General features: G+C 41.5%; 53 protein-coding genes (2 of these 53 cut by a window edge). 33 read left to right on the top strand and 20 right to left on the bottom strand.

Annotated elements, in window-relative coordinates; all coding sequences use genetic code 11:
• Window positions 1-316, bottom strand: the start of a protein-coding gene (locus QQK05_RS10375) for a TonB-dependent hemoglobin/transferrin/lactoferrin family receptor (protein WP_284298286.1). Its footprint begins 1,862 nt before the window's first position; the window shows 316 of its 2,178 coding nt (coding positions 1-316); it begins with the start codon at window positions 314-316; its stop codon lies off the left edge, out of view.
• A gap of 216 nt (window positions 317-532) precedes the next feature.
• On the opposite strand from QQK05_RS10375, the gene QQK05_RS10370 reads away from it, so the two are divergent.
• The 5 genes from QQK05_RS10370 (at window position 533) to QQK05_RS10350 (ending at window position 6,831) form a co-directional block, all read left to right on the top strand.
• Entirely contained in the window at window positions 533-1,060 is a 528-nt protein-coding gene (locus QQK05_RS10370) for a MotA/TolQ/ExbB proton channel family protein (RefSeq protein ID WP_284298284.1), read from the top strand.
• A gap of 2 nt (window positions 1,061-1,062) precedes the next feature.
• Window positions 1,063-1,410 carry a DUF2149 domain-containing protein gene (locus QQK05_RS10365; protein WP_284298282.1) on the top strand — a complete coding sequence of 116 codons (348 nt, stop codon included), beginning with the start codon at window positions 1,063-1,065 and terminating at the stop codon, window positions 1,408-1,410.
• A gap of 2 nt (window positions 1,411-1,412) precedes the next feature.
• On the top strand, window positions 1,413-5,489 hold the full coding sequence (locus tag QQK05_RS10360) for a cobaltochelatase subunit CobN (RefSeq protein WP_284298281.1): 4,077 nt from the start codon (window positions 1,413-1,415) through the stop codon (window positions 5,487-5,489).
• 175 nt (window positions 5,490-5,664) lie between these two features.
• Window positions 5,665-6,552 carry an aspartoacylase gene (locus QQK05_RS10355; RefSeq protein ID WP_284298279.1) on the top strand — a complete coding sequence of 296 codons (888 nt, stop codon included), beginning with the start codon at window positions 5,665-5,667 and terminating at the stop codon, window positions 6,550-6,552.
• Between the two features lie 78 nt (window positions 6,553-6,630).
• On the top strand, window positions 6,631-6,831 hold the full coding sequence (locus QQK05_RS10350; protein ID WP_284298277.1) for a hypothetical protein: 201 nt from the start codon (window positions 6,631-6,633) through the stop codon (window positions 6,829-6,831).
• 29 nt (window positions 6,832-6,860) lie between these two features.
• Here QQK05_RS10350 and QQK05_RS10345 read toward each other — a convergent pair whose 3' ends face one another.
• From QQK05_RS10345 to QQK05_RS10335, 3 genes are all read right to left on the bottom strand, one after another.
• On the bottom strand, window positions 6,861-8,102 hold the full coding sequence (locus QQK05_RS10345) for a uracil-xanthine permease family protein (protein WP_284298275.1): 1,242 nt from the start codon (window positions 8,100-8,102) through the stop codon (window positions 6,861-6,863).
• A gap of 80 nt (window positions 8,103-8,182) precedes the next feature.
• Entirely contained in the window at window positions 8,183-8,809 is a 627-nt protein-coding gene (gene upp / locus QQK05_RS10340; protein ID WP_284298273.1) for a uracil phosphoribosyltransferase, read from the bottom strand.
• A 128-nt stretch (window positions 8,810-8,937) separates the two neighbouring features.
• Window positions 8,938-9,189 carry a hypothetical protein gene (locus tag QQK05_RS10335; protein ID WP_284298271.1) on the bottom strand — a complete coding sequence of 84 codons (252 nt, stop codon included), beginning with the start codon at window positions 9,187-9,189 and terminating at the stop codon, window positions 8,938-8,940.
• Between the two features lie 117 nt (window positions 9,190-9,306).
• On the opposite strand from QQK05_RS10335, the gene QQK05_RS10330 reads away from it, so the two are divergent.
• From QQK05_RS10330 to QQK05_RS10320, 3 genes are read left to right on the top strand one after another with little or no spacing between them, the layout of a single operon-like run.
• Window positions 9,307-9,906 carry a glutathione S-transferase family protein gene (locus QQK05_RS10330; protein WP_284298637.1) on the top strand — a complete coding sequence of 200 codons (600 nt, stop codon included), beginning with the start codon at window positions 9,307-9,309 and terminating at the stop codon, window positions 9,904-9,906.
• Between the two features lie 53 nt (window positions 9,907-9,959).
• Window positions 9,960-10,427 carry a methyltransferase family protein gene (locus QQK05_RS10325; RefSeq protein WP_284298269.1) on the top strand — a complete coding sequence of 156 codons (468 nt, stop codon included), beginning with the start codon at window positions 9,960-9,962 and terminating at the stop codon, window positions 10,425-10,427.
• Window positions 10,427-10,888, top strand: a complete 462-nt coding sequence (locus QQK05_RS10320) for a GNAT family N-acetyltransferase (protein WP_284298267.1) — start codon at window positions 10,427-10,429, stop codon at window positions 10,886-10,888. The genes QQK05_RS10325 and QQK05_RS10320 overlap by 1 nt, the downstream gene beginning before the upstream one ends.
• On the opposite strand, the gene QQK05_RS10315 is transcribed toward QQK05_RS10320, so the two are convergent.
• Window positions 10,885-11,592, bottom strand: a complete 708-nt coding sequence (locus QQK05_RS10315) for a FadR/GntR family transcriptional regulator (protein ID WP_284298265.1) — start codon at window positions 11,590-11,592, stop codon at window positions 10,885-10,887. The two genes, QQK05_RS10320 and QQK05_RS10315, sit on opposite strands and share 4 nt — an antisense overlap.
• A 300-nt stretch (window positions 11,593-11,892) precedes the next feature.
• Between QQK05_RS10315 and QQK05_RS10310 the strand changes: the two genes are divergently transcribed.
• From QQK05_RS10310 to QQK05_RS10295, 4 genes are read left to right on the top strand one after another with little or no spacing between them, the layout of a single operon-like run.
• Window positions 11,893-12,666: an SDR family NAD(P)-dependent oxidoreductase gene (locus QQK05_RS10310; protein ID WP_284298264.1), complete on the top strand. Its 774-nt coding sequence runs from the start codon at window positions 11,893-11,895 to the stop codon at window positions 12,664-12,666.
• The gene (locus QQK05_RS10305) at window positions 12,663-13,607 is read left to right on the top strand and encodes a 2-dehydro-3-deoxygalactonokinase (RefSeq protein WP_284298262.1); all 945 of its coding nucleotides are present in this window, start codon (window positions 12,663-12,665) and stop codon (window positions 13,605-13,607) included. Before QQK05_RS10310 ends, QQK05_RS10305 begins: the two co-directional genes overlap by 4 nt.
• Complete coding sequence (locus QQK05_RS10300) at window positions 13,597-14,223, top strand: bifunctional 4-hydroxy-2-oxoglutarate aldolase/2-dehydro-3-deoxy-phosphogluconate aldolase (protein WP_284298260.1); 627 nt, start codon at window positions 13,597-13,599, stop codon at window positions 14,221-14,223. Before QQK05_RS10305 ends, QQK05_RS10300 begins: the two co-directional genes overlap by 11 nt.
• Window positions 14,224-14,274: 51 nt before the next feature.
• Window positions 14,275-15,192, top strand: coding sequence for an SMP-30/gluconolactonase/LRE family protein (locus QQK05_RS10295; RefSeq protein ID WP_284298258.1), 918 nt, complete (start codon window positions 14,275-14,277; stop codon window positions 15,190-15,192).
• 1 nt (window position 15,193) lies between these two features.
• Here QQK05_RS10295 and QQK05_RS10290 read toward each other — a convergent pair whose 3' ends face one another.
• On the bottom strand, window positions 15,194-17,329 hold the full coding sequence (locus QQK05_RS10290) for an alpha-galactosidase (protein ID WP_284298256.1): 2,136 nt from the start codon (window positions 17,327-17,329) through the stop codon (window positions 15,194-15,196).
• A 214-nt stretch (window positions 17,330-17,543) separates the two neighbouring features.
• On the opposite strand from QQK05_RS10290, the gene QQK05_RS10285 reads away from it, so the two are divergent.
• Window positions 17,544-19,001 carry an SLC5 family protein gene (locus tag QQK05_RS10285; protein ID WP_284298254.1) on the top strand — a complete coding sequence of 486 codons (1,458 nt, stop codon included), beginning with the start codon at window positions 17,544-17,546 and terminating at the stop codon, window positions 18,999-19,001.
• A gap of 66 nt (window positions 19,002-19,067) precedes the next feature.
• Here the strand turns inward: QQK05_RS10285 and QQK05_RS10280 are convergent, their stop codons facing one another.
• The 4 genes from QQK05_RS10280 to glpD all read right to left on the bottom strand — a co-directional run bounded on the left by QQK05_RS10280 (window position 19,068) and on the right by glpD (window position 25,730).
• On the bottom strand, window positions 19,068-19,826 hold the full coding sequence (locus tag QQK05_RS10280; protein ID WP_284298253.1) for a SapC family protein: 759 nt from the start codon (window positions 19,824-19,826) through the stop codon (window positions 19,068-19,070).
• A 28-nt stretch (window positions 19,827-19,854) separates the two neighbouring features.
• Complete coding sequence (locus tag QQK05_RS10275; protein WP_284298251.1) at window positions 19,855-21,378, bottom strand: tryptophan halogenase family protein; 1,524 nt, start codon at window positions 21,376-21,378, stop codon at window positions 19,855-19,857.
• Between the two features lie 76 nt (window positions 21,379-21,454).
• A complete protein-coding gene (locus QQK05_RS10270; RefSeq protein ID WP_284298249.1) occupies window positions 21,455-24,151 on the bottom strand; it encodes a TonB-dependent receptor in 2,697 nt (898 codons plus the stop codon).
• A gap of 58 nt (window positions 24,152-24,209) precedes the next feature.
• Complete coding sequence (gene glpD / locus QQK05_RS10265; protein ID WP_284298247.1) at window positions 24,210-25,730, bottom strand: glycerol-3-phosphate dehydrogenase; 1,521 nt, start codon at window positions 25,728-25,730, stop codon at window positions 24,210-24,212.
• Window positions 25,731-25,985: 255 nt separating this feature from the next.
• Between glpD and glpK the strand changes: the two genes are divergently transcribed.
• The 3 genes from glpK (at window position 25,986) to galK (ending at window position 29,796) form a co-directional block, all read left to right on the top strand.
• Window positions 25,986-27,467 (top strand): glycerol kinase GlpK, encoded by a 1,482-nt coding sequence (gene glpK, locus QQK05_RS10260; protein ID WP_284298245.1) that lies wholly within the window; start codon window positions 25,986-25,988, stop codon window positions 27,465-27,467.
• 131 nt (window positions 27,468-27,598) lie between these two features.
• The gene (locus tag QQK05_RS10255) at window positions 27,599-28,642 is read left to right on the top strand and encodes a UDP-glucose--hexose-1-phosphate uridylyltransferase (RefSeq protein ID WP_284298243.1); all 1,044 of its coding nucleotides are present in this window, start codon (window positions 27,599-27,601) and stop codon (window positions 28,640-28,642) included.
• The gene (gene galK, locus QQK05_RS10250) at window positions 28,642-29,796 is read left to right on the top strand and encodes a galactokinase (protein ID WP_284298241.1); all 1,155 of its coding nucleotides are present in this window, start codon (window positions 28,642-28,644) and stop codon (window positions 29,794-29,796) included. The genes QQK05_RS10255 and galK overlap by 1 nt, the downstream gene beginning before the upstream one ends.
• 77 nt (window positions 29,797-29,873) lie before the next feature.
• On the opposite strand, the gene QQK05_RS10245 is transcribed toward galK, so the two are convergent.
• Together QQK05_RS10245 and QQK05_RS10240 are read right to left on the bottom strand one after the other, a co-directional pair.
• Window positions 29,874-31,289 (bottom strand): DUF4397 domain-containing protein, encoded by a 1,416-nt coding sequence (locus QQK05_RS10245; RefSeq protein WP_284298239.1) that lies wholly within the window; start codon window positions 31,287-31,289, stop codon window positions 29,874-29,876.
• Between the two features lie 85 nt (window positions 31,290-31,374).
• The gene (locus tag QQK05_RS10240; protein WP_284298237.1) at window positions 31,375-32,274 is read right to left on the bottom strand and encodes a LysR family transcriptional regulator; all 900 of its coding nucleotides are present in this window, start codon (window positions 32,272-32,274) and stop codon (window positions 31,375-31,377) included.
• 118 nt (window positions 32,275-32,392) lie between these two features.
• On the opposite strand from QQK05_RS10240, the gene QQK05_RS10235 reads away from it, so the two are divergent.
• From QQK05_RS10235 to QQK05_RS10165, 15 genes are all read left to right on the top strand, one after another.
• Window positions 32,393-33,109: a histidine phosphatase family protein gene (locus QQK05_RS10235; RefSeq protein WP_284298235.1), complete on the top strand. Its 717-nt coding sequence runs from the start codon at window positions 32,393-32,395 to the stop codon at window positions 33,107-33,109.
• Between the two features lie 19 nt (window positions 33,110-33,128).
• A complete protein-coding gene (locus QQK05_RS10230) occupies window positions 33,129-33,899 on the top strand; it encodes an SDR family oxidoreductase (protein ID WP_284298233.1) in 771 nt (256 codons plus the stop codon).
• A 30-nt stretch (window positions 33,900-33,929) separates the two neighbouring features.
• Window positions 33,930-35,036 carry an NADH:flavin oxidoreductase gene (locus tag QQK05_RS10225; RefSeq protein WP_284298231.1) on the top strand — a complete coding sequence of 369 codons (1,107 nt, stop codon included), beginning with the start codon at window positions 33,930-33,932 and terminating at the stop codon, window positions 35,034-35,036.
• A gap of 21 nt (window positions 35,037-35,057) precedes the next feature.
• On the top strand, window positions 35,058-36,269 hold the full coding sequence (locus QQK05_RS10220; RefSeq protein ID WP_284298228.1) for an acyl-CoA dehydrogenase family protein: 1,212 nt from the start codon (window positions 35,058-35,060) through the stop codon (window positions 36,267-36,269).
• Window positions 36,270-36,301: 32 nt separating this feature from the next.
• Window positions 36,302-37,327 (top strand): phosphotransferase family protein, encoded by a 1,026-nt coding sequence (locus tag QQK05_RS10215; RefSeq protein WP_407704882.1) that lies wholly within the window; start codon window positions 36,302-36,304, stop codon window positions 37,325-37,327.
• Window positions 37,328-37,393: 66 nt separating this feature from the next.
• Window positions 37,394-38,155 carry an SDR family NAD(P)-dependent oxidoreductase gene (locus QQK05_RS10210; RefSeq protein ID WP_284298224.1) on the top strand — a complete coding sequence of 254 codons (762 nt, stop codon included), beginning with the start codon at window positions 37,394-37,396 and terminating at the stop codon, window positions 38,153-38,155.
• A gap of 14 nt (window positions 38,156-38,169) precedes the next feature.
• The gene (locus QQK05_RS10205) at window positions 38,170-39,975 is read left to right on the top strand and encodes an acyl-CoA dehydrogenase (protein ID WP_284298222.1); all 1,806 of its coding nucleotides are present in this window, start codon (window positions 38,170-38,172) and stop codon (window positions 39,973-39,975) included.
• A 63-nt stretch (window positions 39,976-40,038) separates the two neighbouring features.
• Window positions 40,039-40,503, top strand: coding sequence for a MaoC family dehydratase (locus tag QQK05_RS10200; RefSeq protein ID WP_284298220.1), 465 nt, complete (start codon window positions 40,039-40,041; stop codon window positions 40,501-40,503).
• A gap of 4 nt (window positions 40,504-40,507) precedes the next feature.
• The gene (locus QQK05_RS10195) at window positions 40,508-41,413 is read left to right on the top strand and encodes an SDR family NAD(P)-dependent oxidoreductase (RefSeq protein WP_284298218.1); all 906 of its coding nucleotides are present in this window, start codon (window positions 40,508-40,510) and stop codon (window positions 41,411-41,413) included.
• A gap of 144 nt (window positions 41,414-41,557) precedes the next feature.
• Window positions 41,558-43,231 carry a long-chain-fatty-acid--CoA ligase FadD gene (gene fadD, locus QQK05_RS10190; protein ID WP_284298216.1) on the top strand — a complete coding sequence of 558 codons (1,674 nt, stop codon included), beginning with the start codon at window positions 41,558-41,560 and terminating at the stop codon, window positions 43,229-43,231.
• 4 nt (window positions 43,232-43,235) lie between these two features.
• A complete protein-coding gene (locus QQK05_RS10185) occupies window positions 43,236-44,294 on the top strand; it encodes a patatin-like phospholipase family protein (RefSeq protein ID WP_284298214.1) in 1,059 nt (352 codons plus the stop codon).
• Window positions 44,295-44,321: 27 nt separating this feature from the next.
• Complete coding sequence (locus QQK05_RS10180; protein WP_284298212.1) at window positions 44,322-45,320, top strand: NADP-dependent oxidoreductase; 999 nt, start codon at window positions 44,322-44,324, stop codon at window positions 45,318-45,320.
• A gap of 9 nt (window positions 45,321-45,329) precedes the next feature.
• Window positions 45,330-45,923 (top strand): hypothetical protein, encoded by a 594-nt coding sequence (locus tag QQK05_RS10175; protein ID WP_284298210.1) that lies wholly within the window; start codon window positions 45,330-45,332, stop codon window positions 45,921-45,923.
• Between the two features lie 81 nt (window positions 45,924-46,004).
• Complete coding sequence (locus tag QQK05_RS10170; protein ID WP_284298208.1) at window positions 46,005-46,595, top strand: hypothetical protein; 591 nt, start codon at window positions 46,005-46,007, stop codon at window positions 46,593-46,595.
• Entirely contained in the window at window positions 46,579-47,535 is a 957-nt protein-coding gene (locus QQK05_RS10165; RefSeq protein WP_284298206.1) for a tetratricopeptide repeat protein, read from the top strand. Before QQK05_RS10170 ends, QQK05_RS10165 begins: the two co-directional genes overlap by 17 nt.
• A 59-nt stretch (window positions 47,536-47,594) precedes the next feature.
• Here QQK05_RS10165 and QQK05_RS10160 read toward each other — a convergent pair whose 3' ends face one another.
• A complete protein-coding gene (locus tag QQK05_RS10160) occupies window positions 47,595-48,134 on the bottom strand; it encodes a nuclear transport factor 2 family protein (RefSeq protein ID WP_284298205.1) in 540 nt (179 codons plus the stop codon).
• A 137-nt stretch (window positions 48,135-48,271) separates the two neighbouring features.
• Between QQK05_RS10160 and QQK05_RS10155 the strand changes: the two genes are divergently transcribed.
• Window positions 48,272-48,655, top strand: a complete 384-nt coding sequence (locus QQK05_RS10155) for a winged helix-turn-helix transcriptional regulator (protein WP_284298203.1) — start codon at window positions 48,272-48,274, stop codon at window positions 48,653-48,655.
• On the opposite strand, the gene QQK05_RS10150 is transcribed toward QQK05_RS10155, so the two are convergent.
• The gene (locus tag QQK05_RS10150; protein WP_284298201.1) at window positions 48,652-49,566 is read right to left on the bottom strand and encodes a LysR family transcriptional regulator; all 915 of its coding nucleotides are present in this window, start codon (window positions 49,564-49,566) and stop codon (window positions 48,652-48,654) included. The genes QQK05_RS10155 and QQK05_RS10150 overlap by 4 nt on opposite strands.
• A gap of 112 nt (window positions 49,567-49,678) precedes the next feature.
• Here QQK05_RS10150 and QQK05_RS10145 point away from each other — a divergent pair, with 112 nt between their 5' ends.
• A complete protein-coding gene (locus QQK05_RS10145) occupies window positions 49,679-50,398 on the top strand; it encodes an SDR family oxidoreductase (RefSeq protein WP_284298635.1) in 720 nt (239 codons plus the stop codon).
• A 22-nt stretch (window positions 50,399-50,420) separates the two neighbouring features.
• Here QQK05_RS10145 and QQK05_RS10140 read toward each other — a convergent pair whose 3' ends face one another.
• The 6 genes from QQK05_RS10140 to QQK05_RS10115 form a co-directional block, all read right to left on the bottom strand.
• Window positions 50,421-51,524 (bottom strand): DUF2855 family protein, encoded by a 1,104-nt coding sequence (locus tag QQK05_RS10140; protein WP_284298199.1) that lies wholly within the window; start codon window positions 51,522-51,524, stop codon window positions 50,421-50,423.
• Window positions 51,524-52,435, bottom strand: coding sequence for an alpha/beta fold hydrolase (locus QQK05_RS10135; RefSeq protein WP_284298197.1), 912 nt, complete (start codon window positions 52,433-52,435; stop codon window positions 51,524-51,526). Before QQK05_RS10135 ends, QQK05_RS10140 begins: the two co-directional genes overlap by 1 nt.
• Before the next feature lie 19 nt (window positions 52,436-52,454).
• Entirely contained in the window at window positions 52,455-53,147 is a 693-nt protein-coding gene (locus QQK05_RS10130) for a nitroreductase (RefSeq protein WP_284298195.1), read from the bottom strand.
• Window positions 53,148-53,272: 125 nt separating this feature from the next.
• A complete protein-coding gene (locus QQK05_RS10125; RefSeq protein ID WP_284298193.1) occupies window positions 53,273-55,888 on the bottom strand; it encodes a TonB-dependent receptor in 2,616 nt (871 codons plus the stop codon).
• 429 nt (window positions 55,889-56,317) lie between these two features.
• Entirely contained in the window at window positions 56,318-57,121 is an 804-nt protein-coding gene (dkgB, locus tag QQK05_RS10120; protein ID WP_284298191.1) for a 2,5-didehydrogluconate reductase DkgB, read from the bottom strand.
• Window positions 57,122-57,193: 72 nt separating this feature from the next.
• Window positions 57,194-57,671: the 3' portion of an alpha-amylase family glycosyl hydrolase gene (locus QQK05_RS10115; RefSeq protein WP_284298190.1), read on the bottom strand. Its footprint extends 935 nt past the window's final position; 478 of the gene's 1,413 nt are visible here — the last part of the coding sequence; its start codon lies beyond the right edge, outside the window; its stop codon occupies window positions 57,194-57,196.

Genomic DNA, 57,671 nt, shown 5'->3' with positions numbered 1-57,671 from the left:
GCAATACACGATCGCCACCCATACCACGAACAACAATATTTTGTGCTTGGCCTGTGTCGCCTGTTACTTCAACACTCGGGTCATATTTGAATAATTGACTCATGTCAGTAACTGCTTGCTTTTCAATTTCGTCAGCACTGATCACTGAAATACTACCAGCAACATCTTTTAATGGTTTTTCTACACGCTTGCTAGAAACAGTAATTGTTTCCATGTTTTCTAAAACAACAGCGGGTGCTTCGTCTGCGTGTGTTAAACCAGTGGCGAATGATGCTGCGATTGCCACGCTAATTGCTGATAAATGGTGCTTAACCATGAGTCTTTAAATCCTATACGTATTTTACTTGTTCAAAAATGTTTGTTTTTTAAGCGCTTGGCTTAACGTCTTTTTTCAACATAACCGATCGAAATTCAAATGTAAACACAAATGAGAATAATTATCATTTGTTGTAATTGTTTTTTTCTTTCTATAGAATGCTGGCAAATGAAATGTACCAACTTTGGTTTTTAGTGTTTGGAGATAACAACAAAAATGACTATTGAAATGATTGAATTAAGTATGTCGCAAGTGTCAACAATGTTAATGACACCTGTGTTAATTCTAATTGTCCTACTAATGATTTACGCGCTATTTGCTGCCGGCCGCTTTGTCGCTCAATTAGTGACACGTCGTAAAAATCGAATTGACTATGTGCGCCAAATTACAAGCCTGGAAGCTAGCACAATTAAAGGATTTCCAATTCATAATTATTTCATTAATAACCCGCAAGCAAGCGAAGACGAGCTTGAAGTTGTCGCATTAAAAGAACTTGAAACACTAAGAATTGTGACACGCGTTGCGCCAATGTTAGGGCTTATTGCAACCATGATTCCGATGGGGCCGGCGCTACAAGCTCTGGCTGATGGAAATATACAAGGCATTAGTGAAAACTTAATTATTGCCTTCGCAGCCGTTATTTGGGGCCTCGTTATTTCTTCAATTACTTTCTGGCCAGCGTCAGTTAAAAAGCGCTGGTGCGCTAATGAATTGATCAACATTCGTAAGTTAAAAGAGGCTTAATTGTGCGTTTTTTAGATGACGATGAAGAATTAAACCCGATTGTGAGTGCGGTAAACCTCGTTGATGTTTTCTTGGTGATTATTGCCGCACTGATGATTGCATTAGCGCAGAACCCATTAAATGTATTCAATGATGACGATGTCACCGTGGTGAAAAACGCGGGTAAACCGAACATGGAAGTAATTGTTAAAAAAGGTAAGGAAATCAAGCAGTACAAATCAACAGGTGAAATTGGAACTGGTGAAGGTATGCGTGCAGGTGTGGCCTACAAAATGGCAGACGGTAGTTTTGTTTATGTCCCTGAGAATGAGCAGGGTGCGGATGATTCGCAAGCAAGTGAAGGGAAATAATCATGTTGAAAGTGATTAAAGAAAAGTTATCAACGGCATTAGTTAATGCAACGCCATATTTGGTTACCGTTTTGACGAGTCTCGCACTGATTTTTGCCACGTTTTGGGCAATGCTCATGGTGAATTATGCGCAGGCAGATGAAGTGACTGACGTTAAACCACAAGTTTTACTTATGATGTCTTCTCATGCTTCAAAACCAAAAGGTGAGTTACTCAAAAGTTTAGCGAAAGACCAGCCTTTTGAGTTGGTGGTTTATTCAACTAAAGGCAAAGATGACGATCAGTTAAATAAGGATTGGAGTGAGGCATCGCTTATCCTAATGGATGGGATTAATCCTGCGTTGAGCAAATTTATGTTTGCTAAATACGAGCCGATGCTACCTAAATTCCCTAATGTACCCGTTGTATCCTTGGGCGACTTAGCCAATGAAAAAATGAACCAAGGGCTGAGTGAAGAGAACCATCAGTTGATAGGCCAGTACTACAAAAATGCTGGTCGTTATAACTATCAGCAAATGATGTATTTAGTCTCGGATGAAATTTTATCGCTTGCAAAAACAGAAGCACAACCTCCATTTATTGTGCCTAACGTTGGCTTATATCATAGTCAATTTGAAGGCCAAGTAACGGCGGATGAAGACGCTTTTTTTGACTTCCTCGCACCGCAAGAAAAACAAGTTGTTATTGCTATAGGGATGCACCGAAGTGTTGTTGACTATGAACAGCAACAAATTGTTGATGCCATGATAAAAGGTATTGAAGACAAAGGCGGTAAAGCATTCGGTTTCTTCTTTGAAGGTAATGACGAAGCGTTAAATTATACCGATTTACTGGCACTCGACGACGGCACGCCACGTGTTGATTTGTTAGTGAATTATCGCTCACTACATTACGTAGAAAAACGTCGTGGTGAGTTTGAAAAACTCGGTGTTCCTGTGTTACACGCATTGAACTACACAGAAGGTGACCAAGCACAGTTTGAAGAAGACCACGCTGGCATTTCACCATCGCTTACTCCATTTTTCCTTGTTATGCCGGAAGATACAGGTAGTGCGGATCCAACTATTATCGCGGCTAATGAAAAGGGCGCTAAAGTCGCTATCGACTATCAATTAAATGCATTTGTTGAGCGAGCATACAACCATGCTAACTTGGCTCATATTGCCAACGCCGATAAAAAAGTAGCGACCTTTATTTGGAACTACCCTCCGGGTGAGAAAAACATTGGCGCAGCATTTCTGGATGTGCCTTCGTCGATTGAGCAGATTGCAATAGCAATGAAGGATAAAGGCTACAATATCGATGTAAAAAGTAGCGAGTATTTAATTGAATCTGCTGGCAAGTTGTTACGTCCATACTACCGTGGCGAAGATGCAGAAGCACTTATTGAGCAAGATTTAGCGGAGTACATGCCACTTGAAACTTACCTCTCTTGGTTCAATGCGTTACCTGAAACGGTAACTGCGCCAATTGTTGAACGCTGGGGTAACCCAGAAGAAAGCGGTATGTTGCGTGAAGCAACAATCAACGGTGAACAAGTCAAAGCATTCGTTATCCCAAGAATGAACTTAGGCAATATGATTGTTTTACCACAAGGTGTGCGTGGCGAAACGCAAGAAGAGCATTCGTCGCTCTATCATTCAACAAAAACTCCGATTAACCACAGTTACCTTGCAATCTATTTATTCGCTCGTGAAACTTTTGGCACTGACGCATACATTCATTTAGGTACACATGGTTCGCAAGAGTGGCTGACAGGTAAAGAGCGTGGTCTATCGGTTTACGACGCGCCAAGCTTAGCCATTGGTAACAAGCCAGTATTTTACCCATACATTATTGATAATGTTGGTGAAGCGATGCAGGCAAAACGTCGTGGTCGTGCAACAATGATCAGCCATTTAACACCAGGCTTTGCTAAAGCAGGTCTTTATGTTGAAGTTGCAGATTTAAATGAAAAAATTGCCAACTATATGATGCTTGAAGAGGGGCAAACCAAAGCCAACACGAAAGCAGAAGTTATCGCGATGGCAATTAAGCTCAATATGTTGAACGACTTGTCAATGAGCGAACAAGAGCTAACGAATGATTTTGATGCGCAAATTGCACGAATTCAAGATCACTTAAATGCTTTGGCGCAAATGAGCCAACCACTGGGTATTCACATTTTTGGTAAATTACCTGTTGAAGCTCACCTGTATTCAACCATGCTACAAATGCTTGGTGATGATTTTACTACACGTGCTGCCGCCTATGAAGTTGAGCACGGCTTAGCGATTGCTGATACTGAAAAATTTGACGAGCGTAATGTTAAAAAGCTTGAAGCGTTAGATGGCTTTCAGTTAATCAATACATTCGTTAAAACACCTGAAGCTTTGACTGATTTAGATGAACAACTAACGCAAGATTTAACGTTGGCGAAGGAATACTGGGATAACTTCCAAGGTATCGCTGAAATAACGAATTTAATGTCGGCACTTGAGGCTAATTACATTCCAGTGAGCTATGGTGGTGACCCTATTCGCAACCCAAATGCAGCGCCAACGGGTCGTAACTTAATTGGTTTTAACCCTGCAAAAGTGCCATCGAAGGAAGCTTACGATGCCGGTGTTACGTTAATGAATCAAACCATTGATGCCTATGTGGAAAAACATGGTAAGTATCCAGAAAAACTAGCATTTTCATTGTGGTCGCTTGAAACCATGCGTCATCAAGGCGCGTTAGAAGCACAGATCCTTCATGCACTTGGTTTAAAACCTAAATGGAATAGACAAGGTAATGTTGTCGATACTGAAGTGATTCCAATGAGTGAGTTGAAGCGTCCACGTATCGATGTTGTTATTTCTGCAACTGGCTTATACCGTGATGCCTTCCCGAACGTGATGTTATGGCTTGCAAAAGCGATTGATAAAGTCGCGAAAATGAAGGAAGAAAACAACTTTGTTTATCGGCATGCGAATGCGTTGAAGCAGGAGTTGTTAGATAAAGGAAAGTCAGAAGAAGATGCTAATTATCTGTCATCTATTCGTATTTTCTCTAACGAAACGGGCAATTACGGTACTGGTCTTGCCGCAAGTTCATTGGCGTCAGATACATGGGAAAGTGACGACAAACTGGCAAATCTTTACTTAGACAGAATGGGCTACGCGTTCGGTTATGATGAAAAACGTTGGTCTGAAAATGTTGGCGATACCTTTGGTGACGGTGAAGGTTTATACAACAAAGTATTATCAGGTACTGATGGTGTGATTTTCTCGCGTTCAACCAACCTTTATGCCTTGATGACCAATGACGATCCGTTCCAATATTTTGGTGGAATTGGCTTAGCTGTGCGTCATTTAGATGGCAAAACACCTGAAATGTACGTATCGAATTTACGTAAAAAAGATCAACTTAAAACCCAAACCTTAGATGAGTTTGTTAACCAAGAAATGCGTTCTCGCTATTTCCACCCTCGCTGGATAAAAGCAATGCAGGACTCTGGTTATGCTGGTGCTACCGCAATTTTAGACCGCATGAATAACATGTGGGGCTGGGAGGTTATGACACCAGAAGCTATTCGTGATGATCAGTGGCAGGAGTTTTTCGAAGTCTATGTCGAAGATAAATACCAAATGGACATGCGTGAATTCTTCAAGCAGGCAAATCCTGAATCCCTCGCTCAAATCTTAGAGCGAATGCTAGAAGCTGTGCGCAAAGGCTACTGGCAAGCTGATGAAGAAACACTGAAGAAAATGGTGGAAACATACACTGAGATTGCTGCCGAGTTTGATGTCGCGTCACAGAACGAAAAGTTTAATGAGTACATGGATGCAACGTCAGCGGGCTTTGGCATGACACCATTGTCGCAAGCGTTAGCTAATGCACTCGCGAATGCTCAAGCGCAAGCCGCGCCGCAGACTCAACAAGTTAGCGGTCAAAAACTTGAAGAGCAAGTTCAAACACAAGAGGTCGAAGAGGACTATGTAGCGTTGTACTTATTGATTGCGATTTTCCTATTCGGCTTTGGTTATGACTGGCTAAGAAAACCTAAAGTCGTTCACTTAGCCCGACATGTTGAGCCATTGAAACAAGCGGCTTAACCTTCTCCTAGAACCTAAGCTTTTGATCACAGGCTGGTTCATGTTTTAGCGGTAGTAACCCTACCGCTTTTTTTTGTCTTTTTTTGCTACCTTATAACAACTAATACTAGTTAAGCAGACAGATTCACGTAAACTACAAGGAAAGTAATTAGCGTAACGTATTGAGGTTTTATTAATGGCAAAAATTGAGCAAGTGGCCGTTGTTGGTGGTACACATGGAAATGAGTTTAGTGGAATCTATTTATTGAAAAAATGGCAGAAACGCCCTGAATTACTCGCTCGAAATGGATTGTCGGTAGATACTGTATTTGCAAATACAAAAGCCCATGAAGAAAACAAACGTTACATTGATTGTGACTTAAACAGGCAATTTATCGCACGTGATCTTGCTGATGAGACATTGACGAATTATGAACAAAGTCGAGCCAAGGTCATTAACGCGCAGTTAGGTCCCAAAGGTGATGCTAAATCTGATTTCATTATTGATTTACATAACACTACCTCGAATATGGGACCGACGCTAATATTGCTTCAATCTGATTTATTTAATCGTCAATTAGGGGCGTATGTATTGGCAAAAATGCCAGAAGCTGTCATCGTCTTTGAAGATCAAGTAAGCCTTGATGAACATTACTTTTTAGCCTCTATAGCCAACCAAGGCGTTATTGTTGAAATTGGTCCGCAACCGCAGTCTGTCATTCGCCAAGACGTACTTGATCACATGGAAAATATGACTCAGCATATTTTGGATTTCGTTGTGTTATTTAACGAGCAGAAAGTCGAAGATTTACCTGAGTCGTACACCGCGTATCGTTATATTGAAAGCTTGAAATTACCTGAAGATGAAGCCGGTGAACGCATTGGTATGGTGCATAAAAATGTACAAGATCAGGACTTTACACCTATTGTAAAAGGTGACCCAATTTTCACGTTATTTGATGGTGGTGAAATTTGTTATGAAGGTGATTACGAAGCGTACCCACACTTCATTAATGAAGCGGCGTATTACGATAATAACCTTGCGATGTCGTTAGCGAAAAAAATTACGGTCTCTTCACAATAAAGCGGGAAGCAATTCACTACTAAATAGGTCTATATGAACTACACTTACTAGAAGCTTTTCATACTATTTGGAGGCGCTATGGATGTAGCATCATATAAGCGTTTGAATGAACTGGTAAATAAATTTGCTAGGAATGTTCACAGCGACCAAGATTACTCAGAGATTCATCGGATACTAGACGATGCTGTTGCACATATTGAGCAAGAAGAACTGGGTGAAATGTTGTATTGCGATGACTTTCAAGTCGAGCTAGAGAGATCATTATCAAAAGCCAAATAGTGTATGAACACCATTTGGCTTTTGCATTTTTAGGCTTTTGTCTCTTCGTCTGATTTAGGCAAAACCACATTCAACAAAATGGCAACAACACCGCACAGGCTGATACCTTGTAATGCCCACTCGCCACTACCAACCATCATTCCGCCAATACCAAAGACTAGGGTTGTTGAAACAATAATTAAATTACGTTGAATCGATAAATCAACATTATCTTTGACTAACAAGTTCATGCCGACGCTGGCAATTGAGCCAAATAGTAGCGTTAGAATACCGCCCATAACTGGTGTCGGAATCGTTTGTAGACTGACACCAAACTTACCAATAAAGGCTAAACAAATAGCTGCAATCGCGGCGAAAATCATAATCACTGGATTAAACATTTTGGTGAACATTACAGCGCCAGTCACTTCAGAGTAGGTGGTGTTAGGTGGGCCACCAAACATTGATGCAAGTGATGTCGCAATACCATCACCAAATAAGGTGCGATGTAACCCTGGTTTTTTGAAGTAATCTTTGTTGGTGACGTTACTGATTGCGAGTAAATCACCGACATGCTCTATTGCTGGAGCAATCGCTACTGGCAACATAAATAAAATGGCGGGTAAGCTAAATTCAGGTGCAACGAAGTTTGGTAATGCAAACCAATTTGCTTCTGCAACTGCTTGTGTATTTACCATGCCCATAGCAAATGCCAGTATGTAACCAACTATCACACCTGCGATAATCGGCACCAAACGAAAGATACCTTTTCCCAAGCTAGCAACCGCTAATGTCGTGAGTAACGACACCATTGAGACTATGATGGCTTGTTCATAGGGAAATAGTTGGGCTGAGCCATCACCAGTTTTACCCATCGCCATATTTACGGCAACAGGTGCAAGACTTAAACCAATCACCATGATGATGGGGGCAACTACCACTGGCGGTAATAGCCTCTCTAAAAATGCTGTACCTCTAAATTTGACTGTAATCGCTAATAGCATGTAAACGACGCCAGCGGCACAGAGTGCTCCCATCGTTTGCGGTAAGCCAAAGGTTTGTACCGAGTAGGTAATCGGTGCGGCAAATGCGAACGATGAAGCAAGAAATATAGGTACGGCATTCTTGGTAATAAAATGAAATGCTAAGGTTCCTATACCCGCTGTGAAAAGAGCAACGCTTGGATCTAAACCTGTGATTAATGGCATTAGCACTAATGCACCAAACGCGACAAACAGCATTTGTAGGCCTGCAATGGCATTCTTTAGATTAATATCTTGTTTGTTAAACATACTTCGCCTGTAACAAAGTTAACGTTGAGACAATAAAAAGCCCAAGTTGAAACTTAGGCTTTTTGATAAATAGGTATTGGTTATTGTGTACCGAAGATTTTATCGCCAGCATCACCTAAACCAGGAATGATGTAGCCATTTTCATTTAGGTGGCTGTCAATTGCCGCCGTATAAATTTCAACATCAGGATGAGCTTCTTGCATCTTCTTCAAGCCTTCTGGCGCGGCTACAAGCACCAATGCTTTGATGTTAGTACAGCCTGCTTCTTTTAAGATATCTATTGTTGCTACCATAGAGCCACCTGTTGCTAACATAGGATCAACAACCATGGCTAAACGATCGTCAATATTTGACGTTAGCTTTTTGAAGTAAGTCACGGGTTCTAATGTTTCTTCATCGCGATATAAACCGACAACACTGACACGAGCACTTGGAATCAGCTCTAAAACGCCGTCAAGCATACCAATACCGGCACGTAGGATTGGCACGACCGTAACCTTTTTGCCTTTAATGCGCTGGCCTTCAATATCGCCATTCCAGCCAGGAAATGTGTAGTTTTCTAGCTCAAGCTCTTTGGTTGCTTCATAAGTTAGTAAGCTGCCAACTTCTGCGGCAAGTTGGCGAAAATCGCGAGTGCTTAACTTATCTGCACGCATCAAACTGATTTTATGTTTAACCAAAGGATGATTTATTTCGTGGATAGGCATGCAAGCTCCTTAATGATGTTGGGTTAGGCTCAAACAGCGGAATGTTATCACAGACAATTGCGACGCTCGTATGTGATTGTAGCCTAGTTGTATTTATTTGTTGTTCTCTTGATACAGCGCAAAGATTGCTATTTAGCAAACGCTTTATTACCAATAATTTTTAATGCAGGCGTGCCACGAACTAGGGTATCTCGTGCAAATTGAGTCTCACAATTGGGGCACACGCCTTCTACCTGAGTAAAGTCTTTGGTAATGCGCTCTTTAAAGCATTTTACCAGTGCTCCTTTACCGCCTTTTTTGTATTGAAAAAGTTGTTGTCGACACTTTTGACAGTAGATATCTACTGACTTTTCTGGGGCTTTCTTATTCGGTTTTGCCATCGACTATGGTAAAAAGGTAACTGGCTTTGGCGTTATTGTACGCTCATCATACTCTCATGCAATAGAAGCATGATTTATAACAAGAAAACGTTAACATTAAAGGGACTAAAGCGGATGATTCGACTATACGGTGATAAACGATCAGGTAACTGTTATAAGATTCAATTACTGTGTGAGCTACTTGCGCTTGATTATCAATGGATAGATGTTGATATATTAGCTAAAGAAACCCAAACCTCTGAGTTTCTGGCGTTGAACCCTAACGGTAAAATCCCTTTGTTAGTTGACGCCGACGGCTGGTGTTTAAGTGAGTCTAATGCCATTTTAAATTACTTGGCAGCATCTAGTGATTACTTGCCAGTTGACGCTAAATCATTAGCAAAAGTACAACAATGGCAGTTCTTCGAGCAATACTCGCATGAGCCTTATATTGCGGTGGCTCGTTACATACAGCTCTATCTTGGCTTACCTGATGATAAAGTTGCTGAATACAACGCCAAGCATCAAGGTGGTTACAAAGCGCTTGATGTGATGGAAGATCAATTAGCGAAGACTGCGTTTATTGCGGGTGAACATTGTACGGTCGCCGACCTTTCTTTGTATGCTTACACGCATGTTGCTCACCAAGGTGGTTTTGACTTGGCTAATTACCCCAATATCCGTCAGTGGTTTACTCGCATTGCAGGTTTGCCTGGTTATATTGCGATGGAAAGTTAGCATTCTCGTTTTATGTGTTTGTTTTATTTCAATTAAAGTCAAAAGGAGCTTCTTTGAAACCACATTTCTTAACACTAAAAATACCACCTGTTGCTTTAGTGATTATCGTTGCAGTATTGATGTTAACTACTAGCTTTCTAGCTGGTGGTGCAATTGAGTTGACCCTATATCGTGTCGTTGGCATAGCGGTAACGCTGTTGTTAGCGACCTATTTTTGTCTAGCCGGCGTATTAGCTTTTCGTAAAGCTCAAACGACAGTTAACCCAATGGCACCAGAATCAAGTTCACAGTTAGTTGATACTGGCGTTTATAGGATTTCGCGCAACCCTATGTATGTCGGCTTTGTTTTTTTACTCTGCAGTTTAGCCACGTATCTTGGTCATACTTTCTTAATTGCTTTTATTCCTGCCTTTATGCTCTACATGAATAAGTTTCAAATCATTGCCGAAGAGCAGGCGCTTGGGAAAATTTTCGGTGAGAGTTATAGCAGCTATTTGCTTCGTGTAAGGAGATGGTTGTAGTGACATATGTTATTGGTAAAGACGACTTAAGGGATGGCCAAGTTGTCAGCTTATTGCACGAGCATTATTTAGATATGTTAACTAAGTCACCAATAGAAAGCGTACATGCGTTAACTGCAGACGATATTAAGCAAAGTGGCGTTGAGTTTTGGAGTGTTCGAGCAGGTAATCAAGTTGTTGCTTGTTGTGGGCTCAACGTGTTTTCTAAAGGACATGCTGAGTTAAAGTCGATGAAAACGAGCCAAGCTCACACAAAAAAAGGGTTAGCGGCTAAATTACTTGCTTATGTGCTACACGAGGCAAAGGGGCAGGGGATCGAGCAAGTTAGCCTAGAAACAGGAAGCCAAGTTAGCTTTTTACCGGCAAAAAGGCTTTATCAAAAGTTCGGCTTTCACCAAACACAACCGTTTGGTGATTATACCGATGATCCCAATTCGTATTTTATGACAAAAACGCTTTAGTTTTCCTGAAGTTGAGATTCAATAAGCTCTAGTGCTTCGTCTAATATCGTTTTAACCGAAGCACGGGCAATATCTGGGTTTCTCGATTTTACTGCGTTTAAAATATCCGCATGCTTTTGAACGTCAGCATTCGATACGCCTTTGATTTTATTTGTATAGCGGATACTTACACGCAACGCGGTACTAATAAAGTCAGTCAACTGTGCTAAGAATCGGTTTCCACACGCCATGAGAACAGCATTGTGAAATTCAATGTCTGCTTCGAGGGGATCATCAAGACCTTCTTCTGCATCTTGCATGCGCGCTAATGCTTTTTCGATGTTCTCGATTTGTTCATCGCTAGCATTCATCGCAGCCAACGCAGTAGCTTCCGGCTCAATAGCAGCGCGAACTTGTGTAAATTCTTTCAATAATGCAAGTGAAGGTTTTGAGTTTAATATCCAACCGAGTACGTCAGTATCAAACATGTTCCAATTACTTTCTGGAAGCACTTGAATACCTTGTTTCGGACGTGAAGAAATAAGCCCTTTGGCAGATAGCATTTTAACCGCTTCACGCGTAGCGCTTCGACTTACTTCATACTTTACGCATAAATCTGCTTCAGACGGCAATCCAGTGCCAATTGGGTACTCTCCCTTTACGATAGCAATACCTAAATCGTGGGTAAGTTGATGGGTTAAGTTGTGCTTCGGGTTGCTTCTCATGCTTGTTTCACTCGTATATTAATCTTTTAAATCATACTAAACATTTTCGTAATTTAGCAATAGGCCAAATGCTGCTTAAGTATTGATTTGAATATATTAACCTGTTGTTAATAAAGGTTGCTAGCTTTATGCACTTACTTTTTGTGTGATTATTGAAATAGGGTTGACTTTAATCTGTTTTATATTATAAATAATATTCATGTGGCTAGGGTATTGAAAATGTTGATTCTTGTTTGATTCCGTGGGAATCTCAGTAAAAACAACAATTTCATATATGTAACCGTTGATGACGAGGATCTGATGGAAGTTACATCAACAAGCTACCCAAGCTTGAAAAACAATCATGTATTTATCACGGGCGGCGCAACTGGAATCGGTGCGGCAATGGTTGAGGCATTTGCTCAACAAGGCTGTCACGTCGCTTATATCGATATTAATCGTGAGCAAGGTGAAAGTTTAGCGACGCAGATTAAACAAGAGCATCATGTTGATGTCTGGTTTAAGTCGGTAGACGTAACAGATATTTCACAGCTTAAAAACGCCATTGATGAAGCCGTTGAGCATTTTGGTAACGTTGATTGTTTGATAAATAATGCAGCGAATGATGCGCGCCAGCCTGTAAATGAAGTGAGTGCGTCAGACTGGCAAAATAATATGTCGGTAAATTTAGACCCCGTGTTTTTTGCTACACAGCATGTATTGCAATACATGAAATTAAAAAGCAAAGGCAGTGTCATTAATTTTAGCTCGTTAAATGCATTGCACGGCGCAAAAAATTTAACCGCTTATTCAACCGCAAAAGCTGGCATTTTAGGATTGACTAAATCGTTAGCCGCAGAAGTGGGTGAGTTTAACATTCGTGTTAATGCGGTAGTGCCTGGATGGGTAGCAACAGATAAACAGCTAGCTTCTTGGCTGACAAAAGAAGAAGAAGAAAAGTGGATGGCTTCAGTAGCATTGAAAAAACGAATTTCTCCTGCTGAGGTCGCAAAACTTGTTCTATTTTTAGCAAGTGATGATAGTGCCATGATCACAGGTCAAGCACTACACATTGACGGTGGAAAACATTCTTGATTAAACATACTCACGTTATTGCCATTGATTGGGGTACAAGTCATTTAAAAGCTCACTTGTGTCAAGTTAACGATGATTTGTCGCTAACGGCTATTGGTTTTAAACAAGGCTCAGGCGTGAGTAAAGTCGAAGATAGTTTTGAACAGGAATTATCTCGTTGTATTTTCGATTGGGTAGGGCAGTATGGAAAATTGCCTATCTTAATGGCTGGCCAAATAGGTTCGAGCATTGGCTGGCATCAAGCACCTTATTTACCCTGTCCGGCTTCAGCAAGTTTGCTAGCAAATGACAGTCTAAAGTTTAATTTTGAGCACCACCAAGTGTACATTGTGCCAGGGTTAAGTTGTCAGCATCATGATGGTAATCAGGATGTGATGCGAAGTGAAGAAATCCAGATACTTGGCTGGTTAGAAAGTGATAGTCGTCACAAAGTTGGCGAGCACTTGTTGTGTTTACCAGGTACTCATACAAAATGGGTGCTGGTGCAAAACGGCAATATCACACTCTTTAAATCGGCTATGACAGGTGAGTTATTTGATATCTTGTCCAATCACAGTATCTTAATCCAAGATAAGTCATCACAGTTTAATCAACCTGTTTTTGATAAAGGTGCTCGCTACACTTTGCAATCAAACACCGGTAACTTTACCCATGGTTTATTTACTGTTCGTTCGAAGCAATTATTCAGTGAAATTACCGCTCAAGAGGCTCCTGCTTATTTATCCGGTCTGTTGATTGGCTCTGATATTAGAGCGGCAATTAACGCTGATGAATGGCAATTTGATACGTTTACACAAGTTGAAATTATTGGTGCGAGCCATCTAGCGGATTGTTATAAATCAGCATTTGCTATTGAAAATGTTAGCGCAAATGTTTGCTCTATCAATGAACTGACAGTGCTAGGCTTTTCAATGATTCACCAAGAGTTATATGGTGAATAGGGTCTCGGTTGCAAATGCATTAGCAGCGAGCAAAGTCGTCGCCATTTTGCGTGGTGTATCTGTAACTGAAGTGATTCCTGTCGCCCAGAGCCTATACGATGCAGGGATAAAGTTTATTGAAGTTCCTTTGACTGATCCACAGGCGTTAGCCTGTATTAAAACACTAAAACCAGCTATGCCGGCAGATTGCTTTATTGGCGCTGGAACAGTTGTTACAACAACCCAGCTCAACGATGTGCTATGCCTTGGTGTTGACTTTGCGCTAGCACCAAATACTGATCCCGAAATAATTAAACTAGCCTGTAAAAGTAATCTACTATTTGTTCCTGGTGTCGCAACGGCTACTGAAGCATTTGTTGCTGTGCAGTCAGGTGCAACGTGGTTAAAACTTTTTCCAAGCCATAGCTACTCAACAACTCATATCAAATCCTTGAAGGCTGTGTTGCCAAAACACGTAATGTTTATGGCCGTTGGTGGAATAAACGTCAGCAATGCTAAGCATTGGTTAAACGACGGGGCAGATGGCATTGGAGTTGGTAAAGATCTTTATAAATCAGGCGATAACGCTAATCAGGTCGAAGAAAAAGCAAAAGCATTTGATGCCTTAATTAGCTAGGGTGTATGATAAGTGCGTTTTAATTAACACGTAGGGATACAATAGCTGTTCATGACCATTCATGCTGATTTCTTATTTTCTATTTCTAGCCAAAATGAACTTGGAGAAGGGGTTATTTGGGATAATCTCACACAAACCATTTGGTGGACAGATATCCAAGCAAGTACGATATTTCAGTTTAATGTGGCGGCTAGGGAAGTCGTCGCTCATGATATGCCTGAACGTGTTGGCTGTTTTGGTTTTACAAATTTTGATGATGTCTTGATTGTTGCGTTTGCGTCTGGCTTTGGGCTGTATAACTTAACAACCAAACAGATAAAATGGCTTGCTCAACCGGAAATTAATATAGAAGGTAATCGCTTCAATGATGGCAAGGTTGATCGCCATGGTAACTTTTGGGCGGGCACTCTTGTAGAACATAGAAAAACACCTGAGCAAACGGGTTCATTGTACTGCTTAGATAGTGATTTTGAATGTCATAAAAAGCTCACTGGTATCGAAATTTCTAATAGCCTTTGTTTTAGTCATCGCTGTGAACTGCTTTATCATGGCGATTCACAAGCGCATTGTGTTTATCAATATCACTTAGCATGTGATGGACAGCGAGAAAGTAACCAATTAACACGCAAAAAAGCATTGATTAACACGGCACAAGATGTGTTTCCTGATGGCGCATGTGTAGATGAAGATGGCAATGTATGGTCGGCTCAATGGGGTGGTTCTCAAGTAGTTTGTTATTCTCCTGAAGGAGAGGTATTACTTAATATACCAACGCCAGTGTCTCAGCCCACATGTGTTGCATTTGGCGGCCCCAATTTAGATTGGCTTATCGTTACTTCGGCCAAAGAAAGCTTAAGCGCTGATGACCTGAATTTACAGCCTCAAGCCGGTGACGTGTTTATTTATCAAGTTAAAGGCACTAAAGGATTAGTTGAGCCAAGATTTAACTTAGCTCAACATTTTTCATAACTTACTGTTGTTCAATTAACTCAAAAATTAAACTTGATTGTGGAGCAATGAGTGGCATTTGCATGCCATGCTCGACTAATAGCTCACCTTGAATCACCTGACCATCAATTTTAGACATAATTGATGTTGAATATTCGTTAAGTTCAGTCGGCCAAAGTCGTCTGATTTGATAGTGTTTACGCTTATCTAATCCCGAAAACTTCATTTTGTTTGGCAACGTTTTATGCGTTTCATTAATCAGATTAAAGCTAAATAATGCTTGGCTTTTATCTTGATTAATCAGTGCAAAATTAATTTCATTTTCTACACTTTCAAGTCGCTGGAGTCGAGCACTGTGAATTAATGAGCGCTTCTCCTTATAGATCTCAAGTGCTTGCTTTAACGTTGTTTTTTCCTCAAGTGTTAATGCACGAGGGTCCATTTCAAAGCCCATATGACCAAACATTGCCACAGCACAGCGCATCTCCATTGATACTCGACGGCCTGTAATATGACAATCCGTTGGCCCAACGTGCGCGCCCATCACCTCAGCTGGGAAAAAGAATGAGCAACCACGTTGAATATCCAATCTATCTAATGCGTCATTCGAGTCTGACGTCCAAACTCTATCAGTATGTTCTAGAATACCAAAATCGACACGACCACCACCAGAACAGCAAGACTCTATTTCGACGGTTGTAAATGCTTCACGTAATCGATTAATCAATGCATACAGGGCTTTAATTTGTTTATGCATCGCTGGTTGGCCGATTAGATTACCCGCATGATTTACGTCGCGATTCATATCCCATTTGATATATTTTATTTCTGGGTACTCAAGTAAAATGTCGCTAATGCACTGATACAGATAGTCGGTAACGTCAGTATTCGTTAAATCAAGTACGTATTGATTTCTAAAATTAATTTGTGCGTTGCCTTGTGTTTGTAAAACCCATTCTGGATGATTGCGATACAAGTCACTGTCAGGGTTTACCATTTCTGGTTCAAACCAAATACCGAACTCCATTCCAAGGTTATTTACGTGTTGAATTAATGGTGCTAAACCATTTGGGTAAATTTCTTTGTCGACAAACCAATCACCCAGGCCAGCGAAATCACCGCGTCTACCGTTAAACCAGCCGTCGTCTAGCACGAAACGCTCTGCGCCGACATCGGCTGCTTCATCAGCAAGCTCCATGAGTGTTTTATCATTATGATCAAAATAGATGCCTTCCCATGTGTTGTAATGCACTGGACGAGGTTTTTGTTTCACGCTATCGCGCAGTAAGTGCTGACGAACAAACTGATGAAAGTGCTGCGACAATTGACTGAAACCTTGATGACTATATGATGCATATAGCGTTGGCGACTGATAACTTTCGCCTTGAGCGAGTCTTATCTCACCAGGGCTTAGTAGTTCACTCATTTGAGCAAAGCTTCGACCGTCGGCCATGAGTTCTACATGAGCGCTATGATTGCCCGAATGACCTAAATGAAAGCCATAAACCTCGCCCTGGAGTTCGTTGGTTGTTGCTTGATGACATAACATACCCGGGAACGTGTCGTGGGATGTTTTTCCTCGGCGGTTTTCTCTGACATAACTACCAAGTTTGATGGTTTGGTTTTGACGATGAAACTCATGTGCCCAGCGCCCTTCAAAATTAGTTAGCGTTGTGCAATCGGCCGGCAACGGAAGGCACGGCGCGGCACATGCGTTGACATGCAGTGTATCGTTATTAAGGTTGGTAATCTTAGTAGAGAGTGATAGGACATTGGTATCAACACATAACGATATGTTGTGTACTAATTCAACGTCTCTGATAGCGTCTTTACTGACGAAACACACATCCTGCTCTGTACTTTGGCGTACATCAATGACATCACCTGCCATCGACCATGCATTTGAGCTATTAAACACTTCAATTGCACTCTTTCCTGTAAAGCCTTGCCCCTGATTAGGTGATAACGAGATGGGTGGCTCTTCAACAACTGCACATTTGGCTTCTTGTCTTGTTCTTAATAAGATTAAGTGCTCAGGATTAATATCTTTTGACAGGCGACTACCCCAGTAAATAACTTCAGGTAATCGGTTTGCCGTCGAGAAAACAATGCTATTGTCTTGACTGGTCAAGTGAACAAATGTCGGTAAATTTGTCATGCGCTTTTGCCTAGTTTTAGTTTTTTTAATTGGTACTCGCGGAAAAATTTCACTTTGTGGTAGCCAATCGTTGAAATAATGATAGTATATATCATACAAATAATAACAGCTTCAACATATCCGAGCACTCTCGTGTCGATTTTGTCATAAAAAGCCGAGTCAACTAACTCATTTTTCAATGGGTTTAAACATACACTGTGAGGAGAGTTAACCAGTGTCAGGTCAAACAATTCAGTTAATTGTCTTTATCGCAATTACCGCACTTATCGGTTTAATTACCTATATTAAATGTGCCGGTCATAAGCGCTCTACCGACTCAAATAAAGAATACTTCTTAGCCAACGGTGGCTTATCTTGGATTTTCATTGCCGGTTCAATCACCCTAACCAACTTAAGTACCGATCAATTAATAGGTATGAATGGCAACCAGATGGCTGTGATTGTCTGGTGGGAGTTAGCCGCAGTTGTTGGTTTAGCTATTTTAGCAAAAGTTTTCCTGCCGGTTTATTACAAGAATAACTGTACGACAACTACCGAGTTATTGGAAAAACGCTATAACGATAAACATATTCGTGCGGTGATCGCAGGTTTATTTCTCTTTGGTAATATCTTTATTTTCTTGCCGGCGATTTTGTACGGTGGTTCATTGTTTATGCAGTCAATGTTTAAGCTTGATATTCCGATTTTCCCAATGGCGGTAGCTTTTGCTCTTGTGGGCTCTGCCTATGCAATTTTTGGTGGTTTAAGAGCCGTTGCTGTCTCAGATACGTTCAGCGGGATTTTATTACTTAGTATGGGCTTATTGATTGTCTACTTATCAGCAGCAGCGATTGATTTCGATTTTTCAGCGATTCCGCCAGAGCGTTTGACCTTGATAGGTGGTGATGATTCACCGGTACCATGGCATACCTTGCTGACGGGGATGATCTTTATTCAGACCTTCTATTGGAGCACAAACCAAACAATTACTCAGCGTGCAATGGCTGCACCAAATCTTAAAGAAGCACAAAAAGGTGTCTATGTTGCGGGTATGATTCGTTTGCTAATCGTTCCGATTATTGTTGTGATACCAGGTATTGTTTCATACCAACTTTATGGTGACATTGGTGATGTTGCATATGGTCGTATTGTAGGTGATTTGTTACCAACTTGGCTAAGTGGTGCGTTCGCCGCTGCGATTGCGGCTGCGGTATTAACGACGTTTAACAGTATCTTAAATTCATCAGCGGCGCTTTACGTTTGTGATATTCATGAGCGTTATATTAACCCTAAACCTAAAGTAGCCAAATTGAGCGCAATCTTTAGTTTTATCTTGGTGGCTATTTCACTGAGTTTAGTACCTGTTTTTGCTAAAGCAGACAGCATTATTAATCTTGTTCAAGAGCTATACGGCTTATTAAGTATGCCAATCTTATCAACGTTTATCGTCGGCTTACTATTCCGAAATGTTGATGCTAAAGCGGCGATGATTGGAGCATTAGCCGGTACGTTACTGTACGCATTCTTTGTCTTTGTATGGCAGCCACTTCATTACATTCACTTAATGTGTATTACATTATTCTTCTGTATTACCGTTGCTATGGTGATAAACCGATTGGTTTTCGGCAATAAGGCAGAGTTGATATTTTCTCAAGATAAAAGCGAGCCAGAAGCCGCAGTGGAAAATAGTTAATGTGAGTTATCATTAGGTACAAAAAAAGGAGCGATTAAGCTCCTTTTTTATTGGCTAACGACTGATTTATTGTGCAAGTTTAAATTGCAGGTTTTCAATCAAGTTAGCTGGTTGTTGATGATTGTGTAATTGCAACATGCGGTTCATTTGACTCAATGATGCAAGCATTGCATAAATTGCTGGAAAATAGCCACGCTCTTCAAACATAGCTTTATCTTCAGCGCTTAGCGTACTTAAGCCTTCTTCTTTAATCGTGAATAAACCTTTAACTGTCGTCTTCTCTCCGCCAGCAAAAGTCACTTCTAAATCTAATTCTTTTAACAGATTTAAACGTGTCAATTGGCTAATAAACTCGATTGTTGTGACTTCGTGTTGGTATAACTCACGCATCGCTTGTTGTTTTAAGTCGATGACTCGTGATGCGCTGCCATCTTCGTTAAATAATTTTTCACTTTGCTCTTCTTCTTTCATTGAAAGTAGGCTTGAGTTTGTATCAAGTAAAGGCACGACGCGCGTTGGGTTATTTGGATCAGCAACAACCTGAAATGGCAGTAACGATAAGCTTTTCGGCATGTAAGAAATGTTTAACGTATTTTCTTGCTGGTAAAATACGTTATGGCTATCAAGCGCCATTAGCGCAATAGCTTCAAATTGGTTACTGGCTGTATTTTTAATGAAAAATAAAGGGTAACTGGTTGAAGCGACGGCAAACTCACTGACCATAACCATGGCGTTTCTTTTTGCTTTAATTGCTTGGAAATCAACACCAGGTTTTAAATAAAACTCGCTGTGGCTTTGTGGTGATAATGGGGCTAAGTTTTCCATAATTCTCTCTGAAATTTTTTCGTTATTCTTATGATTTTATTTGATTTATGACAACGTTATTGGCTTGGGCACGGGTTAATGCTTGCGCTGATTGTTGTTTTACTAACTCGAATAGTTTTGCTGCTCGACTCGCCTCTTTAGTCAGGTGGGGCAGAGTGCTTACATCAGTTTGAAAGTTCATACCATACAAAATGTATTGGTAACTTGCGGCAGGAAACATCTCTTCGGCAAACATAAAATCACTGTTTATCGGTGGTCTATATTGCCACAAGGTTAGGCGTTCGTTAAGGCCTTGGGGTAAGGTTTTTAGTGAACGACTGGCTCGCCAAAAAGGTTCTGTGCGTTCGCTGAGCTGATAATGAAGTCTCAAAAAGTCGACAATACTTTCCCAACGTGCTGTAAAGGTTTGATTAAATTGCTTTTCTACTATTGGCAATAATGCGCCGTTAGGCGGTAATTGTTCTGCGATAAACTTTGCACTTAATTCAATCATCATCAATGCCGATGCTTCGAGTGGTTCAATAAAGCCTGCAGATAGTCCAATACCAATCACATTTTTATGCCAAAACTTTTCACGATGACCGCTTTGAAATTTAATATGTTTAACATTGAGTGTATCTGGCGTGGTATTTAAATAGCGGGCCAAGGATTCAAGTGCTTGGTCATTACTGATAAAGGTGTCGTTATAGACATAACCAACGCCACGGCGTGACGATAAATCTATATCCCATATCCAACCTGCTTCTTGCGCCGTAGAAAGTGTTTGGCTAGCGATTTTCGACTGGCCTTCCGGGTATGGTTGCTGCGTCGCTATGGCGTGATTAACGAGTAGAACATCTGAGTAATCTTTGATGCTAATGCCATACGTTTTGTCAAGTAATAAGCTGTGAAAGCCACTACAGTCAATAAACAAATCTGCGGCTACGACATTTCCACTTTTTAAATGTAGTTGTTTAACAAATTCATCATTGTCGAGCTCAACGTTTTCAACCGTATCGTTTAGATGAGTAACCTTCAGGTTTTCAGTGCAATGGTGTTTTAGTAATGCAGCAAATTTACCCGCATCTAGATGATAGCCATAGTTCGCAAACCCCTGAAAACTCTTATCTAAACCAAGTTTTGGCGCTAGATTATGCTGACAAAGCGCCGTTTGAAAACAGACACTCTCGGCAAAACTTTGTTCAGTGTTTTGTTGGAGATAGTGACTTGTTAAGTCGAACTGCTCAAACGCTCTGGGCGGTGTAAAAGGGTGCAAGTAACTATCGTTAATTTCATTGTCTCGCCATAAGTTAAATTGGCTCCCTTGTTTAAAGCTCACATCACAAGCGCTAATAAACGTTTTCTCATCAATACCAATAGTGTGGATAGTCTCTCGCATTGTTGGCCAAGTTCCTTCACCAACCCCAACACTGGCGAACTCGTCAGATTCAATTAAGGTAATCTTTATTGAGGCGGATTCTGCACATTTAAATTTGCTGGCAAGAATGGCTGCTGATAACCATCCAGCGCTTCCACCACCAATAATGGCGATATGTCGAATCGGTTTTTGCATGACTATGTAGACCTGTTTATACACTAAAGACAAAAAAGAGGGCCGCAGCCCTCTTTTGATACACTAAGTAGTAGACTTAGAAGTTAGCTCGTACACCTACTGAGTATCGAGCACCAACACCTTCATAACGAATGAATTGGTTTGTGTAACGACCATGGCGACGAATCTCTTCACCTGTTACGTTAACACCTTCTAAGAAAACCGTGAAGTTTTCGTCGATATCGTAACTAGCGCTGATATCCCACTGACCGTAAGCTTCGGTGAACATAGGTTCTGTACCACCGTATGGACCGATCACGTTTTGCATGAAGTCATCACGGAAGTTGTAAGCAATTCGCGCTTGGATGCCGTCTTTATCGTAGAACGCGATAAAGTTACGTGAATCACCTAAACCTTCTAAAGCGAAAGTATCGGTAGAATCACCCGCTAACGATGCTTCTGAATCAACCCATGTCGCATTAACTTGGAAACCAAAACCGTTCTCAAGCGCATGTGTCCATGCTAGCTCTAAACCATTAACTGTTGCTTCTTCACCGTTACGTGGACGGCGAACGTCAAAGTCAAATGCACCACTGATTAGGTTGAATTGCTCTGTTTCTACTGTTGATGTAATGAAGTCGTCTACTTCTTTACTAAATACAGCCGCTGTGAAGTTACTTGCATCAGAGTAGTACCATTCGTAGCTTAAATCCCAGTTCTTTGAGTAGAACGGTTTTAACTCAGGGTTACCACCCGTTGCTGAGTTATTGTTAGGACGAGAGCTTGTAATTGTTAGCGCTGGGTTTAAGTCTGTTAACGTTGGACGCGTTAATGTTTCTGAGTATGCGAAACGTAACACCATGTCTTCCGTTAGATTTAAACGTAAGTTAAAGCTAGGCAATAAGTTTGTGTAGTCATTGTCAGCGTCAACTTGTGTTACTTCACCGTCATTGGCGTAAACTTCGTTTAGATCTGATGGATCATTTGGAATTGGTGTTAGGTCAACCAACTCGGCAGTAAAGCCAGAAAGAACCGCGTCAGTTTGTGTGTAACGAATACCAACGTCTGCTAACCACGCCATATCGCCAATTTCACCTTCAAAAATGAACTCGACGTAAGCACTTAAAAGCTCTTCTTCTACGATGAAAGAGTCTAATGCACGTTGCGGATCATCATAACCTAGTGCAGCGTATGCAGCAGCTGTGTCAGGGTCTTGGGCAGCCATGTACTCTGCGCGGAACGCATCGTAAGCCGCTTGATCATAGGTTAACCAAGTGTTTGGTAAGCCTGAGTAGAAGCCATCTGCGGTAAATGGCACTAATAAATTATCTGGTACGTCAACACCGTAGCCACAGTAGAAGCTACAATCTGAAACGAACTTGCGCTCGTTATCTTTTTTACGATCTTGATAGTAGGCACCAAACTTCATTTGCGTAAAGGTGTCTTGGCCTGTTTCCCAAACAAAATCCGCACGTAATTCAGTGATTTCATCTTTGATATCCCAACCACTGCGATCATTGTAGTGAGCACGGCCACGAGCTGCGTCTAACGCTGCTTCTGTACCACCTTCAATTGAGATAGTTGGGTAATCACCACCGTCACGGTTATCCCATGTGTACGCGTTATTGTAACCAATTACGTTGAAGAAGATGTCGCCACCTGAATTCTCTTCAGCCGTTGATGTTGAGAAGTCAAACGTAGCGCTTAAATCACTATTGATTTGCCAATCAGCATTAAAGCCAAATGCTGTGATATCAACATTACGGTCGTATGTGCGGTGAATAAAGTCTGTCGCACCACTTGCAGAGTTTTCGATGTAAACAACAGTGTTATTGTCATCAACTTCCGCATCTAAGAAGTTACCATCTGAGAACCAGTGACCTAATGAGTTTGCATCTGATTTAACTTCTAATTTTGTGTATAAACCGTCAAACGTCAGGATTAAATCTTCGTTAGGTGCATATTGAATTACTGCAGTAGCACTTTGGCGCTCACGCTCTTGCTCATCAACAATTAAGTCGAAGTTTTGCGGTACGTTTGCGTTAGTAAATTCTTTACCATTTGGTGTCGTGAAGTTCACGCCAGTGCGGTAGTAACGAGATTCAACAATGTTTTCTGTTGATTCACGTTCTTGATGGCTTAAAGAAAGTAGTGCGCCTAGTTTGCCATCCATAAAGATGTCGCTTACTAAGCCAGAAATTTGAGGAGAAGTCGCTTCTGATGTGTCGTCATAAGTGCCTTTTACTGAAGCTGCTGCTTTGAAACCATCAAACATAAACGGACGTGCTGTATTTACGTTGATTGTTGCACCTAATGCACCTTCTTGCATACTTGCCGTTGGGCTTTTGTATACTTCTGCACCAGTAATCATCTCTGCTGGTAATGTATCGAAACTAAATTCACGACCTTGGTTTTCTGTCGCCATTTGACGACCATTAACTAAAACCGTGTTGAAAGCAGGACCAAAACCACGTACTGATACGTATCGACCTTCACCAGAGCTACGGTCAATCGAAACACCTGTAATACGTTGAAGTGATTCCGCAACGTTTTGATCTGGGAACTTACCTAAATCTTCAGCAGCAATACCATCGTATACACTAACTGATTCTTTTTTATCAAACATTGCTTGTTTTAAACTGTCACGAATACCACGAACTTCAATAACTTCCGTTTCTTTTTCTTTCGCAGTATTTGCTTCATCAGCAACGGCATTAAAGCCTGTTAGCGCTGACACTACAGCTAGGGCAATTGTACTTTTTTTACCCATTGACGACATGAGATTCGTTCTCATTTTTCTCCCCTCGTTGTTAAACATAATTGTAATTGTTATGTTGTGTTTTTAATTTTAATTAACCAACGGCATCTATTTTTTCTTTTCTTTGCTGTCGGTCGCTTAGGTAGTTTTCTAATATTTGTTTTTGTGTTGGTGTTAAAAACAGCCCTAATTTGGTTCTTCGCCAAATAATGTCTTCAACAGTTTTTGCCCATTCATGGGTTTTCAAATAATCCACTTCGACTTGGAATAGTCCGTGGCCAAAATCCATCCCCATATCTGCTAGACCCTGGCAGTTGGCCAAAATTTTGTGGCTGTATGTGCCATAGGTTTTCACCCAGCGTTTCGCTGTTACGGCAGGCAAATACGGATATTTTTCGGTCAGCTCTTCAAGCAGTAACGGTTGAGAGTAAAAATTACCGCCGGGCAACTTTGCATTGCGAGTTTTTGAGGTTGCCAATGGCGTAAAGAACGGTACCATTTTATCTACACAAGCCTCTGAGAGTTTGCGGTAAGTGGTTATTTTGCCACCGTACACAGTAAGTAGTGGGCTACCGCTACCATCCGTATTCAACTTAAAGGTGTAATCGCGCGTCACTTGTTGTGCATTACTTGACTCGTCGTCGAGCAACGGTCTAACGCCTGAATAAGTGTGCTTGATATCATTTTGGCTAATTTGATGATTAAAGTGTTCATTCGTAACTTCAATCAAATAGTCAATTTCGTCTTGGTTAATGGCGACGGATTTAGGGTCGCCTTGATAATCAACATCCGTTGTACCAACTAAATTAAAGTCATCTTCATAGGGTAAAACGAACACGATACGCTGGTCTTCATTTTGTAAAATGTAAGCATCGTCAGTATTGGTAAATCGCGGTACGATGACATGACTACCTTTGACCAAACGAATCTTATGTTCACTCTTGAAGTCACTGATTTTAGCAAGCGTTTTTTCAACCCATGGCCCAGCCGCATTAACGACAAGCTTGGCTTGAACGGTTGACTGTGAGTGGGTTGTTTGATCTTCAATCGTCACTAACCAGCTTTTATCTTGTCTCTCTAAACCGACAACTTTTGTTTGGGTTCGAATGTCGGCTCCTAGCTCTTTGGCAGCTAACGCATTCAATACCGTTAAACGTGCATCATCGACCCAGCCATCAGAATAGTTGAATCCTTTTTTGATGTGGGGCTTTAAGTCTGAATTTGGACCAAACTTGATACCTTTTGAGCCAGCAAGTGTTTGTCGCTTACTTAGGTTGTCATAAAGAAATAGACCTGCACGGATCATCCAAGCAGGTCTTAAATGTGGTCGGTGTGGTAGAACAAAGGTTAGTGGCCACATAATATGCGGCGCATTCTTTAATAGTACCTCGCGTTCAGCAAGTGCTTCTTTTACTAGACGGAACTCATAGTGTTCTAAATAACGTAAGCCGCCATGTATCAATTTTGAACTTGCCGAAGAGGTTGCACTGGCTAAATCATTCATCTCGCATAACATGACATTTAAGCCACGCGACGCCGCGTCGTGGGCAATTCCACAACCATTAATGCCGCCACCGATGACGAGTATATCTACAATTTCGTTTTTACTATTCATTTGTATATTAAAAGCCAGATACTTAATTTATACTTGTTATTTGTATGATAAATACAATAATATGATAAATATCATAGCTTGTTGTGTGTACAATTCAACTGTTTAAATGAAAATTGTGTAAAAAAAGTATTGCATTGCAAGTTAGAAGTGATGATTTAATAAACAGAAACCATAGATAAATGAGTGACCTTCAAGGGAAGCGTGCTACGTTTAATACATGAAAAGTATAACGATAAAGAAAAAAGGTTAATGTAGATGAAAGAGTATATTTTAGCGATAGATCAGGGGACGACTAGCTCACGCGCTATGCTATTTGATTGTTTGGGGAATGTTGTTGATAGTGAACAACAAGAATTCCCGCAGTATTACCCAGAAAATGGTTGGGTTGAGCATACTCCCGAAGAAATCTTAGCTTCTGTTTTATCTACTTGTCGTAAATTACTTGCCAAGCAAAATATTCAAGCGGGCCAAATAAAATCTCTCGGTATTACAAACCAACGCGAAACAACAATCGTTTGGGACACCGTCACTAAAAAGCCGATGTATAACGCGATTGTATGGCAAGACAGACGCACCAGTGATTACTGCCAAAGTCTTGTTGAGCAGGGTTATAGTGAAATGATCACTAAGAAAACGGGCTTATTGATTGATCCTTATTTCTCCGCAACGAAGCTCAAGTGGATTTTGGATAATGTTGAAGGTGCGAGGCAAAAAGCAGCGGCAGGTGAACTTGCCTTTGGTACGGTTGATACTTTTATTCTGTGGTATTTGACGGATGGCGACTCTCATTATACTGATGCGACTAATGCCTCTCGTACAATGCTGTTTAATATCCACGAGCAATGCTGGGACGAAGAGCTGTTAGCCTTATTTGATATACCAAGGAATATTCTTCCTGAAGTGTTGGATAGCTCTGCTGATTTTGGCGTCACCTCGGAAAACTTATTTGGGTTTAACATTCCGGTTCAGGGAATAGCAGGTGATCAACATGCTGCCTTATTTGGTCAGGCATGTTTTGATACCGGTAGTGTAAAAAGCACGTACGGAACAGGCTGTTTTGTCATGGTAAATACGGGCGATGACGCATTGCACTCTTCAAATAAGTTGCTATCAACAATCGCTTATCGATTAGATGGCAAAGTCACGTATGCGCTCGAAGGGAGTATCTTTGTCGCCGGTGCTGTAATCCAATGGTTGCGTGACGGTCTTGAACTCATATCTAAAGCAAGTGACTCAGAACGTCTTGCTATGGAAGCAAATCAATCTCATGGTGTCACTTTAATTCCCGCCTTTACTGGCTTGGGCGCTCCTTATTGGGATCCTGATGCACGAGGTGCAATATTAGGCTTAACTCGTGATACGGGTATAAAGGAAATCGTTAACGCGGCACTCCAATCCGTTTGTTTTCAAACTAAAGATTTGCTCCAAGCGATGGAAAAAGACGGTATTGATATTAAAGCGCTAAAAGTTGATGGCGGTATGACGAACAATCGATGGTTATTGCAATATTTAGCGAATAGTTTGCAAGTTGATGTTGAACAGCCTGCTTCTGCTGAAACAACCGCGCTAGGGGTAGCGTTTCTTGCAGGGTTGAAAGCGGGCGTTTTTGATTCGCTTGAGCATATTCAAAGTTTATGGCAGGCCAAAGCCGAATTTTCACCTCAAATAACATCATCAGAGGCTGACAAGCATTATCAAGGTTGGCTAGAGGCGGTCAGTCGAATACGTACTAATTAGGCACAAAAATTTAGCATAGGTTTATTTCTTGAAATCTATGCTTGTTTTGAATTTTTGTAAATAGTAGTATTTATATGATATATAATTTAAGTGTGCATAGCGCATCATAGTTGAAAGGTTAAGTAACCCAAATGCAGTTTGAACAGTCACCACATCGTCGTCGTAACCCATTAACTGGGCAGTGGGTGTTAGTTTCACCCCATAGAAATAACCGTCCATGGTTAGGTGCAAGTGAAAAAGCACAAGTAAAAGACAGTAAACGTTATGATGAAAGCTGTCCATTATGTCCAAACAACGAGCGGGCAAATGGCGTTAGTAACCCTGATTTCAAGCAGACTTTCGTTTTTAAAAACGACTTTGGTGCGATTAATGATATGCCTGCTGATGTTATCAATGAACAAGATACTGATGAGCTTTTTGTTGCACAGAGTGCAAGAGGGGAGTGTCGAGTTGTTTGTTACTCACCAAACCACGATGAAACTCTGCCTGAAATGTCAGTAGCAGCGATAGAAGCTGTCGTTGATTGTTGGCAAGAGCAATTTACTGAGCTAAGCCAAGATTATGCTTGTGTTCACATTTTTGAGAATAAAGGTCAAATTATGGGGTGCTCACAGCCGCATCCACATGGCCAAATTTGGGCACATGATTACCACTCAACAGAAATTGCGACTAAAAACGTTCACCTAAAAGCTTATTTAGATAAACACCAGTCAAATCTACTAGGTGATTATGTTGCCAAAGAACTGATTGCGAAAGACCGCGTTATCATCGATAACCCTCATTGGTTGGTCGTGGTGCCATTTTGGGCAGCTTGGCCATTCGAAACCTTGGTCGTTGCCAAAGATGATGTGACCAATATGTCGCAGCTTACGTCTGAGCAAAAGCAATGTTTAGCGAAAACATTACAAGAACTTACTATTCGTTATGACAACGTATTTAACTGTAGCTTCCCTTATTCAATGGGCTGGCATAACGCACCTAGCGATTTAGATGATGATAGTCATTGGCGATTACATGGCCATTTTTACCCGCCGTTACTGCGCAGTGCTACGGTTAAGAAACACATGGTCGGTTATGAAATGTTAGCGGAAAGTCAGCGAGACTTAACGGCTGAAAAAGCTGCTGATATTTTACGTGGTGTAAGTGATATTCATTATGCAAAGGAAACCTCATAATGACGGGTGTTACACAAATGAAAGCAACGTTTAACGCATTATTCAACCATGCCCCAACAGGTCATGTCAGTGCGCCCGGTAGGGTAAATTTGATTGGTGAATTTACCGATTATAATGAAGGTTTTGTACTGCCTACTGCAATTAATTTCCGAACTCAGGTACTTTATTCCGCACGACGCGACGACAAAGTATGTGTGTATTCAACGAATTACCCGAATGAAGTTGATGAATTTAGCCTGAGTGACGAAATCACCGTTGGTGACTGCCAATGGGGTAATTATATACGCGCGGTTGTGTATGTACTTAAGCGTGCAGGATACAAAGTAGGCGGATTAAACCTTTTAATAGAAAGCGACGTCCCTCAAGGTGCTGGTCTCTCGTCTTCAGCAGCGTTGGAAGTCTCTACTATTGGTGCATTTAATCAAGCATTTAGCTTGGCAATTAATGAGAAAGATATTGCACTGTTAGGTCAACAAGCTGAGAACGATTTCATGGATTGCCAGTGCGGTATTATGGATCAGTTGATTTCAGCAAAAGCTGAACAAGGTAATGCATTGCTAATAGATTGTCAGCAACTTGCTACAACAGCCATTTCTATCCCAGAGGACCTGTCGATTGTTATTGTTAATTCTAACTATCCGAGAAAGCTTGTAGATAGTGAATATAATCAGCGACGTTTAGATTGTGAAAATGCCGCGAGTAAAATGCAAGTCGACTCGTTACGTAAAGCGGATATGGCCATGCTTGAACAACATAAAGGCACTTTCACTGAGAACGAATACAAGCGTGCTCATCACGTGATTAGTGAAAATGAGCGCGTCGTTCAAGCGACTCAAGCATTGCGAAATAATGATATGTCATTGTTGATTGAGCTTATGGCGGCGTCTCACCAGTCGCTGCATCAAGACTTTGAAGTTACGGTACCGGCAACGCATGGCTTGGTGACGATTATTTCTCAAGCATTAGAAAACCGGGGCGCTGTGAGAATGACTGGCGGTGGATTTGGTGGTGCAGTTGTTTGCTTATGTCGAGCAAATGATGTTGAGGTAATCAAACAAGCGATTGAGGCTACTTATCACAAAGAATTTGGATTAATGGCAGATATTTATGTTTGTCAGGCTGATACAGGCCTTACGTATCATCAGCTTGTATAACATTTTTGAGGTTGGCTTCTAACTATTCCCTAGAAGTGTTTAAGGAGAGCATTCGCTCTCCTTTTTTTTAAGTTTATCTATTCGATGAACGCATCAGATAAAATTAAGTTTGCAGGCATTGCCATTGGGGCGTTAACAGCCGTTGCTGAATAAATCTTACCACCCATTAAGTCCAACATACCTGTGTCGATAGCTACCGTCTTAGTCCCGGTCGCCGTTACTTTCACGTTGTATTCACCAGGCGCAAGTGTCACAAACCCTGTAGATGCTTTGTAAGGTACATCACTAAATGCTGGATCGACATCGTCAATCATCCCGTCGGCTGTTACATAAATGTCGACATTGCCAACACTTGGGTGAGCGTGTGTTATACGTACTTTTGACTCAGTTGCTACTGCACGTACATTGTCTGCAAGCACATAGTACTCAAGGTCTGCCATATCCATTGCATCAAGTGTGCCTACTGCATTTACCGTGTACTTGTTGTTGTTCATTACAGTGAGATCTTCAGAAATCCCTGTCACTGAATTGTCTGCCGTCAAACGTGCGTCAACTGTGTAGGTACCCTCTGGTAAGTCGGCGTATCCTGTTACACCGCCAAATGGCGCGTTAGATAACGAATCTACTTTTCCGTCGTTAACAAATACATCTACGTTAGGGACGTCCGCCGCTGCGTGAATAACACGCACTTGTGCAGTCGTTCTATCGTCATAAATTGTTGAAGTACCTGCGCCGTCGTTAACCAATAATTTAACAGGTGAAGTCATCACTTCAGTGTTTGGAACAGCAGCGACAAAGAGGTCGGCACCAGCAGCCAGGTCAGGTAAAACAACATCATAGGCTACGGTGCCTTCCCCTGCCATACCAGCAGGGATTACTAAACGCACTCGGTATATTCCGGCTGCAACTTCAACTTGTCCAGTTGCTTCACCGTAAGCCAATGTGGCGAGTGCTGTTGTTAGGTCGTCGGTTGCACCAGTAACGTGTAGATCTACCGTTGGTGCGTTGGGCGCTGCATGTAACACTTGAATGCGGATATTGCCGTCAGCGACATCTGTTCTCGTGTTAGCGATTACTGCAGCTGCAAGATCATTAGAATCGTCATCGTCTTCCATCACGTAACCATGTGCAATTACGGTGTATTCCATGTCTGCACCGAGGTCTACGTCACCTAAGTCCAGTACGGTTGCGGTGCTCTCGTCAGGTAAAATGGCGTCGACACTTAACGCGTATGTACCCTCAGTTAAGGATAAGAAACCTGAGCCTACGCCGTAATCAACACCGCCAAGCCCTTCGATAATATCTGAGCCAGCTTTTACATTGACGAGAGGCGCATCCGCAGAGCCATGGATAACACGTACATATGATGTGCCTAGTTCGGGAGTTGGAGGCTCAGGAACGACAATATCGCGCACGTCGTCGTTATCGGAACCACAACCCATGATGACAGCGGCCATCGCCACTGGTACTATACTCTTAATGATCCTGTTCATTGTTTTACCTTTTGTAATGTTTGTTTTGCAAAGCTCATTACGGGGGCGATTCAATGAAAGGATCATTTTTTGACCAGTTTTGCGATTAAGCCCCTTCTTTTGTCGATAGAATCATCTTATTTCTTAACCATTTGTTCGCAGGATCTTTATCTACATTTCTATGCCAGTATAGATGTACATCGATATTGGGTAGGTTAACGGGAAGCTCGAAAATTTGAATGTCAAAAACTTTTTGATACAGCCGAGCGGCATTGCGGGGTAATGTTAGTATCAGGTCACTGTCAACGACGACACGACATGCGGACAATAAGTGTTGGCAGCGCAGTGCTATTTTACGTTGGAGGCCAAGTCGCCCTAGTTCAAAGTCCTCTATTCCTGGTCCTGTTGAACGAGACGAAACTAAGATGTGACTTAATTCTAAATAGTCCTCTATTGAAAGATTGCGGTCCAATAAGCTGTGACCTGTACGTGCAATAACAACGAGTTGATCTGATTCGAGTTGCGTGTGAATGATGTTATCACTGACAGGGAGCAAAATATCAATGGCTAAATCGAGATCGCCACTAGCCAGTTTCAGTTCGAGCTCTGTTCGTTTCGTTCTATTCGTTGCTAATGATAATTGAGGAGCCTCTACACTCAACTGCTTAATGAGAGGAGGCAGATAATATGCTTCCAATGAGCTGTGCAGTGAAATTGTGCATTGCTTTTTAGATGAGGCTGGTTCAAATGCCCTCGACTGTACGAACGATATTTCTAATTTTTGTAGCGCTTCACGAACTTCCTCGATTACATTTTTAGTTAGCGCTGTTGGTCGCATTTCATTGCCTTGGCGAATAAACAAGCGATCATCATAGTGATCACGTAATTTAGCAAGCGCGTGACTAACGGCTGGCTGTGAGAGATTGAGCGCGGCAGCAGCCTTAGAAATATTCCCTTCGCAATAAATTGCTTCAAATACGCGAAATAAATTCAAATCGACTTTCATAGGTATCTCTTAGTTATTCGTATAACGAATAGTAGGTTATGCAAATTATTCATTTGTTTAATTTGTATGACAATAATACGATGATTTCAAGGTTTTTAGCATCAAGTGATCGTAAGTAATGGCTGCGCTATATTTAATTCGACATGGGCAAGCGTCTTTTGGACAGGCAGACTATGATTTGCTGTCGAATAAAGGATGTGAGCAAGCCCTTGTGTTGGGGCAAAGCTGGCAAAAACACAAATCACCAACATCTTGTTATGCCGGAAGCTTACTTCGTCATGAGCAAACAAAACATCACTTCTATCGTGGGCTTGAGAAAGAGCCGCTAAATTTTATTTGCCACTCAGGTTTTAATGAGTTCAATCACCAAGACATTCTCGTTAAGTATCAGCCTCAATGGCGAAAATTTGATGAAATGGACAAGTACTTTGCTCAATTTCCCGCTCCCAAAAAAGCCTTAGCAATTGCCTTTGAAAGTGCTGTAGAACGCTGGATGTCTGGGGATTATGATGATGAGTACAAAGAATCATGGCCTAAATTTCAACACCGATGTATTCAAGCACTCGAGGATTTAATCAAACAACAAACCGCATTCAAAGGTACAAGCGAAGATCAAAGCCAAGAGATTGTAGTATTTACATCAGGTGGACCTATTACTGTCATTCTAAGTCACGTATTGGGATTAAGTCGTGCGCAAGGTCTTGCACTAAATCAGCAATTAAGAAATACATCGGTGACGAAATTATTATTCGATAAACAAAGAATAAGCGTCGATTTTTATAACAATTATAGTCATTTGTCTCAGCGCGATGCTGAGTTAATTACTTTTAGATAAACCAGCCAAAGAGGATGTTATGAGTAACCAAGCACTATTTGATTTAACTGGAAAAGTTGCGTTAGTTACTGGCGCAAGTCGTGGAATAGGGGAGTATATCGCCAAGACGTTAGCAAAAAGTGGTGCGACAGTGCTTGTATCGAGCCGAAAGATAGATGGTTGTCAGGCCGTCGTTGATGAGATTCTAGCAGACGGTGGTAAAGCGCATGCGATTCCATGCCATATTGGCGAGATGGAGCAAATAGAAACGCTATTTGAACAGATCAAAATTGAATTTGGACAGCTCGATATATTAGTCAACAACGCTGCAGCTAACCCATATTTTGGTCATATTTTGGAAACGGATTTGATGGCTTATCAAAAAACCGTCGACGTTAATATTCGAGGATACTTCTTCATGTCGAAACTCGGCGCTCAAATGATGAAAGAGCAGGGGGGCGGGGCGATCGTTAATGTTGCATCGGTCAACGGAGTTATCCCAGGCGACCTACAGGGTATCTACTCGATTACTAAAGCTGCTGTTATCTCGATGACTAAAGCATTTGCAAAAGAGTGCGCGCAATTCAACATTCGAGTTAATGCATTATTACCGGGTGCAACTGATACTAAGTTTGCATCTGCACTTGTTAAAAACCCAAAAATATTAGAGCAAGCCATGGCGCACGTACCTATGCGCCGTGTTGCACAACCTGAAGAAATGGCGGGCACCGTATTATATTTAGTGTCGGATGCTGCTTCATATACTACAGGTAGTTGTATCAACGTCGATGGTGGTTACCTTTTAGGTTAATTGTCGCTTCGGACTTATTGAGGAATTGTAATGAATACAGATAAATTATTTGAAACCGTCAATTTGGGTAATTTAAGCCTAAAAAACCGCACGGTAATGGCACCTATGACACGAACGTTTTCTCCAGAAAACATCCCGACGCCTGATGTAGCTGGCTATTATCGTCGTAGAGCTGAAGGCAATGTTGGCCTGATTATTACCGAAGGTACATGTATTAACCACGAAGGTGCACATGGCTACGATCGAGTCCCTAATTTCTATGGTGAAAAAGCACTAGCGGGTTGGAAAACAGTGGTGGATGAAGTGCACGCGGCAGGCGGCAAAATTGTTCCACAACTTTGGCACGTTGGTGCTGTAAGAAAGCCAGGTACAGGTCCTAACAAAGAAGCTCCGGCTTACTCACCTTCTGGCTTGTATAAGCCGGGCGCTGAAAATGGTGTAGCAATGAGTCAGGCTGATATTGACGAAGTAGTCGAAGCCTTTGCTCAAGCCGCTTTAGACGCAAAGAATGTTGGCTTCGATGGTATTGAAGTACATGGTGCCCATGGTTACTTAGTCGATCAGTTTTTCTGGGAAGGGACAAATCAGCGAGATGATAAATACGGTGGCTCTTTAGAGAAACGTTGTCAATTTGCTGTAGAGATTATTCAAGCCATTCGTCAAGCCGTTGGTGACGACTTCACGATAATTCTGCGTTTCTCTCAATGGAAACAACAAGATTATGATGCTCGCTTAGCACACACGCCAGCCGAGTTAGAAAAATTCTTAACGATTTTATCTGACGCTGGCGTTGATGTGTTTCATGCAAGTACACGTCGATTTTGGGTGCCTGAATTTGAAGGTTCTGATTTAAACCTTGCAGGCTGGACTAAGAAGCTAACCAATAAACCGGTGATCACCGTTGGTAGCGTCGGATTAGATACTGATTTCATTGGTGAAGGCATGAAAGATCTAAGCGGCACGTCTAATCCTACCGGCATCGAAGGATTACTTGAACGATTTGAGAAAGAAGAATTCGATTTAGTCGCAATCGGTCGTGCCTTACTAGTTGACCCTCAGTGGGTGAACAAAATTAAAGATAATAACTTGGATGATATTCAGCCATTCAATAAAAAAGCACTCGGTAGCCTAAGCTAATAACAACAAAGGGGCGAGACAATGAATTTTGAATACAGTGAAAAAGTACAAGCTCTGTTAGCTCAAGTAAAAGCGTTTATGGATGAGCATGTATATCCGAATGAAGCGCTAATGCACGAACAGATAGAGCAAGACCGTTGGTCCACTCCACCATTAATGGAGGAGCTGAAAGCGAAAGCTAGAGCTCAAGGGTTATGGAATCTATTTCTTCCTGTCAGTTATGGCGATTACAGCGCTGGTTTAACAAATTTAGAGTACGCCCCGTTAGCAGAAGAAATGGGTAAAGTGTTTTGGGCGCCGGAAGTGTTTAATTGTGCGGCACCTGATACTGGCAATATGGAAGTGCTTGCAAAATATGGTAATGAGGCGCAGAAAAAGCGTTGGTTAGAACCATTGCTAGCAGGCGAAATCCGTTCTGCTTTTGCCATGACTGAGCCTGAAGTTGCATCAAGTGATGCGACGAACATTGAGACCCGTATTGAACGTGATGGCGATGAGTATGTCATCAATGGTCGCAAATTTTACATCAGTGGTGCGTGTCGAAAACAATGTGAAATCATGATCGTGATGGGAAAAACAGACCCAGAAAACGCCAACCGATACATTCAGCAGTCTCAAATTTTAGTGCCAATGAATACGCCAGGTGTCAACGTTATTCGTCCCATGAAGGTTTTTGGTTACGAGGATGCTCCAGAAGGTCATGCGGAGATCGTCTTTGATAATGTGCGTGTACCTGCTGAGAATATAATTTTAGGCGAAGGCCGAGGTTTTGAGATTGCACAAGGGCGCTTAGGACCGGGCAGGATTCATCACTGTATGCGCTCTATTGGTGCTGCTCAACGTGCACTCGATATGATGTGTGAACGCGTCAATCAACGTATTGTTTTTGGCAGACCAATGATCAAGCAGCAATCGGTGAGAGAAGATATTGCAATGTCTGCGTGCCAAATAGAGCAAGCAAGATTAATGACGTTAAAAGCTGCGCAAAAAATGGATACGCACGGAAACAAAGCAGCGAAAGACCTGATCGCGATGATAAAGATTGTGGCACCTAACATGGCGCTCGATGTATTAGATCGTGCAATTCAAATACATGGTGCGGTAGGTGTATCGCAAGACACATTCTTGGCTCATATGTATGCTGGCCAGCGTACCTTGCGATTAGCTGACGGTCCTGATCAAGTGCATATGATGCAACTAGGTCGTGATTTGGCCAAGCGTTTTGAGTCGTAATTATAGGTAATGGCATAACAATGAGTGAAGACATGAACATAGCTCAATTAACCACGTATTTAGAAAGCAATATAGAGGGGTTTAAAGGGCCTTTATCGCTCGAAAAGTTTGCTGGTGGCCAGTCGAATCCTACGTTCAAACTGACAGCATCGTCGGGTGTTTACGTATTGCGCCGTCAACCACCAGGCGAGCTGTTGAAATCTGCTCATGCAGTCGACCGTGAGTATCGTGTACTTGCGGCGTTAAAGCACACGCCAGTGCCTGTTGCCAACGTCTATCACCTGTGTGAGGACACGAGTGTTATTGGCTCCATGTTTTATCTTATGGAGTATTGTGATGGTAAGGTTTTTTGGAATGCTCCATTAACAGAAATTTCTGATAATGAAGTGCGCAGTAAGATTTACGATCAAATGAATCTAGCACTCGTTTCGCTTCACAAGGTCGATATTGAAGCCGCTGGATTAAGCGACTATGGCAAACCAGGAAATTACTTTGAACGTCAATTAACGCGCTGGATGGCTCAATATCGTGCGTCAGAGTTACGCAAAATTGATGCCATGGAACAGTTAATTGCTTACCTAGAAAAGTCACTCCCAGAAGATGATGGCAAAGTTAGCCTAGTGCATGGTGACTTTCGTTTAGACAATATGATGTTTGATAAACAAACCCATGAAATTATCGCCGTGCTTGATTGGGAATTGTCAACCTTAGGCCACCCTTATGCCGATTTAGCTTATCAGTGCATGCAGTTGAGAATGCCACAGGGCACAGGAGGTCCAGATGGTTTGCAAGGCATTGACCGACAGGCTTTAGGGATTCCATCAGAAGAAGAATATGTAGCCTTGTATTGTCAGCGCATGGGCATAGACAAAATTGATAATTGGACGTTTTATCTTGCTTTTAGCTTTTTCCGGCTTGCTGCCATCGTGCAGGGAGTGGCAAAGCGCGCATCGCAAGGTAATGCGTCCAATAGCAATGCTGCAAAAGTAGGTGCATTTGTAGAGCCTTTAGCACTTATGGCGCTGCAAGTTGTGGCAAACGAATCATCAACAAAATAACAACTATTAAATGACAATACCTGGAATTATTCAGGGTAATTACAACAGATTAAAGAAGGAAGAATCATGGATCCGCTACTAGATTTTACCGATAAAGTCGTTATCGTCACTGGTGCCGCTCAGGGGTTTGGCAAACTTTTGTCAATCGAGCTTGCGAAACGAGGTGCAAAGTTGGTCATCAGTGACATTAAAGCTGAGCAAGTTCAAGATGTTGGCGACACTATCGCCGCCAGTGGCGCAGAAGTTTATGCGATGACTTGTAATGTTGCTAAAGCAAGTGACTGTAAAGCCATGGTTGATAGAGCTGTGGAAGTGTTTGGTCGAGTCGATATTGCGGTAAATAACGCAGGTATTGCCCATGACTTTGGTACGATCCATGAAATTGATGAAGACGTCATGGACTTGCAATTTGCTGTCAATGTTAAAGGCGTTCAGTTTGGTATGAAGCATCAAATTAGCCAAATGTTGCAGCAAGGTGGCGGTAGTATTCTTAACGTGAGTTCTATGGCTGGGCTTTGTGGAGCACCTTTAGCAGGCGCTTACGCAGCTGCAAAACATGCAGTTATTGGCTTAACTAAAACCGCGGCGGTTGAATACGCCAAGAAAAACATTCGTGTGAACGCCATTTGCCCGTTCTTCACCCTAACTCCAATGGTCACCAATATCGCCGATGAAGAGCTTCAGCAGAACCTTGGCCGTAGAGCACCAATTGGGCGACTAGCTGAGCCAGAAGAAGTGGTAAACACCATGCTATTAATGTTGTCACCTGGTAATACGTATTTTACTGGGCAAAGTATTGCCGTCGACGGCGCCGTGTCAGCGATGTAACTGGAGAAAATACCATGTCAGCACCTATGTTAAATGAGCGAGATCTTGCTTTTTATCTTTATGAATTATTTGACACCGAAAGTTTATGTCAACGCGAGCGTTACCAAGATCATGACAAGCAAACGTTTACGGAAGTGGTCAATACTGCGAAGACGATTGCAGAGAAATACTTTTTGCCAATTCGTCAAAAATTAGATGTACACCAGCCAACATTTGATGGCCAAAAAGTGCATTTAATAAAAGAGATGAAACCGGCTTTTGATGCTGTTAATGACTCCGGTTTGCCATCGGCTTGCGCTGACTATGAATTTAACGGTATGCAACTCCCACCCATTGTTGCAAGCATAGCGGGCGCTTACTTATCTATCGCCGGTGGTAATGCTTTGGGTTATAGCATGCTAACGACGGCAAATGCGAACCTACTTGCTGCACATGGTAGCGATGAGCTCATTGAAAAGTGGGTTAAGCCATTGCGTGATGGGCGTTTTGCAGGAACGATGGCGATGACAGAACCCGATTGTGGTTCGGGGTTAGCTGACCTGACAACGTCTGCTGTTTTGGATGAAGATGGCGTGTATCGCATTAAAGGTAGCAAGATATATATTTCCGGCGGTGATCATGATTTAACTGAAAATATTGTCCACCTCGTGCTTGCTCGTGTGAAAGGAGCACCCAAGGGGGTTAAGGGAATCTCATTATTTGTCGTACCGAAAATAATGGTCAATGAAGATGGCTCTCTTGGCGAAGAAAATGAAGTAAAACTTACGGGTCTGTTCCATAAAATGGGTGGGCGCGCACATACCTCAACAGCGTTAAGCTTTGGCGATGACAAAGGAGCCGTTGGCTACTTGGTTGGTGAGGAAAATAAAGGTCTTCAATATATGTTTCATATGATGAATGAAGCACGTATTTTAGTTGGTACAGGTGCAGCAGTGATTGCTAATGCTGGTTATCAGTACTCTTTAGATTATGCCAAGAATCGCCCTCAAGGCCGATTACCTTCTTCAAAAGATCCATTCTCACCAATGGTTAACATCATCGAACACGCCGATGTTAGACGCATGTTGTTGGCCCAAAAAGCTTATTCAGAAGGTGCTTTAGCATTAGTGCTTTATGGTGCTCAACTATCGGATGATGAAAAAACAGCGCCTACACAAAAGCAACGAGATCATGCACATCTCTTGTTGGATTTCCTCACGCCGATTATTAAAACCTGGCCGTCTGAATATGGTCCTAAGGCCAATGATTTAGCAATTCAAGTACTCGGTGGTCATGGTTACATTAATGAACACCCAGTAGAAATGTTTTATCGAGATAATCGATTGAACCCTATTCATGAGGGAACAACAGGCATTCAATCGCTTGACTTACTTGGTCGCAAAGTCGTGATGAATCAGCAAGCTGGTTATAAAGTAGTGTTAGCAGAAATTGAGCAAACAATCGAGCAAGCAATTGGCGTCCCTTCACTGAGTGAATATGCTGATCATTTAGGAAGTGCGCTAGTCACCTTAAATCAGACGACTACCCATTTACTCAAGTCAATGGCAACGCAAAATATCGACTTGGTATTAGCGAATTCCGTCCAATATTTGTCGATGTTCGGTCATGTAGTCATTGGTTGGTTGTGGCTTAAACAAGCGACTTTAGCCAGTAAAGCATTGGATGGCGACCTTCATGATGATGAAAAAGCATTTTATCGAGGCAAAATTCAGACAATGCAGTACTTCTATCGCTATGAACTTCCCGAAATCAACTTATGGGCAAACACATTAAAAGCGTTAGACGATACAACGTATGAAATGAAAGCCGAGTGGTTTTAATCGGTTTTCTCAAGACAAGAATAGTTATTAGCAACGTTTGATATAGGCATTGAAGGAATAATCATGACAAAAATAATCAAAAAGAGTGATATTGCAGATTATATCGATTTTGAAGCGGAGCCAACTCGATGGCATCAGGTTTCACAGGAACAAATTAATCAGTTTGCTGATTGTACGTATGATCATCAGTTTATACACATTGACCCAGAAAAAGTGAAAGAAACACCGTTTGGCACAACTATCGCTCATGGCTTTTTATCATTGTCATTGCTCTCTCACTTCGCCGAAGAGTTTTCATTGATTATTGAAGGCTTTTACATGGGGATTAATTCAGGCTTTGATAAAGTGCGATTTTTACAGCCTGTGAAAGTTGATAGTCGTATTCGTGCCCATGCAAAAACACTCTCTATTGATGAGACTAAACCAGGCCAATTTCGACTGAAAACCCAAGTAACGGTTGAAATAGAAGGCAACGATACTCCTGCACTTATTGCTGAGTGGATTTCAATTCAAATGGTAAAGGATTAATAAAATGACAATTCGATTCGATAACAAAGTAGCCATTGTTACTGGCGCAGGTAATGGTTTAGGTCGCGCACATGCACTCGAGCTTGCTGCACGAGGAGCAAAGGTCGTGGTCAATGACTTAGGTGGCGCACGTGACGGCAGTGGACAATCCTCTCAAGCGAGTGAGGAAGTGGTTGCATTGATCAAAGCTAATGGCGGTGATGCGATTAGTCACGGCGCAAATGTTGCTAATTTTGACGAAGTTCAAGACATGGTAGATACCGCGGTATCACGCTGGGGTAAAGTGGATATTCTCGTCAACAATGCGGGTATTTTACGTGATAAGTCCTTTAGCAAAATGTCATTAGAAGACTTTAAGTTAGTGATGGATGTGCACTTGATGGGCAGTGTAAATTGCACAAAAGCCGTATGGGATTTGATGCGTGAACAAAATTATGGTCGCATCGTTATGACGACTTCATCAAGCGGTATGTATGGTAACTTCGGTCAATCTAATTATGGCGCAGCAAAGATGGCCCTAGTTGGTTTGATGAACACGCTCGTACTAGAAGGTGCAAAGCACAATATTAAAGTGAACGCATTAGCGCCGACAGCAGGTACACGAATGACAGAAGATTTGATGCCTGAACAAATGGTGAAAATTTTAGCGCCAGAAGCTGTAACAGCGGGATTGATCACTCTGTGTGATGAAGACGCGCCAAATCGCACGATTTTGTGTGCAGGTGCTGGTGGTTACGCGACGGCAAATATGTTTGAAACCGAAGGGATTTTTCTGCCTATAGCTGAGCAAACACCAGAAGCTGTGCGTGAACAGTGGGCTCAACTGACTAATCAAGAACAACAGTGCGCGTTAGAGGCGGGTGTCAAACAGTCTGAAAAGTTTGTCATGAAAGCTATGGCGGCGCTTTAGACGATACTTTAAACAATAGTTGATAATTTTTTCAACAAAACTAATGGCAAATTTGACAGTTGTCAGTTACGTTAATATTCCAATAAAAACTACAATAAATTAACAACAATAGTAACAACAAGAATTAGTAGAGGGGAAAGTTACATGGAAAAATTTTGGTTAGAGAAAAGTTACCCGCCAGGCGTACCCTTTGAGATTGATCCTGAAAAATATAGTTCTTTGGTAGAAATCATCAACAAGTACTTAGCCCAATATAGTGATAATACTGCATTTATTAATATGGGAAAAAGCCTGACGTACAAAGAAGTTCACCAACAATCTACAGCGTTTGCCGCTTACCTACAGCAAGATTTGGGATTAAAGAAAGGCGATAAATTTGCCATCATGATGCCGAATACGTTGCAATATCCAATAGCCTTATTTGGTGCGTTAATGGCAGGTTTAACCGTCGTCAATGTTAATCCACTCTACACAGCGAGAGAATTACAACACCAACTAAAAGATTCTGGCGCTAAAGCCATTTTGATCATTGAAAACTTTGCCAATACATTGGAGCAAGTTATCGATCAAACCGACGTTGAGCATGTTATTTTAACCGCATTAGGTGACCGCCTTGGTGGTTTAAAGGGATTATTAGTAAACAGTGTCGTTCGATACGTTAAAAAAATGGTACCCAAATATAACCTGCCAGCAGCGAAGAAGTTTAACGATGTATTGGCGCAGGGAGAGAAGCTTAACTTCCAAGCGGTTGATGTGACTGGTGATGATTTAGCCTTTTTGCAATACACCGGTGGTACAACTGGTGTGTCGAAAGGTGTCATGCTTTCTCATCGCAATATGGTGGCGAATATTGAGCAGTCAAAGGCAATGACACGCCCAATTTTTGAGATTGGCGAAGAGTTTATGGTGACGGCATTACCGCTTTACCATATCTTCGCATTGAACTCTAATTGCTTGAGTTACATTTGCCATGGTGGTAAAAACCTGCTGATTACGAACCCTCGTGACCTGCCAAACTTTGTGAAAGAGTTATCTAAATACCAAATAACGGCAATTACAGGGGTAAACACTTTATTTAACGGCTTATTACACACGCCAGGATTTGACCAGCTAGATTTTAGCAAGTTAAAAATCTCATTTGGTGGTGGTATGGCAGTACAAGAAGCGGTGGCAAATAAGTGGAAGGCTGTAACAGGCAACCATATGCTTGAAGGCTACGGTCTAACTGAGTGTTGTCCTATGGTATCAAGCTCACCCTATAACCAAACTGAATTTAACGGCACGATCGGAATTCCAGCAGCCTCGACAGACGTGATGTGTGTTGATGATGAAGGTAATCGTGTGGAATTAGGCGAGCCAGGTGAGTTGTGGGTAAAAGGTCCGCAAGTCATGCAAGGGTATTACAATCGTCCAGATGCTACGGCTGAAGTGATGAATGACGGATGGTTCGCAACAGGTGACATCGCAACTATGGATGAAAATGGTTTCTTACGTATTGTTGATCGTAAGAAAGATATGATTATCGTGTCTGGCTTTAACGTGTATCCAAATGAGGTCGAAGAAGTAATCATGATGCACGACGGCGTTGTTGAAGTTGCGGCGATTGGCGTTCCGTGTGAAGTGACAGGTGAGAAAATTAAAATCTACCTGGTCAAAGATAATGATGGCGTAACAGAAGAGTCTGTCATTGCCCATTGTCGACAACATTTAACTAATTATAAGGTTCCTAAATTAATCGAATTTTCAGATGATTTACCCAAAAGTAATGTCGGTAAAATTCTTCGTAAGGAGCTAAGAGATTTAGCAGAGGCAAGTTAATTTAATGCTCGAAATATATGCAGGTGAATCTGCGAGAAAAACAATTGAAGAAAACGGTTTTAGCGCAGAACTATTCACCTCATTTTTAGGGGCCAGTGGTGGCCCCAAATGGTTTACTTTGTATGGGTTAGACAAGTACTTATTCGGCGATTTTTTCAAAGGTAGAACAACACCATTGAATATTGTTGGGTCGAGTGCAGGCGCTTTCAGAAGTGCCTGCTTTGCACAAAAAGATCCGGTTGCCGCGACTAAGCGCTTTGCTAAGCACTACAGTGAAACAACTTATACGGCAAAACCTAACGCCGCGGAAATTACCCAAAGTGTGATTGATATTCTTGATGATTTGTTTGGCGATAATGGAACAAATGAAATTATTGAAAATGACATTTTTCGGGCGCACTTTATCGTGGCGAAATGTCATGGTTTTACCGCAAGTGAAACCAAAGCAAAACAGATATTAGGCATGTCAAAAAGCTTTATGAACAACGCGATTGACCGAAAACGGCTACGTTCTCAATATGAGCGTTATATTTTTAGCCAATCGAGTAGTGATTTAGCACTCCACGATGAAGACGGTTTTACTACGATAAATAAGGCGTTATCACCGGCTAATATTAGGCAAGCATTGATTGCCTCGGGCGCAATCCCATATGTGATGCAAGGTATTCGTGATATTCCTGAATGTGAGCCAGGGATGTACCGTGATGGTGGAATTATTGATTATCACTTTGACTTCGACATTCAAAATCCTGGTTTAACCCTTTATCCACATTTTAGTTCGACATTAAAAGCAGGCTGGTTTGACAAAAAGTTAAATCGAAACGTCCGCGCGCAACACTATGACAATACCGTCGTCATTTGTCCGTCGGCAAAATATGTCGCAACACTTCCTTATCAAAAAATCTCAGATAGAAGTGACTTTATTGATATGGAAACTCAACAACGTCTTGATTATTGGCAAGATATCTTAGCTGCAAGTGAGTATTTAGCTGAAGATTTAGACAAGTTTATCCACCAACAAGCATTAGATAAAATTCAGCCGATGCATGCGTTGCTCGGTTAAGATTATTAACAATAAGAGAGAGTAAGCATGACAACATACAAGGCGATAAATTTAGTTGCCCGCCCGACAGGTGGCCCGATTGGTCCTGAATTATTTGAAGTCGTTGAGAAGCCACTGCCGAGTGTTTCGCAAGGTCAATTTCTAATTAAGCAAACCTATATGTCACTTGACCCTGCGATGTTTGGTTGGATGAGTCCAGACACGAATAGTTATATTCCGCCTGTAGGTTTAGGTGAAGTCATGCGTAGCTCAGGTGTTGGTGAAGTTGTCGAGAGTAACCACCCAGATTTTCAGGTGGGTGACCATGTCATGGGGATGTTCGGTTGGCAAGAATACTTACTCACTGATGGTAAAGGGATGAATAAAGTACCAGCAGGAGTTTCAGATGAGATGGTCTTGAGTATTTTTGCTTTACCTGGTTTAACGGCAACACAAGGGTTATATGGCATTGGTAAACCTAAAAGTGGTGAAACGCTTGTTGTAACTGGAGCAGCAGGTTCTGTTGGCTCTATTGTTGGTCAACTCGCCAAAGCCGATGGTTTAAAGGTGATTGGCGTTGTCGGTAGCGATACCAAAGCAAACTGGATTGTCGATGATCTTGGTTTTGACGGTGCTATTAATTATAAAACAGATGACTTACAAGCGAAGTTAGATGAACTCGCACCTAATGGTGTTGATGTGTATTTTGAAAATACCGGTGGCGAGATTCAAAATCTTGTTTTCAATAAAATGAATACACATGGCCGTGTTGTGGTTTGTGGCATGATTGCCGACTACGCTAAAGCGGTTCCTAATCCAGGACCAAACTGGATCCCTATGATCAAAAAACGCTTAACAGTGCAAGGATTTGCGATGCCTGACCACTTCGGTGAAATTCCTCAATTGCTGGGTAAGTTAACACCTTATGTTACCTCAGGAAAAATCAAGTATCGCGCTCATGTTATTGAAGGTTTAGAGAGTGCTATTACTGGACTAAACATGTTCTTTACTGGTGAAAACCAGGGTAAGTTGATGGTTAAAATATAGGGTGAAGTGATGAATAAATTACTTAAAACATTTGCCCAAGTATTGGCAATTATTGCGTTACCAATAGCGGCACACGCTGATGAAGCGCTAAAAGAAAAGATTACCTCGCTTGATGACACAAGCTTTCAGTGTATTAAACAGATGACTAAAGTGAGAGGATTTTATGTTGATAACGTCGATCCTGAGCGCTTAGCTGAAACGGTGGCAGTTGCACAAAAAGGACAAGGCGAATACCCAGCGGGATCTGTCATTCAGTTAGTCCCTTCTGAAGTCATGGTGAAGCATCCGAAAGGAACCAATAGTAAAACCAATGATTGGGAGTTCTTTGAATTAAAAGTTTCTAAAGAGGGGAGCAAGGTTCATGTTCGTGGCTTTGAAGATGTCGTAAATAAATTTGGCGGCAATTGCTTAGATTGCCACAAAAAAGCCCGACCTGAATTCGATATGGTATGTGAACAAGGCCATGGTTGTGATCCTATCCCAATTACACCTCAAATGACGGCTGTGATTCAGAAGACGGACCCTCGTTGTGAGATGAATTACACATTGTCAAAAGAAGAAATGGCGATAGCTCAACAGCTTAAGGCATTATTTGGTGGATAATTTTGACCAAGTACTTAATAATTGTTAAAAGAAGGTGCATAAGCACCTTTTTTATTGGCATTTACCTTTTAGGGATTGAGCATGTTTAGATTTGGCTTTTTAGTACTTAGCTTTTCGTTAGTGGTTTCAGTTATTAGTGGGTGCACCTCTCAAATGTGGCAAGCACCAACATTTCAAGAAAAAATTCTTGGTTATTATGGCGCGAAAAAAGACAAGAAGCTGATAGTTGAAGGTCAACAATATAGCTATATTTTTGATGCGACGGAGCAATTAATCGATGTACTAGAAGAAAGCCGTACAACATCATTTGACCCGTATTACACTGACTTTAAGATTGATGAGAACAACCAAGTCACCGGACAGTTCCAATTAATGGCTCGAGGTACGCCAGATAAAGAAAAACTAAAAGCCATGGGCTTTTTTGAAAACAAGTTTAACAACATGGTGATTGAGGTTGCTCTGCAGGGTAAAGTCTATCAGTTGGAAGGCGAAATCCCGCTACAAAAACTTGCTAATGACCATTATGTGTTAGTTCAAGCACCTGAATCAGGTATTGCTACGGTTGGGAAAATTATCGCTACACCTGTCACGCTTACTTATGACGCAGGCATGGTTATTCCTGTAGCAACAATGTTCGCTTTTGTCGGCATCCTCAATGGTATTGACCGTTAATCTATCTTCTTCAGTACAAGGATTCGTACGTGCAATTACTGTTTTACAGAGGTTTGAAAGGCTCAAACCTCTGCGTCAAATTATTACCCCGCGCATTGTTCTTACGGTTGTAACCGTTTTTTGTTTACTTATTGCTGTTTGGCAGTTTTCACTTAAAGGACTCGTTGAACAGCAACAAACCAATTCGATTGTTGCTGAGCCAAAAATCAATGACATTATTTTTCTTGATGCGAGATTAATTGAAACCCACTTGCGCCCTAAAGATTATTATCGTCTTGCCAAGGTTGTTGATATTACAGGGGATGTGATTTCGATTACTTATGGTTCATTTTACTACCCCAATAAACGCTCAGTGTTACAAAGTATTAAGTATGGTCAGCTAGCCTATCGCGATTATTTTGACGCTGGACGCGTAAATATCAATTACGACGAATTGGTTAGCATGCGAGATAACGGCGCGATATATCTTGCTAAACGACCAGAGCGAAACAAACTTTTTGGTCGCATTGTCGGGCCAGAAGTTTACTCTGAAATGGATAGATTATTTGGCTTTGATACCAAGAATAGCCGTGGAGATAACCTCATTTACGGAAAGAAAGAAAACATTGCGGGTGAAGGCTACTTAGCGAACCAATACAGCGAAGTCAGCTTAAAGGCCGCCTACCAATTATTCTTACAATCTGCTCAACTGGGTTACGACAAAGGGATGGTCAACCTGGCCACAATGTATATTGATGGCGCACATGTAGATAAGAATTTAGAGCAAGCACTGCATTGGTTAAAGCAAGCATCGCTGCAAAGTAATAAAACTGCGATATATAAATATGTGATTGTTTGCCAGCAAGTTGATAACTGCAGTGAGTTAGATTTTTACCAATCGTTATATGATGCAGGCGTTAATATCAAAGTGAAAAATATTAACTTTACGCTAGATAAGTGAATCTAGCGTAAAGTCGCGGGAGAGCATGGTATATGTGATATATCCATCTAATTAAATCGCTAGAAAACGCCGTTTTGATTGCGAATATTGCCACCACTTAGCAGTGAGTAAAATCGCATAAAGCCATCTAAAGCTTGAATTGAATCCCAATGTTCAACAATTTTTCCGTCTTCGATACGCCATGTATCAATGATGTTTAGACCTTTTTCGTCGTTACCTCTATCTTCAATGTTTAAGGTCGCGTGAGAGTGGAAAATAACGAAGTCACCATCAACATAAATATGTTTCACATCGTATGTGTATTCTGGGTAATCTTTGACGAACTCTCGAAGAAAGCCGACTAATCCTGAAATACTGTCTGGGATATTTCTGTTGTGTTGCACATAATTGCTATCGCCATACTGCGTTATCACATAATCGAAATTATGGTTGTTCATAAGGTTTTGAACAAAGTCAGTGATCAACTCTGCATTGGCAACTTCTTGTGTCGACCAGTGAGTTTTTTGATGAGCATCGAGATCAATAATAATTTTCGGCGACGCATTAGCGAATGTTGACATACTAATGATAAAAAAAATAACCGTAAGAATTTTCCACATAATAGACCTTTAAATTTGACTGTTAGTTACTAATGTATACCATGGTAATTAAATGGAACTTGCATTACAATAAGGCACTTATTTGTCCCATAGGCACACGAAGGTAACCTGTGGACACCAACACAAGGTAAAAAGTTATGGCACCTGAACAAGAAGTGGTGAGGCGCGTATTTGAAAACACGGAAGAATGTCCGATTCGAAATGTTGTAGCACAGATAGGAGATAAGTGGTCCGTACTTATTTTATTTGCACTGGTTGATGGAGCGGATCGTTTTAATGCATTGAAATCACGCATTATTGGCATCTCTCAACGGATGCTGACGCGTACATTGCGAGATTTAGAACGAGAAGGTTATGTAACGCGAACTGTATACCCTGAAGTACCAGTACGTGTTGAATATGCTTTAACGCCAATGGGTAGAGACTTGGCCAAGCCGCTCTATCAACTCGTTAGTTGGGCTGGCGAGCATCATGAACAGATAAAACAGGCCAGACAAGATTATGACAAGAGAAGTGACTAAGCTAAATTTTCGTTTAGTGCCTTTTGATAGCGTTCGTTAAAACGTTCAGCGAGCCAATCCATCAGCATGCTAATGCGTTTGAGTTGATGTCGCTTTGGTGGGCAAACAATTGAAATGGGCGTTGTTTCTGCCCAGTCAGGCAATACCTCTTCAAGCTTGTTGTTTATTATGTCAGCTTGACAATACACATCGGCTAAACGAGTGACGCCGAGTCCTGCAATTGCTGCTTTTTTCATGACGCGGCCACTGATAACTTTCATACCATTGTCGATATTGATGGTTCGTTGAGCATTTCCTTTTTTTAAGTGCCATTTATTCACTGAACCATAAATAAGCGGAACGCGGTAGAGGTCTTCAGGTTGTTTAATTGCGGGATAATGCTCGACTAATGACGGGCTCGCTACATATTTGGTCGTGATGTTGGCGATCCTTCGGCCTATGAGTGTTGAATCTGGCAATTCACCCATGCGTAATACGAGATCATATTGACGCTCAATCAAGTCAACTTGAACACTCGAAAAGTCTAAGGCAACTTGAATATCAGGATATATTTGCTGGAACTCAAGCACAAGCGGAGCGACTATTTCCTCTCCTAATACGCCGCCAACCGAGTTCATCTTGATGAGTCCCGTAAGTTTTTCTTTTTCTTGTGAGGCCCATTCTGACGCTGTATCCAAGTCTAAGATAGCTTGCTTACATTGTTGGTAATAACCATGACCAACTTCGGTTAACTTCAATTGACGAGTTGTTCTGTGAATAAGCTGAACCTTCAAGCTTTTTTCCAATTCAGTCACTAACTGACTTAAGTTTGCTTTTGATGCACCTGTTGCATTAGCCGCTGCCGTAAAGCTGCCATGATCAGCAACTAAGATAAAAGCGCGGATTGCACGCCATGAAATATTGTTAATCAAAACTGAACAATGTTTTAGGATTGGTTGTATTTATCATTCTAAAAGTAGTGGGTATATTTTGTCTACTTTAAAAATAAACAGTTAATTTTTACTATTTCTGGAGGCAAGAATGATGAAGTCACTTATTGTAATTACCGGCGCAAGTTCAGGTATCGGAGCAGCAATGGCAAAACGATTCTCACAGGCAGGCCATGCATTATTACTGGTGGGGCGTAGACTAGAAAAAATGGAAGCGCTAAACCTGCCCAATACCATGTGTAAGCAAGTCGACGTCACAGAGCCTGTATCGCTTCAAAATGCAATTTCTCAAGCCGAAGCAGCATATGGTCCGGTGGAGTGTTTGATCAACAATGCAGGGGTTATGCTGTTAGGACAAGTTGATACACAAGACCCAATAGAGTGGAAAAAAATGTTCGATGTCAACGTATTAGCGTTATTGAATTCAACCCAAGCCGTTTTACCTGCAATGAAAATGCGCAAAGGCGGAACGATAATTAATGTAAGCTCTATTGCGGGTAAAAAATCATTTCCAAATCATGCTGCGTATGTTGGAACAAAATTCGCCGTTTCTTCTATATCTGAAAATATTCGCGAAGAGGTTGCGGATTTTGGTGTCAGAGTGATGACAATTTGCCCTGGAGCTGTGGAAACGGAACTACTTGGTCATACTACGGAGCAATCCATCATTGATGGTTATGAAGAATGGAAAACATCAATGGGTGGTGTACTGGCTGCCGATGATATCGCAAGAACAGCCATGTTCATGTTTGAGCAACCTCAAGCGGTGAACATTCGTGATGTTGTTATTTCTGCCACTAGGCAGACGGCTTAATTGGATACTGCAATTTGAGGGTCTAAAGACCCTCTATTTTATTAATATATCCTGTATTTGCGTTGGCTTTGCCTTGTAATACGGTTAAATACCGTTGGCTGAATTGTTGAGCAGATTCATCGTCACGAACAATTAGGTGTTCTAGCGAAAATTGTTGTTGGCTAAATAACATGAATTGATAGAAGTCTTTTGCCATCGTTGCTAAAAGCTTTTCTTTTCCCCATTCTAGACTTCTTTTTTGCATTTGATGAGGCGCGAAGAATAGTTCCGGAACTGGGCCGGGTAGGGTTTGCTCCATTGCAACCTTATCGAAGTGTGTGACACCAACGCGACAAGAATACTTTAGCGCATGATCAAAATGGTGGTGAATTTTAGAAATAACATCTTTATTACCCGCCATGTCGACAAGTACCGACCCAGTAGTGCTGTCCATTTCATTTAGGTCGTTATAGCTAATTACTTTGTCAAAACAACCGAGTGAAGCAACGTAATTAACACGCGATGAAGAAGTGATACCAATTGTAGGTTTTTCATGTCGTTTTTTGATTGCATGGGCGAGGGCAATGCTTGTTTTGCTTGATGCGCTGGTAATTAAGTACTGTTGCGCACCAAAATAACCATTATCAAAGAAGAAATCTTCAATCAGCCATGCCGTTGTGTATAGACCTCGCAATAAAATGTCTAAATCTTCAAACGCTTTGTTGTAGGTTGGTGAGTTAGCAACGTGCTCAAAATAGCTATAAAGAGGTGCCAGTTGAGCTCGATATTCACTAATATCGTAGAAACCTGATGATGATACTTTGCCTGCATGTATTTCAACATGACTCGCCATTGGGAAGAAGCCCCACAAGCGTTCGCCTATTTTTATATCACTATGGTTTGAGGCGACCACTTCCCCATAGCCCATGACGGGAATTCGTCCTAAATCAGGTTGGCTTGCGGGAAAAAACTTCCAATAACCAAGGTAATCGCCCATCACTGCATAGCTAATATTATTTGCGGTTAAAGCGAATTTATCAATCGCGATAACGACATGTTCATGAGCAAGTTGTGTGGGTAACTGTTGCTGGCAAAACTGGTGATGATTAAAGGCCTTTCTATTCACTTCGAATGTTGTTTGCAGCATTATGGAGCCCTAGTAATAAATGAATCAATGTGTTGGTTGATCTGCTCACTTTCTTCATGGTGAAGCCAATGCGAGGCATGCTCAAATGGCACTACAGTTAGATCTTGTATGTAGTCGTCCAACCCCTCAATGCATTCCGGTACAAATGCTTGATCCTGCTTTCCCCATAAGACGAGTGTAGGGCGATTAATATTAATGGTGGGTATCGACATATCGTGGGTTGAGATAACGGGTCCGCCATTGGCAACTCGTTTTTGGCTTGAAGGTGCTAATTGAGGCATGGCTCTATAGTATTGCAGCATGCCATTAATCGCCCCTTCTCGTTGCCAAACTTGCTTATACTGTTGTTTTAGCTCATCGGACAATACCGAACTATTCATACTCGAAAGAATTTTATTAAACAAATATTGGTAATTATTTTCTTTCAATTTTTCAACGGCGTTTTTAGCGATAAGATCGTGAATGTACTCACTTTTTAACTGTTGTTTTGGATTGTTAATCATTTCGCGAGTAAACGTGCTTGGGTGCGCCGCATTGAGGATGATCAAGTGAGAGAAGAGTTGAGGGTAAAACGCGACCAGTGGCCAGGCGATTGCCCCTCCCCAGTCGTGCGCGACTAGTATCACTTCTCGATGATGGCTAATAGCGTTGATAAACTTAGAGAAGAAACTAATTAGATTTGGCACTTGGTAAAAGTTGATATTACTTGGCTTATCACTTTGGTTATAACCAGGTAAATCAGGCGCAATGACTCGATAACTTTTTGAAAAGTGAATCAGTTGCGCTTGCCATGTATGCCAACTCTCAGGAAAACCATGTAGAAACACCATGGTTTTCTCATGATGCTCACCACCTTCAACAAAGTGTATGTCAACGTCATCTATGCTTACATGTTGATGGTTCAACGACATGGCATTTCCTTATCCAAATTTAAACGTTATTGTTTGATTTAAGGTGATTTCTACCCAAAAAATGAACGGCGTTTTCTAAAGGTTCACGCTCTGTTCGTGTTTTATTCGCAGGTGCGCCCTCTGCAGCATAACCAAAAGACATACCGAATAAAATGCCACGTTCTTCTGGAATATTTAGTTGCTGTTTAACGGGCTCTGGAAACTGCCCAAGCGCGCCTTGCATACAACTTGAAATACCTTGCTCTTCGAGTAGCAAAGACAGCGTTTGCGCATAAATGCCTAGATCTACTGCGCCCATTATGTTGAGGTATTTTTCCATGGTAAAAAAAGCTACGTGCGGAGCATCAAAGAATTGCCAATTTCGTGCCATGGCCATTTGGCGAGCTTGTTTGTCTTCGCGCGCTATTCCCATTGAAGTGTATAGCGCATTAGCTGAACCAAATTGACGCTCACGATGAATACCTTGGTACTGTGGCGTCCAATCGAATTCTGGGCTTGGCTTTGCACCGCTCATTAGGGCTTTCATAAAAGATTGCTTGAGCGTTTCTTTCTCTTGGCCTGAAACGACATATACTTGCCAAGGCTGCACATTACAGTTTGATGGTGATAGTTGTGCATGTTGGAAGACTTCCTTTAGTAATTTAGGTTCAATAGGTTGGTCTTTAAATGCACGTGTAGAAAAGCGTTGAGATAAGATCTGTTGTAACGACATGTTGGTTCTCATTATTCTTAAAATAGAAATAGCCCCGAAGGGCTATTTTGTTGTTTTATTGTTCTATCTTGACACTGTTAAGTCTAATTGAAAACAATTAATTAACAGTGACTTAAACAATCATTTTAAAAACGTTTTTTGAACGTAACACCATAAGTTACTGGTTCAGAAACATAAGCATTTAACTTACCTTCCTGCAGTGGTGTGTTGAAGTTAGTACGATTGATGTACTCTTCATCAAACACGTTACGACCCCACAAAATAATATCTGCGTCGTACTCTTCTAGGTTCATGTACCAACGAAGATTCACTAAGTTGTAGCTATCTTGAGTTGCATATGGGTCATTACTACCGTCTAACACCATATCGCCTGTGTAGCTGTAATCAACTTGAACGTACGAGAAGATGCTTTCGCCTAGGTAGAACTCTTTCTTCACTTTAAGCATTAACTGATTTTCTGGCTCACCTGCTGGGCGATCACCAGAGCGATTACAGTATGGATTTGGATTTGCAGGATCTGTGCTTTCTTGACCAGGATCTACGATACCTGTGTGCCATGTGTAAGCGACCCAACAGTTACCACGTTCAAAGGTTTTGTACTCAGCATTGACGTATGCATATGAGAAGTTAACTTCGATGCTATCTGTTGGGTACCAAGACGATTCAAGTTCAAATCCTGAAATCTCATAGTCACCAGCATTTTGCAAGTTAAAACCATTACCTGTAAATGTATTTGCTTGGAAGTCATCTACTGTTGTGTAGTGCGCTGCCGCATTGATACGTAAGTTTTGCTCGATGAAGTCTTTCTTCAAACCAACTTCAAAAGATGAAGACGTTTCAGCATCAAACACTGGCTCAAAACCTTCTCGAATACGGTCAGTATTTGTACCACCAGACTTATATCCGTTACCGTATGATGCATATACCATGGTATCTCGATCAACCTGATAACTCAGTTTTATCGTACCTGTGATTTGATCGTCTTCAAGTGTTTCGTTTATGTCCGGACGAGACGCCGTTGTTGCGCCTAGCGCTTGGAAACCCCAACCCGGAGTCTGGAATGGTTGAATGGCCGCTAAGAATGTTGGATCTGTTGGGCTCATTTGACCTGCGCCAACTGCACCCAACAATGCACCTGCTACACCAGCACCATAAATGAGTGTGCCAGGCACTGGAGCCGCAGGATCGCCGATTGAACTAAAGAACGTTGGGAACGGCGTACCGCCAGGCAAGTTCTCACTAAATACAGTCGATAAATCTTTCGTTTCATCGGTGTAACGAATACCTGCGGTTAATGTTAATGCGTCGGTTAGCTTGTAATCGAACTGGCCAAATATTGCGTAACTTTCATGCTCTTGTTCTGCGATATGGTCGAATCCTGTGCCCGCAGGAGCAGCTTCAGCAGATGGAAGTATTAAACCGCCGGTTAACGCACTAATACCATCAATACCTGCTAATAGTGGATCAAAGGCACCTTGGAAGTTAGACATAAAGAATGGGTTGAACAAGGTGTCGGTATATAAGCTGTAGTCTAAATCTAAGTCTTGTTGGAAGTAATATACACCTAATATGTAGTTCAGATTTTCACTCACATAATCAAGGCGAATCTCTTGTGAGAACGAACTTTGTTCTGAGTCATTTCGCGTTCCGAATAGGTTTGCATCGGTAAAGTCAGTATCTGTGTTATCGAAAGATTCAAAGTTTCGCCAAGCGGAAATAGAGGTGATTGAGTAATTGCTGTCAATTTCATAATTGATTTCCATAGATAGACCTCGGTCTTCCATGGTTGACTCAGGTAAGAATGATAATGCAACTTCTCTATCGAAAAAGGCGTCACCACCAGCAAATACAGTACCGCCCAAACCAGGTAATACAGCGTCGCTACCAAACTTGCCTGGGATATCGGTTGCTTGCAAGTTACTCAATTGGACTGGTGCAGCACAACATATTTCATCAATTTCTGCATAATCAGCGATAAATCGAATTTCTAACTCGTCAGTCGGCGTGTAAAGGGCCTGTAATCGTGCACCCCAACGATCTCTATCGTTGAGTTTGTTATCACCTAAATTGACATCGTCAACGATGCCATCTCTTTGGCTACCAAATGCTGTCACACGAAATGCTAGAACATCTTCGATTGCAGAGATTGAAGCCGCACCTGAAAAGTTCATCAGGCCGTAATTACCAAATGTCGCTTCAACAAAGCCATCTTCACCATCATGACTAGGCTTTACGGTGCGCACTAGAATAGCACCTGACGGCGTGTTCTTTCCGAATAATGTCCCTTGAGGGCCACGCAGCACTTCAACGGCTTCAACATCTACTAAGTTGTTGATCATAGAGTTTTGTCGTGCACGGTAAACGCCGTCAACGTACAAACCAACTGATGATTCTAAACCAAAGTTTTGAGAAGAGGTTCCTACACCACGAATCGAGAAGCTTGAGTTTGTTGAGCTTTGACTTTGGAAAGCACCTAAAGCAGGTACACTCGTTTGCAAGTCATACATATCTTTGATGACTGACTCTGACATCTCATCCCCTGAAAAAGCCGATACTGCAATCGGTACTTCTTGAAGGTTTTGGATACGTTTTTGAGCGGTTACTGTTATGGTTTCTAAACCCTTATCTTCATCGTCCGCGCTTGGTGTTTCTTGAGCATAAACTGCGAGTGAGTTTAAGCTGAGAATTGCCGCAACACTGAGTGCTAATTTGTTCGGCGTAAAGGATTTTTTATTATTCATTGAGCTCTCCCCATACATCAAGGCGACAACAACCTGCCTCTTTGCTACTTATTTTTGAATTTATTGATAGCTACGTGGCTAAAAATTATTATTATTTTTATTGTTAAATTTTTGTTGATTAATAATTGTTCAACTCCAATTTGACGAGTAAAAATGGGCTTGTCAAACATTTCAATAGTGTAGAAACTCTAATTAATCATATAAATAGGATGGCAATTTTGGTTAAAACTTGACAGTGTAAAGGAGCACCTTGTCAGACCTGTGGTTAAAGCAAATATTCTAAATTGTATGTCTGTAGTTTATTTTGGATATTTTTTTTGTGAATGTTCTAGGTGGTTAAGGTTCTTAGACATAAAAAAGCCCAACAATAAAATAAAATTGTTGGGCGTAAAAGTAAGGGAAGTCTTTTAAATGGATGTTAAATGTTACTTATTTATCCCAGACAGGTGAGAAATCTGGCGCAGCAATTCTGTCATTGCAATTAAGTTGATTGATCAATTGTATTTCGTCACGTGAAAGCGTGATATCAAGTCCAACTAGGTTTGCTTCAATATTATTGACTTTAGTTGATGATGGGATCGTAATGAGGTTATTTGCTTGAGTCCAAGCGATAATAACTTGCGCAGGTGTGCATTGATGGCCTTTTGCGATCGCCGTGACAACGTTATCGTTTAATACTTTTCCTACTGCAAACGGCATATAGCCCGTCACCAATATTTGGTTTTCTCGGCAGTAGTTGCGCACAGAGTCGTTGGTCAGGTATGGGTGTACTTCGATTTGATTGGTTAATAATTTGTGATCGCCAAGTGCAGGTTGAATTTCATCCATTTGAGCAATAGTAAAATTAGAAACACCAATCGCTTTTGTAAGGCTTTGCTCTTTAACTGCTACGAGCGAATTTGTCGCGTCAGCTAGGCTTGTGCCTTGTGGTGGGGCTGGCCAATGAATCAACAATAAGTCGATATAGTCTGTTTTGAGTTTGCTTAGGCTTTCTCTAACACTTTGCTCGAACTTGTCATGTGATAAATTATCGTTCCAAACTTTTGTGGTTAGAAAGATGTCTTGTCGGTTGATTCCACTATCGACAATCGCTTGACCAACTTCTGCTTCATTGCCGTATATTTGTGCAGTATCGATGTGACGGTAACCGGCTTTTAAAGCGTTCAACACTGATTGATATGCAACGTCACCTTCAAGTCGAAACGTACCAAAACCCATTGCTGGAATTTTCATAATAATCCTTAAACGTAAAAGAGGAGGCTAGAACTAGCCTCCTACGAAATAAATTTTCTCGTGATAACTGTTTTACTTTACAAAAACTTTATAATCATATGCTGGAATCACTAGTGCTGTATCCGGAGTGATTGTCGTCGCTTGTTGTGTAAAGTATTCCTGGTACTCACCCAACTGAATATTCTCATTGAAGCTCACCGTCGCAGGCTTGTCGGAAAAGTTAATCGCGACAAATACCTTGTCGTTATTTTTAACACGAGCAAATGAAAATACTTGTTTTGGTTGGTTGTTTGGCACAGGAATCATTTTTCCACCCCATTTACCATTCCACAGTGCCTCATTGTCGTGTTTCAATGTGAATAACGATTTATATAGATCACCAATAGGGTGTGGTTGCCAGTTAATTTCGTCTTTATCGAAAAACGCAAGTGGGCGGTCTAATCCCGCTTCTTGACCGCTGTAAAGTAGTGGCATACCTTCAGCTGTTACGGTCAATACAATACTTGCCTCAAGGTAAGGGCCAAAGCGTTCAAACATGCTTTCTTCCCAT

It is taken from the genome of Thalassotalea loyana (assembly GCF_030161435.1).
GTDB lineage: Bacteria > Pseudomonadota > Gammaproteobacteria > Enterobacterales > Alteromonadaceae > Thalassotalea_G > Thalassotalea_G loyana.
This window is presented reverse-complemented; position numbering and strand designations above follow the sequence as displayed.

Excerpts from the sequence above, each read along its gene's own strand:
- QQK05_RS10315 (WP_284298265.1), bottom strand. The coding sequence starts at position 11,592 with ATGAGAAGCAACCCGAAGCACAACTTAACCCATCAACTTACCCACGAT.
- QQK05_RS10170 (WP_284298208.1), top strand. The coding sequence starts at position 46,005 with ATGTTTAGATTTGGCTTTTTAGTACTTAGCTTTTCGTTAGTGGTTTCA.
- QQK05_RS10245 (WP_284298239.1), bottom strand. The coding sequence starts at position 31,289 with ATGAACAGGATCATTAAGAGTATAGTACCAGTGGCGATGGCCGCTGTC.
- QQK05_RS10130 (WP_284298195.1), bottom strand. The coding sequence starts at position 53,147 with ATGTCGTTACAACAGATCTTATCTCAACGCTTTTCTACACGTGCATTT.
- QQK05_RS10360 (WP_284298281.1), top strand. The coding sequence starts at position 1,413 with ATGTTGAAAGTGATTAAAGAAAAGTTATCAACGGCATTAGTTAATGCA.
- QQK05_RS10225 (WP_284298231.1), top strand. The coding sequence starts at position 33,930 with ATGAATACAGATAAATTATTTGAAACCGTCAATTTGGGTAATTTAAGC.
- QQK05_RS10240 (WP_284298237.1), bottom strand. The coding sequence starts at position 32,274 with ATGAAAGTCGATTTGAATTTATTTCGCGTATTTGAAGCAATTTATTGC.
- QQK05_RS10135 (WP_284298197.1), bottom strand. The coding sequence starts at position 52,435 with ATGTCGTTGAACCATCAACATGTAAGCATAGATGACGTTGACATACAC.
- galK (WP_284298241.1), top strand. The coding sequence starts at position 28,642 with ATGACGGGTGTTACACAAATGAAAGCAACGTTTAACGCATTATTCAAC.
- QQK05_RS10275 (WP_284298251.1), bottom strand. The coding sequence starts at position 21,378 with ATGCAAAAACCGATTCGACATATCGCCATTATTGGTGGTGGAAGCGCT.
- QQK05_RS10200 (WP_284298220.1), top strand. The coding sequence starts at position 40,039 with ATGACAAAAATAATCAAAAAGAGTGATATTGCAGATTATATCGATTTT.
- fadD (WP_284298216.1), top strand. The coding sequence starts at position 41,558 with ATGGAAAAATTTTGGTTAGAGAAAAGTTACCCGCCAGGCGTACCCTTT.
- QQK05_RS10355 (WP_284298279.1), top strand. The coding sequence starts at position 5,665 with ATGGCAAAAATTGAGCAAGTGGCCGTTGTTGGTGGTACACATGGAAAT.
- QQK05_RS10195 (WP_284298218.1), top strand. The coding sequence starts at position 40,508 with ATGACAATTCGATTCGATAACAAAGTAGCCATTGTTACTGGCGCAGGT.
- dkgB (WP_284298191.1), bottom strand. The coding sequence starts at position 57,121 with ATGAAAATTCCAGCAATGGGTTTTGGTACGTTTCGACTTGAAGGTGAC.
- QQK05_RS10335 (WP_284298271.1), bottom strand. The coding sequence starts at position 9,189 with ATGGCAAAACCGAATAAGAAAGCCCCAGAAAAGTCAGTAGATATCTAC.
- QQK05_RS10155 (WP_284298203.1), top strand. The coding sequence starts at position 48,272 with ATGGCACCTGAACAAGAAGTGGTGAGGCGCGTATTTGAAAACACGGAA.
- QQK05_RS10165 (WP_284298206.1), top strand. The coding sequence starts at position 46,579 with ATGGTATTGACCGTTAATCTATCTTCTTCAGTACAAGGATTCGTACGT.
- QQK05_RS10145 (WP_284298635.1), top strand. The coding sequence starts at position 49,679 with ATGAAGTCACTTATTGTAATTACCGGCGCAAGTTCAGGTATCGGAGCA.
- QQK05_RS10295 (WP_284298258.1), top strand. The coding sequence starts at position 14,275 with ATGACCATTCATGCTGATTTCTTATTTTCTATTTCTAGCCAAAATGAA.
- glpD (WP_284298247.1), bottom strand. The coding sequence starts at position 25,730 with ATGAATAGTAAAAACGAAATTGTAGATATACTCGTCATCGGTGGCGGC.
- QQK05_RS10210 (WP_284298224.1), top strand. The coding sequence starts at position 37,394 with ATGGATCCGCTACTAGATTTTACCGATAAAGTCGTTATCGTCACTGGT.
- QQK05_RS10310 (WP_284298264.1), top strand. The coding sequence starts at position 11,893 with ATGGAAGTTACATCAACAAGCTACCCAAGCTTGAAAAACAATCATGTA.
- QQK05_RS10370 (WP_284298284.1), top strand. The coding sequence starts at position 533 with ATGACTATTGAAATGATTGAATTAAGTATGTCGCAAGTGTCAACAATG.
- QQK05_RS10125 (WP_284298193.1), bottom strand. The coding sequence starts at position 55,888 with ATGAATAATAAAAAATCCTTTACGCCGAACAAATTAGCACTCAGTGTT.
- QQK05_RS10180 (WP_284298212.1), top strand. The coding sequence starts at position 44,322 with ATGACAACATACAAGGCGATAAATTTAGTTGCCCGCCCGACAGGTGGC.
- QQK05_RS10230 (WP_284298233.1), top strand. The coding sequence starts at position 33,129 with ATGAGTAACCAAGCACTATTTGATTTAACTGGAAAAGTTGCGTTAGTT.
- QQK05_RS10235 (WP_284298235.1), top strand. The coding sequence starts at position 32,393 with ATGGCTGCGCTATATTTAATTCGACATGGGCAAGCGTCTTTTGGACAG.
- QQK05_RS10160 (WP_284298205.1), bottom strand. The coding sequence starts at position 48,134 with ATGTGGAAAATTCTTACGGTTATTTTTTTTATCATTAGTATGTCAACA.
- QQK05_RS10350 (WP_284298277.1), top strand. The coding sequence starts at position 6,631 with ATGGATGTAGCATCATATAAGCGTTTGAATGAACTGGTAAATAAATTT.
- QQK05_RS10220 (WP_284298228.1), top strand. The coding sequence starts at position 35,058 with ATGAATTTTGAATACAGTGAAAAAGTACAAGCTCTGTTAGCTCAAGTA.
- QQK05_RS10175 (WP_284298210.1), top strand. The coding sequence starts at position 45,330 with ATGAATAAATTACTTAAAACATTTGCCCAAGTATTGGCAATTATTGCG.
- glpK (WP_284298245.1), top strand. The coding sequence starts at position 25,986 with ATGAAAGAGTATATTTTAGCGATAGATCAGGGGACGACTAGCTCACGC.
- QQK05_RS10345 (WP_284298275.1), bottom strand. The coding sequence starts at position 8,102 with ATGTTTAACAAACAAGATATTAATCTAAAGAATGCCATTGCAGGCCTA.
- QQK05_RS10300 (WP_284298260.1), top strand. The coding sequence starts at position 13,597 with ATGGTGAATAGGGTCTCGGTTGCAAATGCATTAGCAGCGAGCAAAGTC.
- QQK05_RS10280 (WP_284298253.1), bottom strand. The coding sequence starts at position 19,826 with ATGGAAAACTTAGCCCCATTATCACCACAAAGCCACAGCGAGTTTTAT.
- QQK05_RS10290 (WP_284298256.1), bottom strand. The coding sequence starts at position 17,329 with ATGACAAATTTACCGACATTTGTTCACTTGACCAGTCAAGACAATAGC.
- QQK05_RS10270 (WP_284298249.1), bottom strand. The coding sequence starts at position 24,151 with ATGAGAACGAATCTCATGTCGTCAATGGGTAAAAAAAGTACAATTGCC.
- QQK05_RS10205 (WP_284298222.1), top strand. The coding sequence starts at position 38,170 with ATGTCAGCACCTATGTTAAATGAGCGAGATCTTGCTTTTTATCTTTAT.
- QQK05_RS10140 (WP_284298199.1), bottom strand. The coding sequence starts at position 51,524 with ATGCTGCAAACAACATTCGAAGTGAATAGAAAGGCCTTTAATCATCAC.
- QQK05_RS10185 (WP_284298214.1), top strand. The coding sequence starts at position 43,236 with ATGCTCGAAATATATGCAGGTGAATCTGCGAGAAAAACAATTGAAGAA.
- upp (WP_284298273.1), bottom strand. The coding sequence starts at position 8,809 with ATGCCTATCCACGAAATAAATCATCCTTTGGTTAAACATAAAATCAGT.
- QQK05_RS10255 (WP_284298243.1), top strand. The coding sequence starts at position 27,599 with ATGCAGTTTGAACAGTCACCACATCGTCGTCGTAACCCATTAACTGGG.
- QQK05_RS10215 (WP_407704882.1), top strand. The coding sequence starts at position 36,302 with ATGAACATAGCTCAATTAACCACGTATTTAGAAAGCAATATAGAGGGG.